Genomic DNA, 54,649 nt, shown 5'->3' on the forward strand with positions numbered 1-54,649 from the left:
GCGTGCTGGTGACGCCCGTGGCCGAGTCGCTGCCGCGCCTGGCGCGCATGCACGAGCGCGGCACGCACGCGGTGCTCGTCGACCGGGAGTCGCAGGACGAGCGCTTCGCCTCGGTCGCCGTCGACGACGTGGAGGGCGGCCGGATCGCCATGGAGCATCTGCTCGCGGTCGGCCGTCGGCGGATCGCCTTCGTCGGGGGGCCCGTGTCACTGCGGCAGGTGTCCGACCGGCTCAGCGGGGCACAGGCCGCGGCCGCCGACGCCGGGGTCGCCCTGGAGTTCCTCGCGACCGCCGCTCTCACGGTCGAGGAGGGGAGGCAGGCGGGGTCGCGGATCCTCGGCCGCGCCCCGGCGGATCGTCCGGATGCCGTGTTCGCGGCGAACGACCTCGTCGCGCTCGGCCTGCTGCAGAGCCTCGTGATGACCGGAGACGCCCGGGTGCCCGACGACATCGCGATCATCGGCTACGACGACATCGACTTCGCCGCGGCCGCCGTGATCCCGCTCAGCTCGGTGCGTCAGCCCGCCGCCCTGATCGGCTCCACCGCGGTCGATCTGCTGCTGCAGGGTCAGGGGGAGCGGGCGCCGGAGCCCGAGCACGTGCTGTTCCGCCCCGAGCTGGTGGCGCGGCGCTCCACGACCGGCGCGTGACCCCGCCGCCGATGCCGTCAGGCTGAGGCCGACGACCGGTGCTGGGCGCTCGCGCCGCGCATGATGCGGGCGACCGCCGTGATCAGGAACAGCTGCCCCGTGATGCCCTCGGCCACCGCGACGGCCTGCATGCCGGCGCCCCGGGGGATGAGGTTGCCGTAGCCGGTCGTGGTGAGGGCGGTGAAGGAGAAGAACAGCTGATCGCCGAGCGAGTCGGTCTCCGCTCCGATGAAGAGCGGTTGCGACAGGAACTGCGAGGCGAGGTTGTACGCGAAGGCGAAGAACATCCCCACCAGGATGTACGCCGTCACCGCGGCGAGCAGCGCCTCGATGTCGAGCCCGCGTCGCGTGACCTGATGCGCGATGATCGCCCACGGTGCGACGAGCAGTGCCACCATCGAGGCCGCGGACAGCCCGACGGCGAGGGCGGGACTGCCGGTGCCGAAGAAGGTCGCCAGCAGGGCCGCCGCGCCCGCGGTGGACAGCACGACCCACGTCACCCGCTGCACGAGCGCACGGGCGCCCGTCACGCGGAACACGATCGCGACCGTCGCGAGCATGACCAGGAACGCCCACGGGCTCGGGTCGGCGCTCGGCTGCGCGGCGCACAGGCCGTACGAGACGCCCAAGAGCAGCAGCACGATCGCGTAGCCGACCGCCCGGTAGCTCCAGGCGCTGTCCTCGGTGCCCAGGGAAGCGCCGACGTGCGGGTGCGGATTCATGGCGATCCTCTCCGTCGCGGTGGTGTGACTCCCGCGCGCGGCCAGTATCCCAGGCGGTCGCGCGCGAGTCGGGAGGCGCGGCCGTGGCCGCGGTTCGTCAGGGCGCGTCGAACCCGTTACACTGGTCGAGTGCATCCGCGCTCTCGGGCCGGATGCCTGGAGACGTCGCATAGTCCGGCCTAGTGCACCACCCTGCTAAGGTGGAGTCCCCTTACGGGGACCAGGGGTTCAAATCCCCTCGTCTCCGCCAGTTCTTCCCCCGCGAACCGCGATCACGGTACGGCGCTCGATCTCGAGCGATCGCGCAACACGAGTCGCCTGCGGTCCGCCCGTGCGGTCGCCGCTCAGTGGCGCGGGAACGGTGCCGAGGAGCGCAGGTGCGCGGCGCCGAGCGGGTCGCACACGGTGGACTCGTCGACCACGCCGAACCGGAGCAGGGCGGCGGGATCGGTCGAGGAGGGCGGCGTGCGATCGGGTCGCGCGGAGAGCAGCACGAAGTCCGCCGCGGTCCCCGTCAGGTGCAGCGACCCCGCCGGCAGGCAGTGCAGGGCGATGCGGATCGCGGTGAGGTCGCGGTCGACCGCAGCGTCCGTAATCGACCACGCCGTGAAGCGGTTGGCCGACGCGGAGCCCGTCCACTCCTGGCGCACCGCCCCGGTCACCCGCAGCAGGGCCGTCGTGCCGCGGAGCCGGGTCGACTGGCGCAGTTCCAGCAGCACCCCGACCACACCGGCCGGGATGTCGACGATCACGCGCGTGACCTGAGCGTCCACGAGAGCGAGGGCGTCGGCGAACGGATCCTCGGTGTCTGCGAGCGGCGGGAGGCCGGAGGGGACGCCGAAGAGGAGGTCTCTCACCTGCATGCCGACTCGCTCCCCGTGCTCCCCCAGAAACTCCGACGATACGGGATGCGTGTTCACAGTGCAGTCAAACGGGGTGTGAACGCTGCGGGGGAGCGGCGGCACACGACCGGAACGGACCAGAATGATCGGGTGCCGCACCCCGATGGACGGACACGCTGGTGGGGAAAGGAGGAACCCATGATCGGCACCCTCAACGCCCTGATCGACCGCGTCGAAGCCGCGCCAGACGAGGAGCTCGACGTCGCGGCCGTCGCGCGTGCGCACGGCACGACCGAGTACCACCTGCGGCGGATGTTCTCCGCCCTCGCGGGCATGCCCGTGTCGGAGTACGTGCGCCGTCGGCGGATGACGATCGCCGCCGCGGAACTGGTCGGCGGTGCGCCGAGCCTGCTCGACGTGGCCGTGCGGCACGGCTACGGCTCGGTCGAGGCGTTCGGCAGGGCGTTCCGCGCCGTGCACGGCATCGGTCCGGCCGAGGCGCGCCGTGACGGGGGTCCTCTCCGTACACAACCCACGCTCCGGTTCCGCCTGAGCGTCGAAGGGAGCACCCCGATGGACGTCACCATCACCCCCCGACCCGCCCTCCAGCTGGTCGGTCATGCCACGCAGGTCCCGCTGATCCACCGCGGCGAGAATCCGCACATCCAGCAGCACATCGCGGCCATCCCGTCCGAGGAGCACGCGCGGCTCAAGCGTCTGAACGACGCGGAGCCGTCGGGCATCCTCGCCGTGTCCGCCGACGTGGAGCCGGACGCGCCAGAGGGCACGCCGCTCACCTACCTCCACGGCGTCGCACTGGAGGAGACGACCCCGGTGCCGGAAGATCTCGATGTGCTGCGGCTCGACGCGGGCACCTGGGCCGTGTTCGCCGCCGACGGCCCGTTCCCGCAGACCCTGCAGGACCTGTGGGCGGCCACCGCGACCGAGTGGTTCCCGTCGAACCCGTGGCGACTGCGCCCCGGTCCGTCGATGGTGCGGTACCGCGAATTCCGTGGGGACACGGCCTCGTGCGAGCTGTGGCTGCCCGTGGAAGCGGAGTGAGTCACCGGGGCGGGGCGGCCGAGTCGTCCCGCCCCGGTGTCGGAGGCCCCTGGCACACTGTGCCGCACCCAGCAGTCCCACCCGGAGAGGCAGACGATGGCGGCCATCGACCCCAAGAAGACCCTCGACTCCTACCGCGCACGGCGCGGAGAGTTCCGCGTGCTGGAGGTGCCGCCGCTGCAGTACCTCATGATCGACGGCGCGGGAGACCCCAACACGTCGCCCGTGTATGGGCAGGCGGTGGCGGCGCTGTTCCCCCTGGCGTACACGCTCAAGTTCGCGAGCCGCGAAGAGCTCGGCATCGACACCGTCGTGATGCCGCTCGAGGGGCTGTGGCACGCCGCCGACATGGAGTCGTTCACGTCGCGCCGGGACAAGTCGCAGTGGGAGTGGACGCTGCTTCTCCTGGTGGGCGACCACGTGACCCCCGACCTCTTCGCGCGGGCGGTCGACACGGTCGAGGCGAAGAGCGCGACGAAGCGCGAGCCCCTGCCGGCCCTGCGCTCCGTGCGGCTAGAGACCCTGCACGAGGGGCTGTGCGTGCAGACGCTCCACGTCGGCCCCTTCGACGACGAGGCCCCGGTGCTCGATGAGCTGCACCACCGCTTCATCCCGGAGCACGGACTGCGCATGACCGGTCGGCACCACGAGGTGTACCTGAGCGACATCCGCCGCACCGACCCCGCGAAACTCCGTACGATCCTGCGGCAGCCGGTCGCGCGGGTCGAGTGAGTTCACCGCGGGCGCGGACGAAAGCAACCCCCTCTTCGGCTCGGATGCCGAGCGATACGCTTCCCCCATGAGCAGCGTGAAGCATGCGGCGCGCGCGGCGAAGGACTCGACCGCGTTCCGGAGGACCGCCCGTGTCGGCTTCGTCGTGCTGGGGCTCATCCACGTCGTGATCGGCGCGATCGCCCTCAGCATCGCGGTGGGCGGTTCGGGCGACGCCGACCAGGACGGGGCGATGGAGCGCATCCGCGACAACCCCATCGGCGGGTTGCTGTTGCTGTCGATCGCGGTGGGCCTCATCGCGCTCGCCGCCTGGCAGATCGCCAGCGCCTTCCTCGCCGCCGACCCCGCGGAGACGAAGAAGTGGGGCCGCCGTATCAAGCTCGCCGGGATCTCGGGCTCCTATCTCGTGGTCGCGGTCCTCGCGACCATCTACGCGGTGGGCGGTCGTGCTGAGTCGGAGGACGCGTCGCGCACGCTCAGCGAGATCGTGCTGTCGGCGCCCGGTGGCGTGGCGCTGCTGGTGATCCTCGGCCTGTCGGTGGTCGGCGTGGGCCTCGGCTTCATCGGCAGCGGCATCACGCGGTCGTTCGAGAAGCTGATCGAGCTGCCGACCGGCGCGGGGCGCGCGGGCATCGTGGTGCTCGGGGTGGCGGGCTACCTCGGCAAGGGCGTCGCGGTCGCCGTGACGGGGGTGCTTTTCGTGGTCGCCGCGGTCACCCAGGACCCGGAGAAGGCGGCGGGACTGGATGCGGCGCTGCACAGCCTGCTCGCGCTGCCGCTGGGCGGGCTGGTGCTCGGCGCGGTGGGGGTGGGGTTCGCCCTGTACGGCGTGTTCTGCATGGCCAGGGCCCGGCTCGCGCGCATGTCGTAGCCCCAGACCCCCGCGCCGGCCGCGTCCGGGAGATGGGAGACTGGAACGATGAACGCTTCTCCCGGAGTCGACGTGATCGCACCGCTGACCGAGACCGAGGTGCAGCGGATCCGCGGGGACTTCCCGATCCTGCGCGCGCAGGTGAACGGCCATCCGCTGGTGTACCTCGACTCCGGCGCGACGTCGCAGCGACCGGACGCCGTGCTCGACGCCGAGCGCGACTACGCGACCACGATGAACGCCGCGGTGCACCGGGGTGCGCACACGCTGGCGGCCGAGGCGACCGAGCTGTTCGAGGATGCGCGGGCCGCCGTCGCCCGCTTCGTCGGTGCCGACGACGACGAGATCGTATGGACCTCGAACGCGACCGAGGCGATCAACCTCGTCGCCTACTCCCTCTCGAATGCCTCGCTCGGACGCGGCGGCACGGCCGCGGAGCGCCTGCGCCTCCGCGAGGGAGACGAGATCGTCACCACCGAGATGGAGCACCACGCCAACCTCATCCCGTGGCAGGAGCTCGCGGCGCGCACGGGCGCCACGCTGCGGGTGATCCCGCTCGACGACGACGGCGCCCTCCGGCTCGACGTGGCCGCCGAGCTCGTCACCGAGCGCACGAAACTGATCGCCTTCACGCACGTGTCCAACGTGCTCGGCGTGATCAACCCGGTCGACGAGCTGGTCGCGCTCGCCCGCGGGGTCGGTGCCCTGACGCTGCTCGACGCGTGCCAGTCCGCCCCGCACCTGCCGCTCGACGTGCGGGCGCTGGGCGTGGACTTCGCGGTGCTCTCCGGCCACAAGATGCTGGGGCCGACGGGCATCGGTGCGCTGTACGGCCGGCGCGAGGTGCTGGCCGCGATGCCCCCGTTCCTCACGGGCGGCTCGATGATCACGACCGTCACCACGACCGAGGCCGAGTACCTGCCGCCGCCGCAGCGCTTCGAGGCGGGCACGCAGCGGGTGTCGCAGGCGATCGCGCTCGCCGCGGCGGTCGGCTACCTGGACGAGGTGGGCATGTCGCGCATCGCCGCGCACGAGGCCGCCTTCGGCCGGCGCCTGGTGGACGGGCTCCGCGCGATCGACGGCGTGCGCGTGCTCGGAGCCGGCATCGATCTGCCGCGCGTGGGACTCGCGAGCTTCGACGTGGCGGGCATCCACGCGCACGACGTCGGACAGTTCCTCGACGACCTGGGCATCGCGGTGCGTGTCGGGCACCACTGCGCGCAGCCGCTGCACCGGCGGCTCGGGGTCACGTCGTCGACCAGGGCCAGCACGTACCTGTACACGACCGAGGCCGAGGTCGACGCCGTGATCGCGGGTGTCGCCGGGGCGATCGACTTCTTCCGGAGGGGCGCATGAGCGACCTGCAGAGCCTGTACCAGGAACTGATCCTCGACCACTCGCGCACGCCGCACGGCTACGGGCTGCGCGACGAGATCCCGGCGCAGTCGCACCAGCTCAACCCGACGTGCGGTGACGAGATCACCCTGCAGGTGCACCGGGGCGACGACGGGACGATCGATGCCATCGCGTGGGAGGGGCACGGCTGCGCGATCTCGCAGGCGTCCGCGTCGCTGCTGGCCGAGCTCGCCGAGGGGCTCAGCGTGCCGGAGCTCGAGGTGCGCATCGCGGCGTTCCGCGACGCCATGCGCTCGCGCGGCACGATCGCACCCGACGAGGAGCTGCTCGGCGACGCGGCCGCGCTCGGCGGGGTCTCGAAGTACGTCGCGCGCGTGAAGTGCGCGATGCTCGCGTGGGTGGCGACCGAGGACGCACTGACGCGCCTGTGAGCCGTCCCCGATGACCGATTCACGGGAATAGAGTCGCCCGCTCGGCGTTGGGCCGAACATGACTACTCTCGGAATCATCGGTGCAGGCAACATCGGCAGCCAGGTCGCGCGCGTCGCGGTGGCGAACGGCTACGACGTGGTGATCGCGAACTCGCGCGGCCCGGAGACGCTGGCCGACCTCGTCGCGGAGCTGGGGCCGAAGGCGCGGGCGGCGACCGCGGAGGAGGCGGCGGCGGCCGCCGACGTGGCGGTGGTCACCGTGCCGCTGCACGCGATCGACCAGCTGCCGACCGAGCAGCTGGCGGGCAAGATCGTGCTCGACACCAACAACTACTACTTCGAGCGTGACGGTCACATCGAGGCTCTCGACCGGGGCGAGACGACCACGTCCGAGCTGCTGCAGCAGCAGCTGCCGACCTCGAAGATCGCCAAGGCGTTCAACCACATCTACGCGAGCGACATCACGACCGGCGGCACCCCGGCCGGCACCCCGGACCGTCGCGCGCTGGCGACCGCGGGTGACGACGCCGAGGCGGTGGCGTTCGTCACCCGGTTCTACGACCAGGCGGGCTTCGACACCGTGAACATCGGCCCGCTGAGCGAGTCGTGGCGGGTCGAGCGCGACCGTCCCGCGTACGTCACGCGCCAGAACGCCGAGGAGCTGACGGCGAACCTGGCGAAGGCGAACCGCCTGCCCTGAGTCGCCGCGGGCGAGCCCGTCCACCCCGGCTGGGATACCAAAAGTTGAGGAACCCCGGCCGGGGTGGGACAATGCCCGGATGGCGGGGGCTATGGGGGCGGGCGGCGAGCTCGAGTCGGTCAGGGTCACGAGGATCCTGCGCGACGACATCGTGCTGGGCCGGCGACCCCCCGGCGCCCGGCTCGTGGAACGCGACATCGCGGCCGAGCTGCACGTCTCGCGGCTTCCCGTCCGCGAGGCCATCCGTACCCTGGTCGCGGAGGGCGTCGTGACCGCTCGACCGCGTTCGTGGGCGGTGGTGCGGGAGTTCACGCACGACGACATCCGCGCGTTCGCCGAGGTGCGAGAGGCCATCGAGACCCTCATCTTCGTGTTCGCGGCGGAGCGTCACGACGAGGTCGGCCTCGCCCGGCTGCGTCACACGTATGAGCGGGAGGCGGCGGCGGCCCGAGACGGTGACGCGGAGACCGCGCGCCGCACGGCCGCCGAGTTCCACGAGGTCGCGGTGGACCTGGCCGGGAACGAGATGCTCGGCGAGCTCATCGCGGTGTTCCTCACCCGGCTGCGCTGGCTGTTCGGGCAGCACGACGACCTGGTCGCGATGGCCGAGGAGCACCGGGTGATCCTGGAAGCCGTCGCCGCGCGCGACGTCGAACGGCTGCGCACGCTTCTGCCCGCGCACCTGGCCAGCGGGCAGGCGGCCGCCGAGCGGCGGCTGTTCCGCGCCGACGTCGCACTCTGATCCGTCGCGCGACCGGCCCACGAAGCGCGGGACCGCGGCTGTATATTGGTGCGGTCGGAACCGGTCCGGTCACTGTCGCTGTCTGGGGAGCGGGATGCGCCGTCTTGCTGTCGTCATCGGGGGCCTGCTGCTGCTGGGCGGTGCCGCGCTCGTGGTCGTCGCCGATCAGGAGCGCGCCGCCTCCGTCGCCGCGGTGAAGGCGGAGATCGCGCGCGTCGAGGATGCGCTGGAGGCGTCGCGCGGAGACAACCTGGAGCTGGCCGCGCAGCTCACGGCCCTGCGCGCCCAGATCGCGGAGCAGGATGCGAAGATCGCCGACACCACGGGGTTCCTGAAGTGATCCGGCGCGTGCTCGCGGTCACCCTGTCTGCCGCCGTGCTGCTCGCCGTCGGCGTGCTCGCCCGCGCCGACGCACTGGAGCACGAGCGGCTCGACGCGATCGCCGAACTGCGCGCCCTCACCGGGCAGTACCGCGATGCCACCCAGCGCACCGACTATCTGGCCGCCTCGATCGAAGGCGCCGAGCAGACGACGTCCGATCGGGCAGCGGTGCTGGAGGTGCGCCCGGCGTTCCTCACCGAGCTCGCGGCGCTGAACACCGCCCTGCAGGGCGCCGACGGCAAGGTCGACACGGCCACGCATCGCGCTTCGGCGCTGTCGGTGCAGCAGACCGTGCTCGCCGAAGACGACGACCCCGCCACGGTGGTCGCGGCCACGGCCACGATCCATGCGATCACGGCCAAGATCGGCACCGAGGTCGCGTCGTGGCAGGCGTCGCAGAACCCGGGCCCGGGCGGCCCCGCCTGGAGCACGAGCGGGCCGGACGGCTACGCGCGCGTGCGCGCCGCCCTCGACCGCGTGGGCGGTGGCGGCGTGGGGCTGTACGAGTCGTCGTCGTGCGCCGGCGGCAACGCCCCCGCGTGCGCGAACAGCAACGGGTACATCAAGTACCGCGCCGACATCGCGGGCTGGAGCACCGGCCGCCTGAACTGGGCGATGGCGCACGAGCTGGCGCACATCTATCAGTTCCGCGTGTGGGGCGCCCTCACCTCGTCGGGCTCCTACGGGGCGCTGTTCGGCAACGACCCGGAGTTCCTCGCCAACTGCATGGCCGTGGTGCGCGGCTTCCCCGGATCGGTGGGCTGCAACGGCGAGCAGCAGGCCTGGGCGTCGGGCATCTGGGTGGGCGCGGTGCGCTGAGGCTCCGCTCAGTCGACCGGGGTCCTGGTGTCGATCGCGGCACGCAGCGGCCGGCGCAGGGCCCGCCAGTAGGCGGTGGGGGCGAGCCGCACGAGCGCGTCGATCAGTCGTGCCTCCCGTCCGACCATCGTGCGGGCGGCTCGGCGCTCGGTGGCGCGGACGATGCGCGCAGCCGCGTCGGCGGGGTCGGTGTGGTACATCGCGGCCTGCGCGGCGGCGGCGCGGGCGGCCACCGCGGGGTCGATCGCGGCGGCGTACCGCCCGTGCAGGATGATCCCGGTGCGCACGCCCGCCGGGTAGACCGCGCCGACCGAGACGGTCGTGCCCTCGAGCTCGTGGCGCAGCGCCTCGGAGAAGCCGCGGACGGCGAACTTGCTCAGCGCGTACGGGATGCGGCCGGCGGGAGCGGCCAGGGCGTACACGCTCGCCAGGTGCGTGATGTGGGCGCCCGGCGCGGCACGGAGCGACGGCAGCAGGGCCTTGGTGATCGACACCGTGCCCCAGAGGTTCACGTCGGTCAGCCAGCGCATCTCCTCCATGGTCAGCTGGTCGAGGTCGCCGAGCATGGACGAGCCGGCGCACGTGATCAGGGCGGTGATCCGCGGATGCACGGCGGCGATCTGCGCGGCGGTCGCGAAGACCGCGTCGTCGTCGCGGAGGTCGACCACGTGCGTCGTGACGGTGGTGCCGGCCAGCTCGGTCGCGAGGGCGTCGAGCGCGGCACGGTCGTGGTCGAGGAGGGCCAGGTGCACGCCGCGGGGAGCGAGCAGCCTCGCGATCTCGGCCCCCATGCCGTTCGCGGCGCCCGTGATGACGGTGGTGCTGCCGACCAGGTCGAGATGCTTCATCGCCGCCTCCCTGCGCGTGCGATCCGGGCGGTCGCCGACCGATGTCGGACGCCTGCGAGATGCTGGATGCCGAACCATTCTGGCCGAGACCGGGCCGCATCGATACCGGTACGCTCGTGGAGAGGAGGTGCCGGTGGGACGGACTGCGGATGCCATCGCCGAAGGCGTCGCGATCGCGACGGCCGCCGCGCGCCTCGCCGTGAAGAACCACATCCTCATCGGCACCATCGCAGAGGGCGGCGTGTTCGATCTCGACCGCTACGTCGACGACGCGCGCGAGGCCCTGCGCGCGATGGCCGAGGAGTCGGAGGAGGCGGCGGCCACCGTCACGGCGCTGCGCAAGCGGGCCAGGGGGCGGCACTCCGATCCGGTCGGCACGCACGACTACCGCGACCGCGATGTGCGCAACCTCCGTCGCCGCGCGAAGCAGTCGACCGGGGTGGCCCAGCGGCTGCGGGAGATGATGGACGACCGGCAGCAGCTCGAGGCGATCGTCGAGGAGGCGAGGGCCGCGGCATGGGCCGACGTCCGCCACAACCTCGACCGGCGGCTGCGCGTGGAGGGCATGCGACCGGAGCAGGACCCCGACTACGCGCGGATGCGCGAGGCCCGGATGCAGGCGCTGCGCCTGGTGGACCTGCAGGCGCTGTCGTCGGCGCAGCGGGCGAAGGAGAAGCGCCGCAAGAAGCAGGAGAAGGCGGCGGCGAAGGGCGACTGACCCCTCGTTTCGCTTTCGTCTCGCGACTGTTGTAGGCTGTTCTACGGCCCGCTGAGCGGGCTGGGCGCCCGTAGCTCAATGGATAGAGCATCTGACTACGGATCAGAAGGTTAGGGGTTCGAGTCCCTTCGGGCGCACACTGTGTTGAGACAGTGACGTAACGGCCTCCGCTTCGGCGGGGGCCGTTTCTGCATCCCGGACGGATGTCTCAGTCCGTGTCGAGCAGGCTCGTGATCGCGGGGTCGCGGCGGGCGACGTCGGACGCCGTGGTCAGGATGACCTGCCGCATGGCGGCGACCGCGACGGCGGGGCTGACGTCGGACCGGTGGGCCAGGCTGACGGTGCGGGTCATGGCGGGGTGGGCGAGCCGCACGGACCGCAACGTCGGCCGGTCGAACAGGACCATCGCGGGCACCACGGCGACGCCGAGCCCTCGTTCGACGAAGCGCAGCACGGAGTCCATCTCGCCGCCCTCCAGCACCAGGTTCGGCGTGAGGTCGGCGGCGCGGAAGGCGGCATCGGTCGTGGCCCGCAGCTCGTAGCTCTCGTCGAACGCGATGAGCGGCAGGGTCGCCAGGTGGCTGAGCGGGATCGCGGGGGTGCGGGCGACCGGCGGGCGGGCGGCCGAGGAGACCACGACCAGTTCCTCCGCGAGCAACGGCGTGCGGGTGAGGCTGACCCCGGCCGGCGGCGGACCGTCGGACTGGGTGATGAGGGCCATGTCGACGGCGCCGACCGCGAGCTGCTCGACCAGGAGGCGGGAGCCGCCCTCGATCAGGTGCAGGTCGACCTCGGGGTAGGAGTCGTGGAACGAGCTGAGGGCTTCGGCGACGAGGCTGATGCACAGCGTGGGCGGTGCCCCGAGCCGCACACGGCCGCGCCGGAGCCCCGCGAGTTCGCCCATCTCGTCGCGGATGGCGTCGGCTTCGGCGAGCATGCGCTGGGCGCGGGGGAGCAGTGTCTCCCCGGCCGCCGTCAGCGCGATGTGGCCACGGGCGCGGTGGAACAGCTCGGCGCCGAGCTCGCGTTCGAGCGTGGAGATCTGTCGGCTCAGCGACGGTTGGGCCAGGTGCAGGTGCTCGGAGGCGCGGGTGAAGTGTCCGAGGCGGGCGACTTCGACGAACCCGCGGAGTTGCTCGAGGTTCATGGCCATAGCCTACCCGTATGGTTTCCACTCGAACTATGCATTGGAGTTATTAGGTTGTCCTAACTAGCGTCGAGACCATGACTGCACCCGAACGACAGATCTCCACCACGGTCCTCGTGATCGGCACCGGCGGCTCCGGCCTGCGGGCGGCGATCGAGGTCGCCGAACACGGCGTCGACGTGCTCGCCGTGGGCAAACGCCCCCGTCAGGACGCCCACACCTCCCTCGCGGCGGGCGGCATCAACGCGGCCCTCGGCACGATGGACGCCGACGACAGCTGGCAGCAGCACGCCGCCGACACCATCAAGGAGAGCTACCTCCTGGCCAACCCGCACACCGTCGAGGTGGTGACGCGCGGCGCCGAGCGCGGCATCCGCGACCTCGAGCGCTGGGGCATGGACTTCGCCCGCGAGGACGACGGTCGCATCTCCCAGCGGTTCTTCGGCGCGCACACCTACCGTCGCACCGCGTTCTCGGGCGACTACACGGGGCTCGAGATCCAGCGCACCCTGGTCCGCAGGGCCGAGCAGCTCGACGTCCCGATCCTCGACAACGTCTACATCACCCGCCTGCTCGTGCGCGACAACGTCGTGTTCGGCGCGTACGGCTTCGACCAGGCCGACGGCACCCGCTATCTCATCCACGCCGACGCCGTGATCCTCGCGGCCGGAGGCCACAACCGCATCTGGCGGCGCACCTCCTCCCGACGCGACGAGAACACGGGCGACTCCTTCCGGCTCGCCGTCGACGCGGGCGCGCGACTGCGCGATCCCGAGCTCGTGCAGTTCCACCCCTCCGGCATCATCGAGCCGGAGAACGCGGCAGGGACGCTCATCTCGGAGGCGGCGCGCGGCGAGGGCGGCATCCTGCGCAACGCGCTCGGCGAGCGATTCATGGAGCGCTACGACCCCGAGCGGAAGGAGCTCTCCACGCGCGACCGCGTCGCGCTCGCCGCGTACACCGAGATCCAGGAGGGGCGCGGCACCGAGAACGGCGGCGTGTGGCTCGACGTGTCGCACCTGCCGCGCGAGACGATCATGACCCGGCTGCCGCGCGTCTACCAGACGATGATGGAGCTGCAGATGCTCGACATCACGACCGACCCGATCGAGATCGCCCCCACCGCGCACTATTCGATGGGCGGCGTCTGGGTGCGGTCCGAGGACCACGGCACCGATGTCGAGGGCCTCTACGCGATCGGCGAGGCGTCGAGCGGGCTGCACGGTGCGAACCGGCTGGGCGGCAACTCGCTGATCGAGCTGCTCGTGTACGGGCGGATCGTCGGTCAGGCGGCGATGGCGCACGCCGCGGGGCTCGACGCCCAGCGGCGGTCGGCGGGGGCGGTCGCGGCGGCCCGCGCCGAGATCGACGACCTGCTCGCGGCCGAGGGGCGCGAGAACGTGCGCGCCCTGCAGCGCGCGATCCGCAACCTCATGACCGAGTACGCCGGAGTGGTGCGCTCGGAGGAGGGGCTGCGGGCCGGGCTCGCCGATCTCGACCTGATCGAAGGGCGCATGGAGGACATCGGCATCCACCCGGACATCGCCGGGTTCCAGGACCTCGCCCACGCGTTCGATCTGAAGGCCTCCGCGCTCGCCGCCCGTGCCACGCTGGAGGCGGCGCGGGAACGGCGCGAGACGCGTGGCTGCCACAACCGCAGCGACTACCCCGACACCGATCCGACGCTGCAGGTCAACCTGGTGTGGTCGCCCGCGACCGGCGTCACCCGCGAGGAGATCCCGCCCGTCCCCGCCGAGATCGCCGAGCTGATGCGCGACGTCGACACCGCCGGGAAGCTCGTGGAGTAACCCTCTGGCCCGTCGCTCCTCCCGTCGTTCGTCAGAGCGATCCAGGGAGGAGCGACGGGGGCGTCACTGCCCCGAGGGGTCGTTCTCGCCGACCTGGGGCTGTCCGATCACGCCGATGCCGACCGCCTCGTGGTCGGGTTCGGGGTCGCCCTTCCGCTCCGGTGCCTTCGGCTCCTGGCCCGGGGCCTTCTCGGTGCTCGGCTCTTCGAGCTCCTCCGTGCTCGGCACCTCGGACGGGTCGGCGTCCTCCGGCGACTCGGCCTCCGGCGGAGTGCTCGCCTCGCCCTCGTCCGCGTCGGCGGTGGGGGCGTGCGTGGTCTGGCCCTCCGACGCCGGGGTCGGGGTGGGCGTCTGCGCCTCGGCCGAGAGCTCGTCCGTGGACTCCGGCTCGGGGGCTTCGGGTTCGGGAGTGCTGGTGGTCATGATCGTCCCTTCCTGCGCTGTCGTGCCTCCAGCGTGCCCCGCCGAGCGGCCGAGCTGAAGGGGCTTGACGGGCGGGCGGCCGGGTCCCCGACGCGCTCGGGTTAACCACGATGAACCGAGATGCCGGAACCCGGCGTAGCCTGGAGGGGTGACTGCGTACGTCTCGGCCTTCGACCTGTTCTCCATCGGAGTGGGGCCGTCGAGCTCGCACACCGTCGGCCCCATGCGCGCGGCCGTCGACTTCGCGCAGCGGCTCACGGCGTCGGGCGAGCTGGGCCGCGTCACCCGCGTCGGCTGCACGCTGTACGGCTCCCTGGGCGCGACCGGCATCGGCCACGGCACGCCCGACGCGGTGGTCGCCGGGCTCCGCGGCCTCCGCCCCGAGACGTGCGACCCGGCCGCCGTGCGGGCCGCGTGGCAGGAGTTCCCCGACGGCGCCGCCCTGCGCCTCGGCAGGGTCCACGACGTGGCGTTCGCGAAGGACGACATCGTGTTCGCGCCGCGCACGCGTCTGCCCGGTCACCCCAACGCCATGACCCTGACCGCCACCGCCGCGGACGGCGCCGTGGTGGCCGAGGACACCTACTACTCCATCGGCGGCGGGTTCATCCGGCGCGACGGCGAAGCGGCGAAGATCTCGACGGGCGCGTTCCCCTACCCGTACGCCGATGCCGCGTCGCTCCTGGCGCTGTGCGACGAGGAGGGCCTGTCGATCGCGGAGGTCGCGCGCCGCAACGAGATGGCGCTGCGCAGCGAAGCGGAGGTGGCGGCCGGGCTCGACGCCATCTGGGACGCGATGTCGGGGTGCGTCGATGCGGGGCTGCACGCCGACGGTGTGCTGCCGGGGATCCTCAAGGTCAAGCGACGGGCGGGCACGATCCGCGGCCAGCTCGAGGCGGTCGAGGCCGAGGGGCACCGCGAGCTCCCGGGCGAGTGGCTCGGGGCGTTCGCGCTCGCGGTGAACGAGGAGAACGCGGCGGGCGGCCGCGTCGTGACGGCACCGACGAACGGCGCCGCGGGGATCCTTCCGGCCGTGGCGATGTACTGGTGGCGGTTCCTGGCGGACTCCGGCCTCGGCGCCGGCAACGCCGTCACCCCGTACGGCGAGCTCGTCGGCAGCGCACTGCTGGGCTTCGAGGGCACGCCGCCGCCGGTCACCGCGGCCGAGGAACGCGAAGACCCGGCGGTCGCCGAGGCCAACCGCCGCCGCGGCATCCGTCGCTTCCTGCTCACCGCGACCGCGCTCGGCTCGCTGTTCAAGGCCAATGCCTCCATCTCCGGCGCGGAGGGCGGGTGCCAGGCCGAGGTCGGCTCCGCGTGCGCGATGGCCGCCGGCGGGCTCACGGCTGTGATGGGCGGCACGAACCGGCAGATCGAGAACGCGGCCGAGATCGCCATGGAGCACCACCTCGGCCTCACGTGCGACCCGATCGGCGGGCTGGTGCAGATCCCGTGCATCGAACGGAACGCGATCGCCGCCTCGACCGCGGTGACCGCGGCCCGTCTCGCCCTGCGCGGTGACGGCAGCCACTACGTGTCGCTCGATGCCGTGGTCGAGACCATGCGCCAGACGGGGGCGGACATGTCGACCAAGTACAAGGAGACGAGCGAGGGCGGTCTCGCGGTCAACGTCATCGAGTGCTGAGCGGGCGGGTGTCGGAGCCGGTCGATAGCCTCGGAGCGGACGTCGACGCGCGGCCTGTCGGACCCGGCGGATACCCTCGTGGCGGGGCCGGAGAGCGGGAGGGTGCGGATGGACTCGTTCTGGGAGCCGACGTCCACACGGCGAAGGCAGCAGCCGGTCGTCTCGGTCCGGGCGTCCTCGGATGCCCCGCCCATCGATGGCCGCTGGCCCACGAGCATTCCCGCGGTGGCGCAAGTGCTGCTGGAGGGCATCGACCTCGACCCCGGTGTGACCTTCCTCGTCGGTGAGAACGGCAGCGGCAAGTCCACCCTGGTGGAGGGCATCGCGATCGCGTACGGCCTGTCGCCCGAGGGCGGCTCGCGGCAGGCGCGACACCGCACCAGGGCGACCGAGTCCGAGCTGTCGAGCTGGTTGCGGCTGCAGCGCGGTATCGGCGCCGATCGCTGGGGCTTCTTCCTCCGCGCCGAGACGATGCACTCCTTCTACACCTACCTGGAGGAGAACCCGTCGACGAGCGGCGCCGAGGTGTCGTTCCACGAGATGAGTCACGGCGAGTCGTTCCTGGCCGTGCTCGAGAGCCGGTTCGACGATCCCGGGTTCTACTGCCTGGACGAGCCGGAGGCCGCGCTGTCGTTCACGTCGACGCTGTCGCTGATGGCCGTGCTGCGGCGCATCGCCGACGAGGGAGGCCAGGTGCTGTGCGCGACGCACTCCCCGGTCCTCGCCGCTCTTCCGGGAGCGACGATCCTGGAGGTGGGGGAGTGGGGTCTGCGCCCGGCGGCCTGGGAAGACCTGGAGCTCGTGCGGCACTGGCGCTCGTTCCTCGGCGAGCCCGGCCGGTACCTGCGACACCTGCTGGACTGAGCCGCGTCCGGCGGGAGGCCGCCGTCGTGCGGGTCGTAGGCTGGCGGGCATGACCGAGCACACCGCACCCCGCCGACGCGGTCGCCCGCGCGGGGGGACGGACTCGCGCGAGCGCATCCTGGCGGCCGCGGTCGACGAGTTCGGCGAGCAGGGGTACGACGGCTCGACGGTCCGCTCGATCGCGGGGCGCGCCGGGGTGGACTCGGCACTCGTGCACCACTACTTCGGCACCAAGGCCGACCTCTTCGCGGAGGCGGTCGGGATACCGCTGCGACCCGACATCGACGTGCCCGGCATCGTCGCGGGGCCGCGCGACGAGGTGGGCGATCGGCTGGTGCGCTACGTGCTGGAGGCGTTCGAGCGCCCCGAGGTGCGGCGCCGCGGTGTCATGCTGATCCGCACGGCGCTCGGCAGCCGCGTCACCTCGCCGCTGCTCGCGGGCTTCCTGGCGCGCGAGCTGATCGGGCGCATCGCGAAGCTGCTGGCCGTTCCCGATGCGGAGCTGCGCGCGACGCTGGTGGCCTCGCAGATCGCGGGACTGATCGTGACGCGCTACGTCCTGGCGCTCGGGCCCCTCGCGGCGGCGGACATCGGCGACCTCGTGCACCGCGTCGGTCCCACGGTGCAGCGGTACCTGTTCGACTGAGACCGCGGCTCCTCGCCGTTGACCGTGGGGGCACGGCGGGCGCATAATTCATCGCATGATGAATAACGTGGCGGTCGCGATCGCGCAGCTCCGGGTGCGACGGGGAAAGGTGCGGGTGTTCGACGGCGTCGACCTCACCATCCCGCGCGGACAGGTCACCGGACTGCTGGGTCCCTCCGGCTGCGGCAAGACCACCCTCATGCGCTCGATCGTGGGGGTCCAGCGCGTCGAATCGGGCGACGTGACCGTGCTGGGCGAGCCCGGCGGATCGCGACAGCTCCGGAACCGGGTGGCCTACGGCACCCAGGGTGCGGCGGTGTACGGCGACCTCACGGTGCGGCAGAACCTCGTCTACGTCGCCGCGCTGCTCGGGGCTCCCCGGGGCGATGTGGAGCGCGTGATCGACGAGGTCGGGTTGCGGGGCCAGGCCGGCCAGCTGGTCGAGTCGCTCAGCGGCGGGCAGTCCACGCGCGTCTCCCTCGCGATGGCCCTCGTCGGCGCGCCGGAGCTGATCGTGCTGGACGAGCCGACCGTCGGCCTCGACCCCGTGCTGCGCGCCGAGTTGTGGACCCTGTTCCGCGGCCTGGCCGACCGCGGCGTGACCCTGATCGTCTCCAGCCACGTGATGGACGAGGCGCTGCGCTGCGATCGGCTGCTGCTGATGCGCGACGGGCGGATCATCGCCGACACGACGCCCGCGTCGCTGCTGGCCGACACGGGCGCCGCGGATCCGGAGGCGGCCTTCCTCACGCTGATCGAACGGGACCGTGCGGCAGAGCACATCACGCGCCGATCCCGACGCGGTGCCCGGGAGCACGGAGAGGAGCAGGGGGAATGAACGGCCGCCGCATGTTCGCGACCGCGGCCCGCGTGCTGACGCAGCTGCGGCACGACCCCCGCTCGATCGCGCTGATGCTCGTCGCCCCCAGCCTGCTGGTCGGGCTGTTCGCCTGGCTGTTCGCGGAGCAGGAGGGCGTGTTCGACCAGTTCGGCGGGGCGATCCTGGCACTGTTCCCGTTCATCGTGATGTTCCTCATCACCTCGATCACCACGCTGCGTGAGCGCCGCTCCGGCACCCTCGAACGGCTCATGACCACCCCGCTCGGCAAGGCCGACTTCATCCTCGGGTATGCCCTGGCCTTCGGGCTCATGGCACTGCTGCAGGCGGTGATCACGGTGTCGTTCGCGGTGGGGGTGTGCGGGCTCGACGTGGAGGGCGAGCTGTGGCAGCTGGGCCTGGTCGCGGTGGTCGACGCCCTGCTCGGCACCGCGCTCGGGCTGCTCGCGAGTGCGTTCGCGCAGACGGAGTTCCAGGCGGTGCAGTTCATGCCGGTGCTGGTGTTCCCGCAGATCATCCTCGGCGGGGTGTTCATGCCGCGCGACCAGATGCCCGATGTTCTGCACGCGATCTCGGACTGGCTGCCGCTCAGCTACGCGATCGACACGATCAATGCGGTCGGCGCGGGCGACGGCGGGTGGGACGTGTACCGCCCGCTGCTCGTGGTGGTCGCGTTCTGCGTCGGAGCGCTCGTGCTCGCGTCGCTCACGCTGCGGCGTCGCACGGCCTGACCAGGCGGCCTCCGCTCAGTGCGGCGTGCGGTTCTTCGTGTGGCGGGTGGGGGCGGCCGACCATGGGTCCTCCGGCCAGGGGTGCTTGGGGTAGCGTCCGCGCATCTCGGCGCGCACCTGCGCGTACGGCCCCGACCAGAACGACGCGAGATCGTCGGTGACCGCGAGCGGACGCCCGGCGGGGGACAGCAGGTGGAACAGCACGGGCACGCGGTCGTCGACGAGTCGGGGAGTCTCGGCCCAGCCGAAGCACTCCTGCAGCTTCACAGCCACGACGGGGCGCGCGGACGCGTCGTCCGCGTCGGGATAGCCGATCCGCACGCGCGAGCCGCTGGGCACCTCGAGCCGCTCGGGGACGAGGGCATCGAGGCGCGACGCCTCGGGCCAGGGGAGCAGCCGGCGCAACGGCGAGGCCAGGTCGATCCGTGCCGCGGGTGTGCCGGCGGCGAGGGCGTCGAGCTCGGGCCCGAGCCACGCGTCGAGGGTCGCGAGCAGGCCGGCATCCGACACGTCGGGCCACGGGTCGCCGAGCTCGCGCCGCACCAGCGACAGACGACGACGCAGGGTGTCGGCCGCCTCCGACCACGCGAACACGCCGAGCCCGTCGCGTTGCAGCGCCCGGCGAACGGCATCTCTGCCCTCGTCGGCGGAGGCACGCACCGGCACCGAACCTCGCAGGATCGCGCCGATGCGGCGCTCGCGCCTGGCCTGCACGCGTCCGTTCGTGAACGCGGCCTCGACCCGGTCGGTCATCAGGTGCTGTGCGGCCCGCTCCATCTGCGCCTCGGACAGCGCCGCGGCGGCACGGATGATCGCTCCCGACCCTGCCGCCGCACGCCCCGCGGCGCGCGTGACGTCGGCGACCGCGATCCACTCCGACGCCGCGAGCGGTCCGCGCATCCCCGCCCTGGTGCCGGACGCGAGCAGGAACGTCGCCCCGTCCGCCGTGCGCTCGACCCGCTGCGCGATCCGCTCGGGGAAGGCGAGGGCGATCACGAGACCCGTGCCGTCGAGACCGGAGCGGACTCCCGGCGTCGCGGGGACCAGTCGTCGGAGGCGATCCGCGTCGGTGCGCCACCGGGCGTCGGGAGTGCGTCCGCTGCGGAGAGCGAAGAGCGCCTGCGCCGCGTCGGCATCGGCGATGCGCACGTCGCCGCTCAGCAGGGCGACGACCTCGGCCGCCAGCGCCGCACCCACGAGCGGACTGCCGTCGCGGAGCGCGCGGGCGAGCCGCGGGTCGGTCGGGATCCGCGCCAGGTCACGGCCCTCGACGGTGGCGCGTCCTTCGTCGTCGATCGCGCCGAGTGCGCCCAGCACCGTCAGGGCGTCCGCCAGGCTGTCGGCCGGCGGTGGGTCGATCAGGCGCAGTCCCGCGCCGCCGGGCGCACCCCAGCACGCGAGCAGCAGTGCGGCATCCGTCAGATCGGCCACCGCGATCTCGGGGGCGGGGCGGGCGGGTGCCGCGGCGTAGGTGCGTTCGTGGACGCAGCGCACCACGATGCCCGGTCCCTGACGCGTGGCGCGGCCGGCGCGCTGCACGCACGAGGAGCGGGGTGCGGCGGTCGTGACGAGTCCCGTCATCCCGCGGGCGGCGTCGCGCTGCGGCTGCCGCGCCAGGCAGCTGTCCACCACCAGGCGCACCCCCGGCACGGTGAGCGACGATTCGGCGAGCGACGTCGTGACGATGATGCGCGGCGGGTCGGAGGCGCGCCTCCCGCGGATCACGGCGTCCTGCGCGGCGGCGGGGAGCTGACCGTGCAGCTCGCGCACGTCGTACGACCCGTCGGCGTCCCGGACGCGGCGGGCGATCTCCGCCACCTCGCGAGCTCCCGGTGCGAAGACCAGCACGTCGGCCGTCGGATCGTCGCGGGTCAGGTCGCGCGCGGCGGAGACGGTGGTGCGGGCGACGTGATCCAGGAACCCCCACGTCACCCCGCGCTCGTCGAGCCGCGGGCCGGGGCTCGGCGCCCACCGCTCGGTGAGCGGAAAGGCGGGCACCGCGTGCTCGACGACGGCAGCCGGACGCTCGTCTGTGCCGATGACGCCGGCGATGCGGGCGGCGTCGAGGGTCGCGGACATCGCGACGAGCGTCAGGTCGTCGCGCAGCTGCCGCACCTCCGACAGCAGCCCGATCAGCAGGCCGGTCTCGAGAGCTCGCTCGTGCACCTCGTCGACGATCACGGCGTCAACGCCGTCCAGGCCCGGGTCGTCGAGCAGCCGCCGCAGCAGCACCCCGGCCGTGACGAACTCGACCCGGGTCGACGGTCCGACGGAGCGCTCGCCGCGCACGGTGAATCCCACGCGCTCGCCCAGGGTGGAGCCGTCGAGCTGCGCCAGTCGTCGGGCCGCTGCGCGTGCCGCCACGCGGCGGGGTTGTGTCACGATCACGCGGCCGGGAACGCGAGAGGCGAGCAGGGGCGGGACGAGTGTGGTCTTGCCGGTGCCGGGAGGAGCGCTCACCACGACCGCCCTGTCGACGTCGAGAGCCGCAGCGACGTCGGGGAGGGCGGCCGCGAACGAGAGCCCAGCGCCGATCGCGGCGAGGTCGAAGGCGGCGGACGTCATCGCCCCAGTCTGCCGGTTCACGACGTGTCCCCTCCTGCGCCGCCTGCCTCCGATCGGGCCCTCAGCCCACCCGAGGCTCGGGAATCGAGGAGTCGTGTACGTCGCCGGGCGCAGAAAGCGGATGCCGCGACCCGGTGGGCCGCGGCATCCGCTGTCCTGTCGCGCTTACTCCGCGGTGGCGATCGCGCTTACTCCGCGGCGGCTGCCGGGGGCGCGGGGGGCGGCGGCGTGGTCGGGGCGGGCGTACGCGGCGCCGACGCGGGCGCGGCGGGGGCACCCGCCTCCGCGACGCCGGCACCGATGCCGCGACCGACGGCCTGGCCCTGGATGATCCCGGCGAGGTCGAGCCCGGTCGCGGAGTGCACGCTGTCGAACACCGAGCGCAGAGCCTTCGCGCTGTCGGCGCCGACGACCTGGGAGGCTCCGTCGTCGCCGGAGCCGCCCACGATCGAGACGTTGCCGATCGCGGCGTAGCCCTTGGCGAACTCGGCCATGATCGACGGCAGCACCTCCAGCACCCGCTGCGAGAGGAAGGCGTCCTGGTTGGAGGCGATGGCATTGGCCTCGGCCTCGACGGCGGCCGCGCGCGCCTCACCCTCGGCACGGATGGCCTCGGCCTCGGCGTTCGCGCGCAGGCGGCGGGCCTCGGCCTCGGCTTCGGCCTGTGCCCGCAGCGCATCGGCGTCACCCGTGGCCTTCGCGATGGCGGCCGCGGCCTCACCGTCGGCCCTGGCCTTGTCGGCCTGCGCCTGCTGCTCGGCGATGCGCGTGCGGGCCTCGGCCTGCTTGACCTGCTCGATCGCGGCGGCCTCGGCGGCGCGCTCACGCGTGTAGAGCTCGGCCTGCGCGCGCGTCTCGGCCTCGTAGCGCTGGGCGTCGGCCACGCGCTTCACGTCGGCGTCGAGCTGAGCCTGCTTGTTCTCCGCCTGCTGCTGCAGCACGGCCTGCTCGGCCTGCGCGCGGGCGAGCTGTTCGGCCTGCTCCGCCTCGGCACGCGCTCGTCCGATGCCGGCGTTCGCGTTGGCGGTGTTGGTGTCGAGCGCCGTCTGCTCGACGAGGTTCGCCTCCTGGTTGGCGATGTTCTTCTGGTTGATCGCGCGGTCGGCGTTGGTCTGCGAGATCTCGGCGGCCTGTCGCTTCGCCTGGATCTCCGGCGCCCCGAGCGACTGGATGTAGCCGACCTTGTCGGTGATGCCCTTGATCTGGAAGGAGTCGAGGATGAGGCCCTGCTCCGCGAGCTCCTGCGAGACGTCGGCCGCGATCTGGTCGGAGAACTTCTTCCGTTCCCGCATGAGCTCGACGACCGAGAGTGTCGCGACGATGCCGCGCAGCGCACCCTCGAGCTGCTCGGTGGTGAACTGCTCGATCGCCTTGTCCTGCGACGCGAAGCGCTCCGCGGCACGCCGCACGAGCAGCGGGTCGGAGCCGATCTTCACGATCGCGACGCCGTCGACGTTGAGGGTGACGTTGTCGAGCGACTGCGCCTCCGCGTTGAGCGAGACCTGACGGGAGCGCAGGGAGATGATCTCGTGGCGCTGCGTGATCGGGTTGACGAGGGACTTGCCGTTGACGATCACCGTGACCGGCGACTCCGACAGCTCCGAGCGGCTCGTGCCGTCGGCGGCGATCACCGCGCGCTGCACCTTCTGCTTGCGGCCCGAGATGACGAGCGCCTCATCGGCCCTGGCCACCTTGATCCAGCTGCGGGCGAACAGCAGCAGGATCAGCAGCAGGATGACCGCTGCGACGACGGCGATACCGATGATGATGAGGATGCCGACGATTCCGGCGATCTCCATGGATGACCTCCCTTGGTCCCCCCGAGGGGGCGGTCTGACGGGCCCGCGCGGTGTGCCGGGACTCGGTTCCACCCTGCCAGAAACCCCGGAGGGCCCGCTCTGCGCGGGGGTGATCGCCGACACATCGGGGAGAAGATGCGGCAGAGGCGGGGTGGGGAGAAGGGCTCGTGCCCCGTTCACGCGGTCGCGGTCAGCGGTTGCGGAGCTTCTCCGCGAGGTCGCGCAGCTGGCGCAGCTCGTCGTCGTCGAGCCGAGACATGCGTGACGCGATGGAGCGGCCGTGCACCGTGGCGAGGGAACGGAAGGCCCGGGCGCCGGCGTCGGTCGCGCGGATCAGTGCGCCGCGGCCGTCATCCGGGTCGGGGCACTTGGCGACGAGCCCGCGGGCGACCATGCGATCGACGAGGCGGGAGACGCTGGGCTGGCTGATCAGCATGTTCGCGGTGATGTCGCGCAGTCGCGCCGTCATGTCGGGGGAGCGGGTGACGGTGAGGAGCACGTCGTATTCGGCCTGCGCGAGCTCGTTGTGATCGAAGTCGGCCATCATGTCCGTGAACAGCTCGTGCTGCGCGCGGAACAGGCTCTCCCAGGCCTCCAGGGCGAGCTTGCGATCGGTCATCCTCACAGCGTAGCGGCCACAGTAAAGGGCCGGTCGGAGAGGCTCCCGACCGGCCCTTGTCCCTTGCACCAAGAGTGTCCTGCAATCACATGCGGTGGATGCCACAGCAAACATTCACCGTGCGATCACTGTATAACGACGAGGTAACGAATGCAACGGTTTGATCACGGAATCTTCGCGCGACGCGTGAGGTCGATCCGACCGAGTCGGCCTGAAGCCGCCGCGGGGCGCTCGCGGCTTGCCCTTTATATCGATAGTCATCAATATGGAGTCACGCCCATCTCGCGGTCTCAACCACCCGTTGACCCATCCACCCAGGAGCGCCATGACCGCCACCACCCCCTCCGTCCTCTTCGTCTGCGTGCACAACGCCGGGCGCTCGCAGATGGCCGCGGGGTTCCTCCGCGAGCTCGCCGGTGACCGCATCGAGGTGAGGTCCGCGGGGTCGCTGCCCGCGGACCGCATCAATCCCGTCGCGGTGGAGGCCATGGCCGAGGTCGGGATCGACATCACCGCCGAGCAGCCGAAGGTGCTCACCGTGGACGCCGTCAAGGCGTCGGACGTCGTGATCACGATGGGATGCGGCGACGCGTGCCCCATCTTCCCCGGAAAGCGCTACGAGGACTGGACGCTCGAGGATCCGGCAGGGCAGGGGATCGAGGCGGTGCGGCCGATCCGCGATGATATCCGCACGCGGATCGAGACGCTCGTGGGAGAGCTGATCTGAGCCGAGCTCCGGGCTCACCGTCCGTGGACGCGGGCGTTCCTCGCCCTTTCCCCCGAAGTGGGATATATTGCTGAAACGTAGAACTTCACTCTCCAATACTCCCCAACTGGAGGAACGCGTGACACTCTCAGGTGGTCCGCTCGAGCGTCGGTCGATGAGCGACGAGGCGTTCGTGCGGCTGCAGGACGCCATCATCAGCGGAGAGCTGCCCCCGGGGGAGCGACTGCGCGACTACGAACTCGCGGAACGCCTCGGCACCTCCAAGACACCGATCCGTCATGCGCTCGACCGCCTGGCCGACAACGGGCTCGTCGAGATGCAGCGCAACCGCTACACGCGGGTCGCCCCCATCGATCTCAACCGGGTCCGCAATGCGGTCGACCTGTTCGGCGACATCTGGATCGGCTCGGTGCGTCACGTGCTGCCGGTGATCCAAGACGACGACGTGTCGTATCTGGTCGAGCTCGCGGACGACATGGCGACGGCGGTCAATTCCCGAGACGTCATCGGGTTCGGCGCCGCACTGCGCGGTGCCGCGACCGGGTTCGCTCGCATCGAGGGCAACGCGGCGCGGGCGACGGTGATCGAGCGGCTCGGTCCTCAGATCCGCCGCTTCAGCCAGCACTCCAAAGACGTGTTCGACTGGGCGGCGGTGGGCGACGTGGTCGCCTCGATCCGTGACGCCCTCGAGGAGCGCGACGCCGTCAAGATCCGTGCCGTGCTCGTCACGCTGTTCGACGAGGTGCTGCCCTCCATCATCGACCGCGCGGAGGCCGAGGGCCTCGCCGGCACGACGGCCGAGTAGGACGAGGACACCGAACGAGGGCGGCCGCGCGGTGCGGCCGCCCTCGTCGTGTCCGGCGCTCTCGCGCTACGGCGTCAGGCGGTGCAGGTCGCGCGGGAACAGCGTGACCTCGCGGACGTTGGGCGCGTCGACGAGTCGCGCGATCCAGCGCTCCAGGCCGATCGCGAACCCGCCGTGCGGCGGCATCCCGTGCGCGAACGCCTCGAGGTAGCCGCGGTAAGCGTCGGGCGATTCGCCCCCGGCCTCGATCGCGGCGACCAGTTCGGAGTGACGGTGCCGCCGCTGCCCGCCCGTCACCAGCTCCAGCCCCCGGAAGAGCAGGTCGAAGCTGTTGCTCCAGCGCTCGTCGTCGGGTTGCGGGTGCGTGTAGAACGGACGCTTGGCCATCGGGTACCCCTCGACCGCGAGCACGTCGCTGCCGAACTCGGCCATGGCCCACTCGCCGAGCGCTCGCTCGTGCGCCGGTGCCAGGTCGGGCTCGTCGTCGGGCGCCCCCACCAGGCGCAGCGCGTCGCGGAAGTGGATGACCGGGATCTCCTCGGGGATCGTCGGCAGCGGCACCCGGAGCTGCGCCACGGCCGCGGCCGCCTCCGTGCGGATCCCGTCGAGCATTCCTCGCAGCACCTCCCCCAGGAGCGACAGCACGTCGCGGTGGTCGCGGACGAAGCCGAACTCCACATCGAGCGACACGTACTCGGCCAGGTGCCGCACGGTGTCATGGGGCTCTGCGCGGAACACCGGCCCCACCTCGTACACGCGCTCGAACACCCCGACGAGCTGCTGCTTGTAGAACTGCGGGCTCTGCGCCAGATACGCCGGACGGCCGAAGTAGTCCACGGGGAACACGTTCGCGCCCGACTCCGTCGCGGTCGCTACGATCTTCGGCGTGTGGACCTCGGTGAAGCCGGCGGCGTCGAGCGTGCGGCGAAAGGCCCGCAGGCTCGCGGCCGCCAGTTCCCAGGTCGCCCGGCGGGCGGGGTGGCGCCACAGCACCGGCGCGTGGTCGAGCAGCGTGTGCAGCGTCGCGTCGAGGGTCGGCCGCCACAGGTCCACCACGGGGGTCGCTGCGGGCTCGGACAGCAGCTCGATCCGAGGCGAGGCGACCTCGACGCCACCGGGCGCCTGCGGGTTCGCGGATACGGTGCCGGTGACGCGGACGACGGTCTCCTCGGGCGGCAGGCCGCCGTCGGGCAGCTCGCTCGGCCGCAGCACGACCTGCGCCAGCCCGGAGCGGTCGCGCAGGATCAGGAAGGCGACGGAGGCGAGCTGGCGGCGGCGGTGCACGTGGCCGAGGAGCGTGACGCTCCGGCCCGGCGCGGTGCGGGACAGTTCGGTCGCGAGCGTGCGACCGGGGTCGGGTGATCTCATTCTTCCTCCAGGTTGTGGAAGCCCTGGAGGTGCGGGCGGGGGCTAGATCGCGGTGCCACCACACCTTCGCCGGTGAGACACCGGCCTCTCGTCGGTACGCCGGACGCGCGGGGACCGCTTGCCGTCGAGGCCGGGGGTCGTCACGCCCCGCAGTCGCCACCGCCAGTCTAGGGGACCGGGTTCTCGGCAGATCCACAGCATTCCGATATGGGCGTCTCGTACTCTGGGACCTCCAAGGGGAGTACTCCGACACGGTCTGGTCGTCATTACGGATGCATCGCATCCCGGCCCACCGGTCCCGATTCGGGATGGAGAAGACTTTGGCGCTGTTCTGTCACGCCGAATCTGGAGTATCCCTTGGACGTCACCCCTCTCATCTGGGTCATCACGATCGCGGTCACGATCGCGTTCTTCGTGTACGAGTTCTTCGCCCACGTGCGCACGCCGCACGAGCCGACCATCGGTGAATCCGCCCGCTGGTCCATCTTCTACATCAGCCTGGCGCTGCTCTTCGGCGTGGGCATCGGCATGGTCTCCGGGTGGACGTACGGCGGCGAGTACTTCGCCGGGTACCTCACCGAGAAGGCCCTGTCGATCGACAACCTCTTCGTGTTCCTGATCGTCATGACCGGGTTCGCCGTGCCGAAGATCTACCAGCAGAAGGTGCTGATGATCGGCATCGTGATCGCCCTGATCCTGCGCGGCATCTTCATCGCGGTCGGCGCGACGCTGATCGAGAACTTCTCCTGGATCTTCTACGTTTTCGGCGCGCTCCTGCTCTTCCTCGCCTACCGGCAGGCGTTCAGCAACCACGAGAGCAACCCCGCGAACGGCCGCTTCATGACCTTCGTGCGCCGTCACCTCCCCGTCAGCGAGGAGTACAACAACGACCGGCTGACCGTCGTCAAGAACGGGAAGCGCTTCGTCACCCCGATGCTGCTGACCATCATCGCGATCGGGTTCATCGACCTCGTGTTCGCCGTCGACTCGATCCCCGCGATCTACGGTCTCACCGATCAGGCGTACATCGTGTTCACCGCCAACGCGTTCGCCCTCATGGGGCTGCGCCAGCTGTACTTCCTCATCGGCGGACTGCTGGAGCGCCTGGTCTACCTGGCCCAGGGCCTCGCCGTGATCCTCGCGTTCATCGGCGTGAAGCTGGTGCTGCACGCGCTGCACGTCAACGAGGTCCCGTTCATCAACAACGGCGAGCCGATGCTGTGGGCGCCCGAGATCCCGATCTGGTTCTCGCTGCTCTTCATCGCCGCGACCATCGCCGTCGCCACCGTCGCGAGTCTCCTCAAGACCCGCAAGACCTCGTCCCTTCCCCCCACGACCAGCACCACCCCCATCGACAAGGAGCACTCTTGAGCGCGCAGCGCTGTTCTGACTCTTCGGACTCTGACAGTACGGGCGCCCGGTTCATCCCGGGCGCTCACCCCGCACCCGGAGAGGAAGCCCGCTGATGGGCGACCTGCTCCTGAACATCGCCCTCGTCCTCGTGTTCGTGCTGATCGGCGGCGTCTTCGCGGCGACCGAGATGGCGCTGGTCACGCTGCGCGAGAGCCAGATCAACGCGATCGGCCAGCGCGGGAAGCGCGGCGCCAAGGTCGCCGGGCTGGCCCGCAACCCCAACACCTTCCTCTCGGCGGTGCAGATCGGCGTGACCGTGGCGGGCTTCGCGTCTGCCGCCTACGGCGCCACCTCGATCGCTCCGTCGCTCGCGCCCCTGTTCGAGAGCTGGGGACTCGCCCCCGCCGTGGCGCTCACGGTCGCCACCCTCGTGCTCACCCTCGTGATCGCGTACCTGTCGCTCGTGCTCGGCGAGCTCGTGCCGAAGCGTCTCGCGATCCAGCGCAACGCCCAGTTCGCGTATGCCGTCGCCCCGGCCCTGAACGGCTTCGCGACCGTCATGCGACCGGTGATCTGGCTGCTGTCCGTGTCGACGAACGCCCTCGTGCGGCTGCTCGGCGGCGACCCGCACAAGACCAGCGATGAGCTCACCGACGAGGAGGTGCGCGACATCGTCGCGACGCACCAGGGGCTGCCCGACGACGAGCGCCGCATCCTCGACGACGTGCTGTCGCTGCGCGGCCGCCAGGTGAGCGAGGTCATGCGACCGCGACCCGAGGTGGTGGCGCTCGACCAGGCCGCGACCGTGGGCGCTGCCATGCAGCAGGTGCGGGAGCTGCCGTTCTCGCGCTACCCGGTGTCGGACACCTCGATCGACGACATCACCGGGTTCGTGCACGTGCGCGACCTGTTCGAGGCCGCGGCCGACGACCCGGAGCGACCGCTGGCGGCCCTCGTGCGCCAGATCCCCTACATCCCCTCGACCGCCCGGGTGCTGCCGACGCTGACCCGCATGCGCGCGGAGGGCCACCACATCGCGGTCGTCGTCGACGAGTACGGCGGCACGGACGGGCTCGTGACGCTCGAGGACCTGGTGGAGGAGGTCGTCGGCGAGATCTTCGACGAGTACGACGCCGAGGTGTTCATCTCGGCCGACGACGGGCTCGACGGACGCCTCAACCTGCAGGACTTCGAGGAGGCCACCGGGCTGGCCATGCCGCGCGGATCGTCGGACACCATCGCCGGATTCGTCACGGAACAGCTCGGACGCCTCGCGGTGGTCGGCGACACGGTCGAGGTGCCCGGCGCGACCATCCAGGTGGCAGAGGTGGATCGGCGCCGGATCGCCCGGGTGCGGGTGACGCTGCACGCCGAGCCGGAGCCCGCCGCGGAGCACTGAGCGCGGGGGCGTCCGGCCGGCATGGTCAGGCCGGACGCACCGCGCTGCCGAGCTCGCTCAGGCCCTCGCTCAGAACCTCGACCAGCAGCCGCGCATAGCGGCCGTCGGGGTCGAGGTCGGGATCGAACACGGTGATGCTCGCACCGATCGCCCGCGGAGCGAGGCCCCGCAGCAGCGCCGTCAGCTCGTCGGCGGTGAGCCCTCCGGGATCGGGGCTGTCGACCGCCGGCATCACCGTGGGGTCGAGCACGTCGACGTCGAGCTGGAGCCAGTACGCCTCGCCCGCCGCTGCGGCGGACTCGGACGCGACGGCCTGGGCTCCGCGTGCGGAGACCTCGGCCGCGGGGGTCACGCGTGCCAGGAGGCCGCGAACCTCCTCCTGCTCCTCGTCGTCGTCGCGGTGTCCGACGTGGGCGGTGCGCCCCGCCGGGAAGTAGGGGGAAAGGCCGTCGATGTCGGCGATGGCCGGCCAGTGCAGGCCGATCGCCGCCGCCAGGGCCTCGCCGGCGACGGCCGCGCACTCCTCGCTGTTGCCGGGGTGGCGGAAATCGGTGTGGCCGTCGATGTGCACGAGTCCCGCTCCGCCGCGTCTCTTCAGAGCGATCCCGGCGCCGACGAGGATGCCGCAGTCGCCGCCGATCACCAGGGGTGCCTGCCCCGCGTCGATCGCGTCGCCGATGCGCGCGGCCAGGCGCAGCGAGTGGTCGACGAACGCGGCCTCGTTGCGCACCCGACCGGCCGGACGCACGTCGTCGTCGGCCACGTACCGGCCGGGGAGGACGACGCCGGAGTCGGTCGCGCCCCGGGCGGCGAACCGCTCGTGGAGGCCCGCCTCGCGCAACGCCTCCGGCGCTTTCGCCGAGCCGGGCACGCTCCCGGGCTCGGGCGGACGGAGGCCGAGGTTGCTGGGAGCGGACAGAAGAGTGATCATGCGGTCCACTCTGGCGGGGGCGACCGACATTCGCTCCGCCCGCGCGAGGGGAGTGGATTCAGCGCTCGTGGTCGTGCTCGTGGTCGTGGTCGTGCTCGTGGTCGTGCTCCTCGAGGAGCATGCCGACCGAGGTCGCGCACGCGTCACCGCGCCAGGCCTCGATCCCCTCGCGGACGGCGAAGCCCGCGATGACGAGCCCCGCGACCGCGTCGGCCCACCACCACCCCAGCAGCGAGTTCGCCACGAGTCCGACGAGCACGGCGGCGGACAGATACGTGCAGATCAGCGTCTGCATCGAGTCCGCGACCGCGGTGGCCGACCCCAGCTCGCGCCCCGCCCGGCGCTCGGCGAGGGAGAGGAACGGCATCACGACCACGCTCACCGCGGTCAGCACGATCCCGACCGTGCTGTGCTCCGGCCGCTCCGGCGCGATCAGGGCCAGGACGGAACTCGCCGTCACGTACAGCGCGAGCGCGAAGAACGCGACCCCGATCACCCGCAGCGTCGGCTTCTCCCAGCGCTCGGGATCGGGCCGCGTGAACTGCCAGGCGACCGCCGCCGCCGAGAGCACCTCGATCGTGGAGTCGAGCCCGAACCCGATCAGTGCGGCGGAGGAGGCCACGGAGCCTGCGGCGACGGCGATGATGGCCTCGATCACGTTGTAGCCGATCGTGACGCCCACGATCAGGCGGATGCGGCGGTGCAGCGTCTGCCGGCGGGGCTCGGCGACCACGGCCGCCATCAGCAGGTGCACCCCTCGCCGTCGCAGCAGTCCGGGTCGACGATCAGGGTGACCCGCATCAGCATGTCGAGCGCGGGAGCGAGGTGGCGGTCCGACAGGCGGTAGAGGCTGCGTCGCCCGTCGGCCGTGCTCTCGACGAGTCCGCAGCCGCGCAGGCACGCGAGATGGTTCGACATCGCCTGCCGCGAGACGCCGAGGGCCTCCGCGAGCTCGGCCGGGTACCGCGGCGACGACCGGAGGGCGAGCAGGATCCCGGCGCGCGTCGTGTCGGACAGCGCGTGCCCGAGGCGGGCGACGGCGGCGGTGTGCGGAGTCGAGGCGAGCGCAGTGGTCACCCCTGAACAGTACAGAAAGAAGTGAATTCAGAAAAGAGTGAAGCGGGAGGGGCAACGGATGCGACCGCCCCTCCCGCCGCGATCTCAGCGGATCGCGTACACCGCGCCGCCGACGATCACGGCCACCACGGTGGTCCAGCCGATGATCGCGACCGCCTGCCACACGAGGATCCGTCCCTTGCCCACGCCCGACGCCGCGAGCATGGTCGCGGTGAAGTGCGTGGGCAGCAGCAGCGGTCCCAGCAGGCTCACGCCGGGGACGCCGTAGCGCTCGAACGCCCGCTGGAACTTCTCGCGCCGCGCGGAGCCGCGCCCCTGCTCGGCCGCGGGCGCGGGTGCCACGTCATCCTCCAGGCTGCTCCCGCCGCCCGCGAGTGCGGCCTGCCGCGCCCTCGACCGGTCGACGATGGCGCGCCGCGCCCCCGAGCTCGCGAGCACCAGGACGGCCACGCACGCGAAGTTGCCCACCATCGCCGCGACGGCCGCCACCACCGGGGGGATGCCGCCGATGATCCCGATGCCCGCGGCACCCTCGCCCTCGATGAACGGCACCGCGCCGGCGAGAGCGACGATGAGGGGCTGCACCAGGTCGGGGACCTGGGCGACGAGGTTCTGGAACGTCTCGACGAGGTTCATGGGAGGGGCCTCCGGGAGTTTCGGCTGACGGGCTCTCCGTCGCCATGACCCCAGTCCACCGGAGGTGGGACGGCTGTGACAGTGCCGCGGCGTCACCTCTCTCCGGGCGCTTCACCCGCCGATCCCGTGACATCTGTCACGGCCCTATCGTGGGGAGCGTGACCCGCATCCCCCCGGCCTCCACCGTCGAACCAGCGCCCGGCTCCCGGCAGCTCGCCCGTGGCATCACCGCCACCTGGTGGTACACGGTGACCGCGGTGCTGTTCATCGAGCTCATGCTCGTCGGGGCATGGACGGGCATCGCGGCCGCGGTCGACCTGCGCGGCGGCGTGCTGCTCGTGGTGGGGCTGGGCGGCGTGGTGTGGTGCGCGTCGACGCTGCTGCTGCTGCTGGACTACCGCCACCGGCTGGAGGCCGGTCCGGGGGTGGAGTGGCGGCGCCTGGTGCTGCCGTTCGCGGTGGCGGTGGCCTACGGGGGCACGGCCGGGCTCCTCGTGGGCAGCTGGGAGCTGGCGGGCATGCCGATCGTGCAGTTCTTCGTGCTGCTGCGGTGGCCGCGCGGTGTCCGCGTGCGGGTGGTCGTCGCGGCGACGGTCGTGCTGGTGGGGCTCGCGGTGATCGACACCGCCGCCGACGGCTTCGGGGTGGGCGTCCCGTGGTGGCTGCCGATCGTGTACGCGGCGATGCTGCCGGGGATGACCGTCAGCTCGCTGTGGTGGTGGGACGTGCTGGTGACGCTCGACCGGGCTCGAGCCTCGGAGGCCCGGCTCGCCGCAACCCAGGAGCGGCTGCGGGTCGCCACCGACGTCCATGACCTGCAGGGGCATCACCTGCAGGTGATCGCGCTGCAGCTGGAGCTCGCGGAGCGGCTGCTGCCCGTGGACGCGCCCGCCGGAATGGAGCAGCTGCGCGCGGCGCGGGTGAGCGTGGACGAGGCGCGCCAGGGGACCAGGGACCTCGCGACGCGGTTCCGGTCGGTCCCGCTGGGCGATGAGCTGGCGAACGCGCGCGACCTGCTGGGCGCGGCAGGGCTGGACGTCGAGGCGCGCATCGCGACCGACGCGAATGCGGCGCCCGCGGCCGACCTCGGCCCGGTGATCCGGGAGACGACCACGAACGTGCTGCGCCACGGCGGTGGAGAGCGCGCGCGGCTGGTGCTCGAGCGCACGCGCGACGGGTGGCGGTACGAGATCGCCAACGGGGTCACGGACGGGGACGGGGGCGCGGACGGCGTGGAGGACGGGCACGGCGGCTCGGGGCTGGAGGGTGTACGGCGGCGGATCGCGGACGCGGGCGGCACGCTCGACGTGCGTCGCGACGCGGACGAGTTCGTGGTCGTGGTGACCGTGCCGTCCGCGGGGGAGGGCGGGCGATGATCCGGGTGCTGCTGGCGGACGACGAGGGGATGATCCGGTCGGCACTCGCCGCGCTGCTGCGGCTGGAGGACGACATCGAGGTCGTCGCGGAGTGCGCCGACGGGGAACAGGCCGTGGCGGAGGCGCTGCGGCTGCGACCGGACGTGTGCCTGCTCGACCTGGAGATGCCGGGGCTCGACGGGGTGCAGGTCGCGGAGCGGCTCGGCCGGGAGATCGCGACCCGGTGCGTGGTGGTCACCCGTCACGCGCGACCGGGCGTGCTGCGGCGTGCACTGGCCTCCGGGGTGTCGGGGTTCCTGCCGAAGTCGCGCGGGGCGGACGAGGTCGCGGCGGTGATCCGGCGGGTCGCCGCGGGAGCGCGCTACGTCGACCCGGAGATCGCGGCGGATGCGCTGAGCGACGAGCGCTCGCCACTGACCGACCGGGAGCTGGACGTGCTGCGGGCCGGGCGGCGGGGTGAGACGACGGGGCAGATCGCCAGGGCGCTCTCGCTCGCACCCGGAACGGTGCGGAACCACATCTCGGTGATCCTCGGCAAGCTGTCGGTGGCCACACGTCAGCAGGCGGTGCTGCTCGCGGAGGAGCGCGGCTGGATCTGACTCCCGATATGCTGGCTCGCATGGGAACAATATGCGCCGCGCCCGTGATGGGGCGCACTCTCGTGTTCCGCGACCGCCGCGCCTGACGGCGCGCTCGCTCTCCGCACGCCTCCGCGCGCCGTCCACAGAGATGTCATCGCACCTCGGGACGGGCTCTTTTCGCCGACTCCGCTCGCGCGTCCCTCGCCGAGGTGCTCCGATCCTCTTCCCGGAGCGCACCCATGCCTCGCAACCGTCCTCGTTCGATCCACGGCGGCCGCCACGAACTCGGCCAGAACTTCCTCCATCACGCCCCGACGCTCGACCACATCCTCTCGCTGGTCGAGCGCACGTCCGGCCCCATCCTCGAGCTCGGCGCCGGTGACGGTGCCCTGACGCGTCCCCTCGCCCGCCTCGGTCGTCCCCTCACCGCGATCGACGTGGACGAGCACCGCGTACGTCGGCTTCGATCCGACCTCCCGCAGGTACGCGTCGAGGCCGCGGATGCGACACGTCACCCGTTCGACGCCGAGGTGGTGGTGGGCAACGTCCCCTTCCACCTGACCACGCCGATCCTCCGTCGTCTGCTGGCGACGGGGCGATGGCGACACGCGGTACTGCTGACCCAGTGGGAGGTCGCTCGGAAACGCGCCGGAGTCGGCGGCGGGACCCTGATGACCGCACAGTCCGCGCCGTGGTTCGTGTTCGCCCTGGAGGGCCGTGTTCCGGCGTGGGGCTTCCGGCCGCAGCCGAGCGTCGACGGGGGGCTGCTGACGATCGCCCGGCGCGGGTCGCCGCTCGTGCCCGCGACGGATCGCCGCGCGTACGAGGCCTTCGTTCGGCGCATGTTCACCGGGCGCGGGAGCTCGCTCCCCGCGATCGTGGCCTCCGCAGGCGGCCTGTCGATGCCCCAGGCGCGCCGGGCCGTGGCCTCGGTGCGAGCGCAGGACCGCCGCCTCCCCCGTGACCTGGGCCCGGAGCAGTGGGCGGGGCTGTGGCGCGAGGCGGGGCGGAGGCCATGAGGGGTGGTGGCGCCCCCTCCGTCACGCGTCCGGCGGCGTCTTCGCGGCCTGCGAGAATGGAGGCGCCGAGTCCCGAGCCGAGGAGCCACCGTGCCGTTCATCTCCACCCGTGGCGGCATGCAGCCGCAGTCCTTCAGCGAGACCCTGCTCGAAGGGCTCGCGCCCGACGGAGGCCTGGCGGTTCCCGAGGTCATGCCCGAGGTCGACGGTGAGACCCTGGAGCGCTGGCGCGCACTCACGTACCCCCAGCTCGCGACCGAGGTGCTGGGGCTGTTCGCGACCGACATCCCCCGCGAGGATCTGGCGCGCATGACGGCCGCCGCCTACGCCGACTTCCCCGACGGGGTGGTGCCGCTGCGCCGCATCGACGACGACCTCACGCTGGTCGGTCTCTCCGAGGGGCCGACGCTGGCGTTCAAGGACATGGCGATGCAGTTCCTCGGGCAGGTGCTCGAGTACACCCTGGAGCGTCAGGGATCGGTGCTGAACATCCTCGGCGCGACCTCGGGCGACACCGGGTCGGCGGCCGAGCACGCCCTCCGCGGCAAGGAGCGGGTGTCGGTGTTCATGCTGTCGCCGCAGGGCCGCATGAGCGCGTTCCAGCGGGCGCAGATGTTCTCGCTCGACGACGCCAACGTGCACAACATCGCGGTGGAGGGCGTGTTCGACGACTGCCAGAACCTGGTCAAGAAGCTCGCCGGCGACCTCGACTTCAAGCGCACCCAGCACCTCGGCGCCGTCAACTCCATCAACCTCGCGCGCATCACCGCGCAGACCGTCTACTACTTCTGGGCGTGGCTGCGGGCCACCGACGCGGGCGGCTGGGCCGAGGTGTCGTTCACCGTGCCCTCGGGCAACTTCGGCAACATCCTGTCGGGCTTCTTCGCGAAGCAGATGGGCCTGCCGATCCGCCGCCTCGTGCTGGCCGCGAACGAGAACAACGTGCTCGACGAGTTCTTCCGCACGGGCGTCTACCGGCCGCGCAGCGCCGCGCAGACCCTCGCCACCTCGAGCCCCTCGATGGACATCTCGAAGGCGTCGAACCTGGAGCGCTTCATCTTCGAGCTGGTCGACCGCGACCCGGCGCGGGTGGTCGGCGCGTGGGACGACCTGGAGGCGCAGGGCTACGTCGACTTCTCGGCGGAGCAGGAGCGGTTCGCGGAGGAGTTCGGCATCGTCAGCGGCACCTCGACCCATGAGGACCGGCTGGCCACCATCCGCTCCGTGTACGAGGCCTCGGGCGAAGTGATCGACCCGCACACCGCCGACGGCGTCAAGGTCGCGCGCGAGTACGTGGAGCCGGGCGTTCCGATGCTCGTGCTGGAGACCGCCAAGCCGGAGAAGTTCGCGGAGACCATCCACGAGGCGATCGGCGTCGAGCTCGGCTACTCGCCCGAGCTGCGCGCGATGCTCGACGCCCCCCAGTACGTGACGGAGATGGCCGACGACGAGCAGGCCCTGCGCGCGTTCATCGCGGAGAACGCCCTGCACTGACACCGAGGCCCTTCATCGCGAAAGACCCCCGACCGCCGGCGCGGTCGGGGGTCTTCGTCCTTCCACGGGAACTTATCACGCAGTAACTGCCAAGAGTTGTTACTGTATCTGCATGAATGAAAGTGCGGACTCCGTCCCGACGGCCATCGAGGCGCGTCATCTGTCCAAGTCCTACGGGAAGGGCGAGAGCAGATTCCTGGCTCTCGACGACGTGTCGTTGCGGGTGCGGCGGGGCGAGTCCCTGGCCATCGTCGGCAAGAGCGGGTCGGGCAAGTCCACGCTGATGCACCTCCTTGCGCTTCTGGACCGCCCCGACGCCGGAGAGGTGCGGGTGGACGGCGCTGATGCGGCGACGCTGTCGCCGCGGGCGGTGAACCGGATCCGCAACCGCCGCTTCGGCTTCGTCTTCCAGCAGTTCTTCGTCACCCCCGGTGCCTCGGTGCTCGACAACGTCATCCTCCCGCTCACGATCGCGGGGATCCCCGCCGCCGAGAGGCGACGCCGCGGCATGGAGGCCCTGCGCCGCTTCGGCCTGGAGGACAAGGCGCGGGGCCGTGCGAACGACCTGTCCGGCGGGCAGAAGCAGCGCGTCGTGCTGGCTCGGGCGCTCGTGTCCGAGCCCGAGGTCATCTTCGCCGACGAGCCGACGGGAAACCTCGACAGCGCGACCGGCGCCGTCGTCGAAGATGAGCTCTTCGCGCTCCAGCGCGACCACGGAATCACCCTCGTCATCGTCACGCACGACGATGACCTCGCCGCACGATGCGACCGCCGGGTCGTGGTGCGCGACGGGCGCCTGGAGGATGCGACGGGGGTGGCGGCATGAACGCGCTCGACCTGGTGCGCACCGCCGCGTCGCACACGTTCCGCAGCAAGCTGCGCACCACGCTGACCGTGCTGGCGCTGTTCGTCGGAGCGTTCACGCTCACCCTCACGACCGCACTGGGCGCCGGTGTCTCCGACTACGTCGCGAAGCAGGTGGCGTCGCTCGGCGCCGACGACGTGCTGCTCATCTCGGCGGGGACGGGGACGGCGACCGACGCCGGGCCCCAGCCGTACGATCCCGCGACCTCCACGGCCTCCGGGGGTCCTGCCAATCCACTCACCGGCGGGGGAGCGCTGACGCCGCAGGACATCTCCGCGCTCGAGGGCATCGACGGACTGCGTGACGTGTCGCCCGTCTCGGCCGTCGCGGTCGACTGGATCCAGGGACCGGGGTCGCAGAAGTACGAGTTCGCGATCGCGCCCACCTCGTCGATCGCGCGGGCGGACCTCGTCGCCGGCTCGCAGCTGGATGCCGAGGCCACCGAGAACCAGATCACCCTCCCGCTCGACGACGTCGAGCCGCTCGGCTGGGCCGACCCCGGCGACGCGGTCGGTGCACGGGTCGAACTGGGGTTCACCGACGTGCTCGGCGGCCCCCACACCATCGAGGCGACCGTCGTGGGCGTCTCGAACACGAGCCTGCTCAATGCCGGCGCCGGGGCCAACGCCGCCCTGGTCGACGCGATCGCGGCGGAGCAGCGCGCCGGGTCGTCGGCGCCGGAGCGCTTCCAGGTCGCGGTGGCCTCCTTCGACCCGAACGCCAGCGCCGACGACGTGCGCGACCTGAAGGACCGGGTCGCTGACGCGGGGATGACCGCGCAGACGATCCAGGACCAGCTCGGCATCGTGCAGACGGTCATCGGCGGCATCACCGGTGTGCTCAACGCGTTCGCCGTGATCGCCCTGCTCGCGGCCGCTTTCGGCATCATCAACACGCTGCTGATGAGCGTGCAGGAGCGCACGCGCGAGATCGGGCTCATGAAGGCCATGGGGATGAGCAACGGACGGGTGTTCGCGCTCTTCAGCATCGAGGCGGCGATCATCGGCGTGCTCGGCAGCGTGCTCGGCGTCGTCGTGGCCGTGCTGGTGGGACTGCCGCTCAATGCGGCTCTCGCCCAGGGGCCGCTCTCGGGTCTCGCCGGTCTTGACCTGCTGCTCTTCCAGCCGCAGGGGATGCTGGGCGTCGTCGCGCTCATCGTCGTCATCGCATTCCTGGCGGGCACGCTACCGGCGCGACGCGCGTCGCTGAAGTCACCCATCGACGCGCTGCGATACGAATAGAGCATGCCCGCGCCCGCAACCCCGCACAGCAGCAACGCCCGCGGACGGGCGACGGCGCGCGCGATCGAGACCGCGGCGGTGCGGCTGGCCCTGGAGAAGGGGCCGGCCGCGCTGACGGTCGACGAGATCTGCGCGGCGGCCGGCGTCAAGCAGCGCACGTTCTTCAATCATTTCCCGACCAAAGAGGACGCGCTCCTCGGCAGCGCGCTGCCCCGGCTCAACGAGCAGCGGGTGCGCGAGTACCTCAGCGATGCGACGGTGGGTGTGCTCAGCGGCGCTCTGGGTCTGGTCGAGCTGCCGGCGTCCCCCGACGGGCAGGAGGACCTCGCGGCAGCTCGCATGCGCGTCCTCGCCGCTTCGCCGGCCCTCGCCGAGCGCCAGGCGAGTCGGCTGCTGCCGTTGGCGCGCGAGGTCAACGAGGTCATCCGCCTCAAGCTGCGTGCCGTCGGCCCCGGCCAGGCGGCGGAGCGCATCGACGCCGCCGCGTCCGTGCTCACCCGCATCGCGAGCGCGCTCGTACTGCAAGCCGGGCGGGCGGGCGAGGCGGAGCCCGGCCTCGACGATCTCCGGTGGATCTGGGACCGCCTGCTCTGACGTCGCGTGCAGAGTGCACAGCGACGGGCGATGTTCGTGCGGATCGCACATGTCGGGCGGTGAGGCGCGGTGGCTACGGTGGCGGCAACCCGTTCCCCCCTCCTCCCGAAGGATCCTCATGGCACGCACGGCGCACGCAGACGACTTCGCGCTCTCCCGAGTCACGCCGGAGGCCCGCAAGCCCTGGTTCGGAATCGCAGTGCAGCGATTCGGTCAGGTCTCGGCCCTCTCGCAGTTCCTCCTCGGCGCGACCCTCGGCTACAGCATGACGTTCGGCGAGGCCGTCCTCGCCTTCCTGTTCGGCTCGATCATCCTCGAGGTGATCATGTGCGTGGTCGGTTTCATCGGCCAGCGCGAAGGCCTGAACACCGCCCTCCTCGCCCGCTGGACCGGCTTCGGGGAGATCGGCGCCTCGCTGGTCGGCCTCGCGATCGGCATCAGCCTGATCGGCTGGTTCGGCATCCAGTCGGCGATCTCGGCGCAGTCGCTCGACGCCCTCATGCCCGGCGCCCTGCCGGTGTGGGCGTGGAGCCTCATCTTCGGCCTCGCGGTGACCGCGATCGTGGCCTTCGGCTTCGTCGGCATGCAGTGGCTCGCGAACATCACGGTGCCGCTGTTCCTGATCCTGGTCGGATGGTCGGTCATCTCCGAGCTGAGCCGCCACGACATCGGTGAACTGCTGACCGGTCCGGCCCCCGGCCCCACCATGAGCGTGTGGGCGGGCACCGGCATCGTCGCGGGCGGCCTCATCGTCGGCGCCATCATCACCGGCGACATGACCCGCTTCAACCGCTCGCGCGCCGACGTCGTCAAGCAGACCGTGCTGGGCGTCTCGCTCGGCGAGTTCGTGATCGGCCTGGCCGGCGTGCTCCTCGCGCACGCCGCCGCCACCGGCGACATCGTCGCGATCGTCACGTCGTCGGTCGGCTTCATCGGCCTGTTCATCGTGCTGACCGGCACGCTGAAGATCAACGACTGGAACCTGTACTCCTCCACCCTCGGTCTGGTGAACTTCATCTCCACCGCGTTCGGCAAGAACCTGCACCGCGTGACCACCACGATCGTGCTCGGCGTCGTCGGCTCGGTGCTCGCCGCGGTCGGCATCCTCGGGCAGTTCACCGAGTTCCTTGTCGTGCTCAGCGTCGCGTTCCCGCCCATCGCCGGCATCATGGTCGCCGAGTACTACGTGGTGCGGCGCTGGCGTCCCGAGCTCGACGCGACCCGCGAGCAGGGCACGCTTCCGGCCACCGCTCCGCGCATCGTCCCCGCGACCATCGTCGTCTGGCTGGTCTCGTCCCTCGTCGGGTACTTCGTCACCTGGGGCATCCCGTCGCTGCTCAGCCTCTTCCTGTCGATGGTGCTGTACATCGTCGTCGGCAAGTTCGGCTGGGTGCGCGGCGTCGGCGTCGCCACCACGCGCCAGGCGAGCCCCGTCGACAGCGCCCCCGCGGCGGTCTGAGCGACCGCGACAGAACCACCCCACACGAAAGCGAGCATCATGCACATCGGCATCGACGTCGGCGGCACCAACACCGACGCCGTCCTCATGGACGGCACCCGCACCCTGGCGGGGGTGAAGCACTCCACGACCCCCGACGTGACCCGCGGGATCGTGCAGGCCATCGAGGACCTGCGCGCCGGTCACTCCTTCGAGGGTGCAGACATCGATGCGGTCATGATCGGCACGACGCACTTCATCAACGCGCTCGTGCAGGCCAGCCGGCTCGCGCCGGTCGCGGCGCTCCGGCTGGGGCTCCCCGCCACGCGCGCGCTGCCGCCGCTGATCGACTGGCCGGAGGTGCTGGTGGAGGCCACGCAGGCGCGCAGCTACCTCGCCCACGGCGGATACGAGTTCGACGGGCGACCCATCTCGCCGCTCGACCCGGAGGAGATCCGTGCGCACGCCGAGGACATGAAGGCCCACGGCATCCGCTCGGTCGCGATCTCCTCGGTGTTCAGCCCGGTCAACCACGACCTCGAGGTGCGGGCAGCCGAGATCGTGGCCGACGTGCTCGGGGCGGATGCGGCGATCTCGCTGTCGCACGAGATCGGACGCATCGGGCTGCTGGAGCGGGAGAACGCGACCATCATCAACGCGGCGCTGCGCGAGCTCGCGTCCGAGATCGTCGACGGGCTCACCTCGGCCGTGCGCGCGCAGGGCATCGAAGCGCCCATCTTCCTGAGCCAGAACGACGGCACGCTCATGGACGAGGACTACGTGCGCCGCTACCCGGTCGCGACCTTCGCCTCCGGCCCCACGAACTCGATGCGCGGTGCCGCCGCCACGAGCGGCCTCGACGACTGCGCCGTGATCGACGTCGGCGGCACGACGGCCGACATCGGACTGCTCATCAACGGCTTCCCGCGCGAGACCGCGAACGAGGTGAAGGTCGCGGGCATCCGCACCAACTTCCGGATGCCCGACGTGCTCTCCCTCGGCATCGGCGGCGGCAGCATCGTCGACGAGGAGACCGCGGAGGTCGGCCCCGCATCGGTCGGGTACAAGCTGACGACCGAGGCGCTGGTGTTCGGCGGCTCCACCCTCACCGCGACCGACATCGCGGTCGCGGCCGGCCGGGCACAGGTGGGCGACCCGAGCCGCGTGGCCCACCTCGACCCCGCCTTCGTGCAGCGCGTGCTCGACCGCATCGCCGAGCGGGTGTCCGAGGCCGTGGACCGCATGCGCACCTCGCCCGAGCCGATCGCGGTCGTCGCGGTCGGCGGCGGCTCCATCCTGCTGCCCGACGAGTTGCCGCTGTTCGGCACCGTGCACCGCCCGGAGAACTACGCGGTCGCCAACGCCATCGGCGCTTCGATCGCCCAGGTCGGCGGCGAGATCGACAAGGTGTACGCGATCGAGCCGGGCCGCCGCGAGGAGACCCTCGCCGAGGTGCGGGCCGAGGCCGTGGACAAGGCCATCGCCGCGGGAGCCAAGCCGTCCACCGTGTCGATCATCGACTTCGACGAGGTGCCCATCCCGTACCTTCCCGGCAACGCCACGCGCATCCGCGTCAAGGCCGTCGGCGACCTCGACATGGGGGTCTGACATGAGCTGGACGATCACCCCCGCCCACATCGACGGACTCGCGCGCGGGGCTGCCGTGCTCGGCACGGGTGGCGGCGGCGACCCGTACATCGGCGCGCTCCTCGCCCGGCAGGCCCTCGCGAGCGGCGACGTCACCGTGGTCGCCCTCGACGAGGTGCCCGACGACGCCCTGGTGCTGTTCGTCGCGATGATGGGCGCGCCCACCGTCATGGTCGAGAAGCTGCCGAGTCTGGCCGAGGTCATCGAGCCCGTGAAGGCGCTGGGCATCCACCTCGGCCGCCCGGTCACGCACATCGCGTGCGCCGAGGTCGGCGGCGTCAACTCCACGATCCCGATCGCCGCGGCCGCCGCGCTCGGCCTGCCGCTGGTCGACGCCGACGGCATGGGGCGCGCGTTCCCGGAGCTGCAGATGGTGCTGCCGACGCTGTACGGCGTGACCGCGTCGCCCCTCGCCTTCAGCGACGAGAAGGGCAACACCGGGGTGCTGCAGACGGCCGACAACTCCTGGACCGAGCGCATCGCCAGGGTCGCGTGCGTCGAGATGGGCTGCTCCGTCATGATCTCGGGCTTCTCGATGTCGGGCACCGCCGCGCGGGAGTCGCTCGTGGCGGGGTCGCTGTCGCGCTGCATCGAGATCGGCCGGAGCATCGCCGCCGCGCGCGACGAGAAGACCGACCCGGTCGCGGCGGTCGTGGAACTGCTCGGCGGGCGCGAGCTGTTCGGCGGCAAGGTCGTCGACGTCAACCGCGCCACCACCACCGGGTTCGCCCGCGGGCGCGCCCGCATCGACGGCGACGGCGGCACCACGCTCACCCTCCGGTTCCAGAACGAGCACCTGGTCGCCGAGGCCGACGGCGCGGTCCTCGCGACCACACCCGACCTCATCATGGTGCTCGACGGCGAGTCGGGCGAGCCGATCACCACCGAGGGGCTGCGCTACGGCCAGCGCGTGCGCGTGATCGCGGCCCCCGCCGACGAGCGCTGGCACTCCGCGGAGGCCCTCGCAATGGTCGGCCCCGGCTACTTCGGCTACGACCTCGCAGCCCACCGCTTCGACGGCACCGTCTCCGCCGCCGACGCCTCGACGGGGGCGGCCGCATGAGCTGGCAGCTCACTGCGGCCGACCTCCCCGACCTCGCCCGAGGCGCGACGCTGCTCGGCACGGGCGGCGGCGGCGACCCGTACATCGGGAAGATGCTCGTGGAACGGGTGCTCGGCGACGGCAGCATCACGATCCTCGACCCGGACGAGCTGACGGACGACCTCTTCGTGATCCCCACCGCGCAGATGGGCGCCCCGACGGTGATGGTGGAGAAGATCCCCGCTGGCACCGAGCCCACGCTGGCGCTGCGCACGCTCGAGGAGCACCTGGGGCGGACGGCCGATGCGACCATGCCCATCGAGTGCGGCGGCATCAACTCCATGATCCCGCTGATCGTCGCAGCCGAGACCGGGCTGCCCGTGGTGGACGCGGATGGCATGGGACGGGCGTTCCCCGAGCTGTCGATGGAGACCTTCGCGGTGTACGGCGTGCACGGCTCGCCGCTCGCGCTCGCCGGGGAGCGGGGCGAGAAGGTCGTGATCGACACGGGCGACGACGACCGGCAGATGGAGTGGCTCGCCCGCGGCATCACGATCCGGCTGGGCGGCGTCGGCCACATCGCCGAGTACGCCATGACCGGCGCCGACGTGCGGCGCACGGCCGTGCCACGGACCATCTCGATGGCGCTCGCGCTCGGCCGCGCCATCCGCCTGGCCCGCGAGGAGCACCGGTCCCCGTTCGAGGCGATCGCCGATACCCTCGCGACCACCCTCTACCCGCACGTGCGGGAACTGGGCGTCGGGAAGGTCGTGGACGTCGAGCGGCGGACGACGGAGGGCTTCGCGAAGGGCCGGGCCGTCATCGCTCCGCTGGGGGCCGAGGGCGACGCGGTCGAGATCGCGTTCCAGAACGAGAACCTCACGGCCTACCGCGGCGGGGAGCTGCTGGCGATCGTGCCCGACCTCATCTGCGTGGTCGATCACGAGACCGCGGAACCGATCACGACCGAGGGACTGCGCTACGGGCAGCGGGTGCGCGTGCTCGGCATCTCCACGCCCGACATGATGCGCACGCCCGAGGCGCTGGCCGCGTTCGGTCCCACGGCGTTCGGCCTGACGGAGCCGTTCCGCCCGGTCGAGGGGACCCCCGCGTCCTAGGCTGGACGGCATGAGGCTGGAGCGGGACGACGTGGCGGCGCTCGCCCGCGGCTACGCGCTCCTCGGCTCCGGCGGCGGTGGCTCGACGACGATGCTCGAGCTCATGCTGGGCGCCGCCGACCACGGGCCGATCGACGTCACGCCGGTGTCGGCGCTCGACCCCGCGACCCCGTGCCTCGGTGTCGCGTTCGTCGGCTCCACCATGCTCCTGAGCGAACGGATGCCGGGCGCAGAGCCGTTCGGCGCACTGCTGCGGGCGGTCGAGCGCTGGCTCGGACACCCCGTGCCGGCGGTCTGCTCGCTCGAGGGCGGGGGGATGAACGGGCTGGCGCCCCTCACCCTCGCGAAGACGCACACCGTGGTCGACGCCGACTGCACGGGTCGCGCGGTGCCCGGTCTCGACCAGATGTCGCTGTTCGTCGACCGCGTGCCCGGGCTCGTGTTCGCGTGCGAGACCGGCGCGGACGGAGTCGCCCTGGTCGAGGCGACCAGGGCGATCGACGCGGAGCGGGTGGTGCGGTCGGCCATCATCCAGGCCGGGGGAGTGGGCTGCGCGGTGCTCGCCGGCTTCACGGTGGGCGACCTGCGGGAGCACGCGATCGAGGGGCACCTGGCTCGGGCGCTCGACCTGGGGCGGGCGTTCCTCGCGCACGCCCGGCTCGCGCCGCCGCTGCTGGCCGAGGCCCTGGGGGGCGAGCTGCTCGCCGAGGGCCGGATCCTGTCGGTCGCGCCGTCCGTGACGGATCCGCACGTCAGCGCCATCGAGGTCGCGGGCATCGGCGGTACCGTGCACCGGGTGGTTGCGCGCTCGGAGACGCTCGCGGTGCTCAGCGACGGGCTGCTGGTCGCCGCGGCCCCCGAGGTGATCGTGGTGCTGGACGCCGTGTCCCGCGAGATCCTCGAGGTCACCGACCTCAGCCTGGCGCGGCACGTCGTCGTGCTCGCCCTGCCCGCGCCCGACTGGTGGAGCGAGCGTCCCGAGCGCCGCGCCCGCATCGTGCCGTCGGCCTACGGTCTCGACGGGCTGGACGCGGCATGAGCGCCGCGCTTCCCCTCACCGCACTGCTCGCCCAGGGCGAGAACGGGGCTGTGCGCCTCGTCGCCGGGCCCGCCGACGCCGAGTGGGACGCGGTGTCGGTGGAGGCGGAGGAGGCCGACCTCCCGGCGCAGAGCCGCGGCGGCCTCGCGATCCTCACGGCCGCCGCACCACGCACGACCTGGCAGCAGGACGCGATGCTGCGCCGGGTGCGCGACCGCGGCTTCACCGGACTCGCCCTGCCCGGCGCGGCCGACGTCGACCGCGGCGCCGTCCGGCTCGCGGCCAGGCTCGGGCTCACCCTGCTCGACGTGGAGCGGCCGGTGCAGCTCGCCAGGGCCTGCTGGATGCTGATCGAGGCGCGCGACGCCCTCACGCTCACCCGCGTGCGCAAGGTCGCGCAGTCGTTCGAGTACGCGGCGGACGACCTCGGCGACCTGCTCGGGCACCTCGCGGCGAACCTCGGGCTCGGCGTCGCGCTCATCGACGGCGCGGGGGTTCTGCGCGAAGCCGGGGGACACCTGGCCGATGCACTCCGCCACCGGATCCGCTTCGACGCGTGGACCGATGCCGCCCGGGCCGACGGCGACGCTGCGGCCTCGGTGCGCGTGGACAGTCCCGGCCGTTCCGGACTGCGGCTCGTGCTGTTCGGTCGCGGTCTCGGCGAGGCACAGCTGCAGTCGCTCATCGTCGCCGCCGAGGTGGCGATGCCGGCCGTCGCCGCGCGGATCCTGATCGACGAGATCGCCGCGGTCAACGACGTCGCCGCATCGTCGGGGCTGCTGCGCGACTTCGTGGAGCTGCGCGGCACGGCCGACACCGACGTGGAGCGGCGGATGGCGGAGCGCGGGTGGCGCACCGGCGGGCATCACCTCGGTTTCCGCACGGTCGCGCGCGGCCGGCTCGACCCGCTCGCGCTGCTGCGCTCGATCAGCCCGGCCCTCAGCGCGATCGACGCCGAGGCGCACGCCACCACCGCGGGGCGCGGCGTCAGCGGCTGGCTGTCGTTCGCCGAGGCTCCGGGGCCCGACCGGGTGGAGCGCGCGGTCGGGGCGCTGCGCGACGTGCACCTCGGCGCGCTGCGCGACTTCGCGGTGGCGACCGGTGTCGGCTCGCTGCAGAGCGGCCCGGAGGGGCTGGCCGCCACGCTCGACGAGGCGGGCGACGCGGCACGCATCGCGGCCGACCGCTCCGCCACGGGCTGGTTCGTGCGGGTGGACAGTCTCGGTCTGGAGCAGCTGCTGCTCGCCTGGACCGGGAACGACACGTTCGTGCCGGCGGCGCAGTCGCTCCTGGCGCCGCTCGCCGACGGGGGCGGCGAGCTGCTCACGACGCTGTCGGCCTACCTGGACCACGAGTCGGGGATCGCCGCGACCGCGGCCGCCCTCGGCCTGCACCGCAACACCGTCATGGTGCGCATCCGCCGGGTGCAGGAGCTGCTCGGGATCGACATGAGCGATCCGGAGGCCCGGCTCGCGCTGCACCTGGCGTGCCGGGCCGTGCTGCCGCGCTGACCCCGCCGCTGCCTACTCCGGGTCGCCGTGCAGCATCCAGGCGATGCCGAACCGGTCGACGAGCATGCCGAACGTCCCGCCCCACGGCGGCACATCCAGCGGCATCGTGATGGTCGCGCCCTCGGAGAGCGCCTCCCACACGCGCTGCGTGACCTCCTGGGTGTTGCCGCTCAGCGACACGGAGATGCCCTGCGGCTTCTCGTAGGTCATGCCGTCGGGGGTGTCCGAGGCCATCAGCACGAGCCCGTCCGGGGTGGTGAGCTGCGCGTGCATCACGAGGTCCTGCTGCTGCGGGCTCTGCACCATGCCGGGGAACTCGCCGAAGACGCTGATGTCGAGCTCACCGCCGAGGACGCTCCGGTAGAACTCCATCGCCTCCCGGGCCTCGGTGCGGAACGACAGGTACGGGTTGAGGTTGGGCATGACTGCTCCTGGTCGTGTTCGGACTGCTGAGGATCCCCGCCGCGCCTCAGTCTCCGCTCCGTCGCGCGCCGCCGCAAGGGCAGGGGTGCGACCGCGCCGACACCCCGTCCCGGAGGTGCGGTGCCGGAGGGAGGGTCAGGGGTGCGCGGTCTCCGCGAGCCACTCCGCGAACGTCTGCCGGCCGAGGTCGGCGTCGGGTCCCGGAAGCGCCTTGCCCACCCGCAACCCCGTCATCTGCGGGCCGGGCACGCTCAGCGCCGGAACCCAGCCGCGGTAGCCCCGGTGTCGCGCGAATGCCCGGATCATGTCGGCCAGCTGTTCCTCTCGCGGCCCGGCGAAGTCCGCCACGCGACCCCGCGGCTCCCCGACGGCGAGAGCTGCGAGACGCTCGCCGACCTCGCGGGCGGCCACCGGCTGCGTGCGGGCCCGGGGTGCCACGTGGAGCGGGCCGAGTGTCGCGCGGGCGAACATCTGCGCGGCGAACTCGTGGAACTGGGTGGCGCGCTGGATCGTCCACGGCACGGGCGACGCCTCCACGATCTTCTCTTGCGCGACTTTGCCCGCGTAGTAGTCGTAGGGGATGCGGTCGATGCCGACGATCGAGAGGAGCACCGCGTGTCGCACGCCCGCGTCGGCGGCGGCCGACAGCAGGTTGCCGGTCGCCGCGGTGAAGAACTCGATCGCCGCGCTCGCCTTTAGCGTCTCGATGCTCGCGACGTCGATCACCGCGTCCGCTCCGCGCAGCGCCTCGGACAGCCCTCTCCCGCTCACCAGATCGACGCCGGTCGAGCGGCTGAGCACCACCGCGTCATGCCCCGCCTCCCGGACCGCGTCCACGGTGTGCCTGCCCACGACGCCGGTGCCACCGGCGACAGCGATTCTCATGCGTGCGTTCTCCTTCGTCTCGGGAATGGTCCTGCCTCTCCGACGATGCAGCCCGCCCGAATGTGAGGCGATCGGCGACATCCGCCGTGCCCGCGTGCGTCGCGCAGGGCCAGGATAGGAGACGATGGACGACCTCGAAGCCCCTGAATCCGAGCGGCGACCCCTGCTGGCCCTCGCGTACCGCCTGCTCGGCACGGTCGCCGACGCGGAGGACGCCGTGCAGTAGACCTACGCGCGCTGGTATCGGATGTCGCCCGCGGAGCGAGCGGCGATCGTCAACCCGGCCGCGTGGCTGACGAGGGTCGCCGGACGCGTCTGTCTCGACGTGCTCGGATCGGCGCGTGCCCGCCGCGAGACCTACGTCGGTCCGTGGCTGCCCGAGCCGGTGCCGCACGGTTCCGCGTTCGCCGGGCCGCCGCACCCCGACCCGCTCGACCGCGTCACCCTGCACGAATCCGTCGGCCTGGCGCTGCTCGTGGTGCTGGAGTCGCTCACGCCCGCCGAGCGTGTGGCCTTCGTGCTGCACGACGTCTTCGGCGTGCCGTTCGCCGAGATCGCCGAGACGGTCGGACGCACCCCCGCCGCGGTCCGGCAGCTCGCCTCGCAGGGGCGCCGACGCGTGCGGGCTGGGCGATCCGGAGTCGCCGACCGGGGTCAGCACGACGCGGTGGTGCGGGCGTTCCTCGGCGCGGCGGCCACGGGTGAGTTCGACCGGCTCGTGAGGCTGCTCGACCCCGACGTGGTGCTCCGCTCCGACGCCGGAGGCAAGAAGTCCGCGGCGCTGCGACCCGTGGTGGGGGCCGACCACGTGGCCCGGTTCGTGCTCGGCATCGCGCGCCGAAACCCCGAGGCCGAGGTCGCCCTCGTGCCTGCGCCGGACGGGCTCGCACTGCTCGCGACGCTCGATGGGGATGCGGACGCGGTGTTCTCGTTCGTCGTGCGCGGCGACCGGATCGCCGAGGTCTTCGCGGTGCGCAACCCCGACAAGCTCACGCAGTGGCCGGGATCCTCACGGTCGCTAGCATGACGAGGGTGACGACCCCCACCGTGCGTCCCGGTATCGCCGAGCGCCTCGCCCGCATGATCCGCCTCCCCACCGTCTCCGCGGAGCTGGACGAACGCGGCCTCGCGCCGTTCGAGGAGTTCGCGGCGCTGCTCGCCGAGCTGTACCCGCGCACGCACGCGGCGCTGACGCTCGAGCGGCACACCGACCTGGGGCTGCTGTTCCACTGGGCGGGCACGGGAGCGGTGACGGGCGGACCCGTCGTGCTGATGGCGCACTACGACGTGGTCCCGGTCGACGAGAGCGACGCCTGGACCCATCCGCCGTTCGCGGGGGTGATCGCCGACGGCTCGGTGCACGGCCGCGGGGCGCTCGACGACAAGGGCCCGCTGATCGTGGTGCTCGAGGCCGTCGAGAACCTGCTGACCGACGGCTTCCGCCCGCCGCGCGACGTGTACCTGTCGTTCGGCGGGAACGAGGAGACCTACGGGCGGGCGGCCGAGGAGATCGCGCGGGTGCTGCGCGACCGCGGCATCGTGCCGTGGCTCGTGATCGACGAGGGCGGGGCGGTCGTCGACGCACCGCTGCCCTTCGTCCCCGGGCGTGCCGCGATGATCGGTGTCGGCGAGAAGGGCGTGATGACGCTGCGGCTCTCGGCGCGCGGCGACGGCGGGCACGCCTCGGCCCCACCCGCACTCACGGCCGTGCGCCGCGTGGCCCGCGCGGTCGACCGCCTCAGCCCCGACACCTTCCGGCCGCGCGCCTCGACCGCGGTGCTGCGCATGCTCGGCGTGCTCGGCGCGCAGACGCCGGGACCCGCGAGGCACCTCCTGCGGCTGCTCGCCGCGACGCCACCGCTCACCGCGCGGCTCTTCGCGGCGCTGGGCGGCGAGCCCGCGGCGCTGGTGCGCACGACGGTCGCGCCCACCATGCAGTCGGGCGGCACCGCCGCGAACGTGCTGCCCTCGCAGGCGTCGGCCACGGTGAACCTGCGCATCGCGCTCGGCGAGACCACGCAGCAGACCGTGTACCGCGTGCGTCGACGGGTGCGCGATCCGCTCGTCTCCGTGGAGGTGGTGGAGGCCAGTGAGCCGTCGCCGGAGTCGTCGACCGAGAACGCGCAGTTCGCCCTGCTCGCCGCGGCGCTCGAGGTCTCGCACCCCGGCGTCCCCGCCGTGCCGTACGTGATGATGGCGGCGACCGACTCCCGGCACTTCCACCGGTTCGCCCCGGCCGTGTACCGCTTCGCGCCGCTGGACATGTCGAATGCGCAGCGCGCATCGATCCACGGCATCGACGAGAGCGTGGAGATCGCGGCGCTGGAGCGGGGGGAGCGGTTCCATCGCGCCCTCCTCGAACGACTAGGGTGATCTCACCCCCTCCGGGATCCACCCCGGCACCCGACCTCTCGAAGCAGGAGACGCGATGACGCGCACCCGCACCCTGGGCACCCTCGCCGTGGTCGTCGGCTTCCTCGCGTTCGTCGAGTTCACCAGCGGCGTGCTCCAGGGGTACTACACGCCGATGCTCAGCGACATCGCCCGCCACCTGGGCATCCACGACGCCGACGTGAACTGGCTGGAGGGATCGCAGCTGATGCTGTCGGCACTCGTGGTGCCGGCGTTCGCGAAGCTCGGCGACATGCTCGGCCACAAGCGCATGCTGCTGATCTCGACCGCCGTGACCGCGGCCGCCGCGCTCGTGCTGCCGTTCACCGACTCGTTCGCGGTGTTCCTGCTCGCCTGGTCGCTCATGGGCTTCTACGTCGTGTGGCTGCCGCTGGAGATCGCCCTGATCTGGTCGCGGTCACGGCGCATGGAGGGACGCTCGTCGATCACGGCGAAGGCGGCGGGCCTCCTGGTCGCCGCCCTGGAGGGTGGGGCGATCATCGGCGCCCTCGTCGGCGGTGCGCTGATCGACGCGCTCCCGCTGACGGTCGTGCTGCTCGTGCCCGCCGTGCTGATCGTGGTGTGCTTCTTCGTGGTCCTGTTCGGCGTGCGGGAGTCGCCCGAGCCGACCGGCGGCGTGTTCGACACGGTCGGCCTGGTGCTGATCTCCCTCGCGCTGCTGTGCTTCACGGGCGGGCTCAGCCTGCTGCGCCTCGAGGGCGGCCTCGGCAACCCGTGGTCGTGGGCGGTCGTGGCACTGGGGCTTCTGCTGGTCGTGCCGTTCGTGCGGTGGGAGCTGCGCTGCGACGACCCGCTGATCGACGTGCGCATGTTCCGGTCTCCGGCGCTCGGGCCCGTGTTCCTCACGGCGGGACTGTTCGGGGTGAGCGTGCTGGGCGCGCAGGCGCCGCTGTCGACCTTCGCGCGCACCGACCCGGAGGTGTACGGGTACGGGCTGGGGGCGACCGGCTTCGCGACGTCGCTGATCATCGGGGTGTACCTGGTCGCGATGATCGCGGGCGCGCTGCTGTTCCCGGTCGTGGCACGCTGGGCGTCGCCGCGGATTACGCTCCTCGGGGCGTCGGTGCTGGTGGGCATCGGGTTCCTGCTGTTCCTGCCGTTCCACGACGCCTATGGGCAGGTGATCGCGAACATGGTCGTGGTGGGGCTCGGCTCCGGCGCCCTCGTGGCGGCGCTGCCGGCCGCGGCGGCGTCGGCGGCTCCGGCGACGCAGACGGGCGTCGCGACCGGGCTCACCAACTCCGTGAAGACCGTGGGCGGTGCGATCGCCTCGTGCGTCTTCGGCATCGCACTACTCCACGGCGTCGCGAGTGGTGCGGGCGCGGTCGCCGACGGGACGGCGGGGTCGCTCGCGGGGTATGTCACGGTGTGGGTCGTCTGCGGGGTGACCGCGCTCGCCGCTGCGGTGCTCCTGCTGTTCGTGCCGAAGCAGGCCTTCACGGATCGCGCGGTCGAGGCCGAGGCGGCACCGGTCGCCTGACGGCCGGGCGAGCAGCGCGGTCGGACGGATCGGCCGCGTCAGGCGTCGCGGTCGAGGCCGAACGTGCGCTTCACCAGGGCCTGCACGTCGCGGTCGAGACCGTCGATCCGGGTGTGCACGGCATCGAAGCGCGCGTCGACGGCGTCGAACCGGGCGTCGACCGTCGCGAAGCGGGCGTCGACCGCATCGAAGCGGCCGTTCATCTCGTTGCGGAGCCCGCCGACCTCGCCGCGGAGCACGCGGACGAACATCGTCGACATCACGGTCAGGGTGCCGCACATCAGAGCGGTGAACGCGCCGATCATCGTCCAGATCTGTGCCGCATCCATCGATTCCATCTCCTCATCGTCGCATCGGATGATCCACCCTGCCAGCATCCTGGTGCCGGGCCCGACCACGTCTCCGAGAACCGCGGGACGGGGTGCTCGGCGCGTATCGGTGCAGAGAGAGTGGTCCTGCGACGGCGCGGTCAGGCGTCCTTCGGCGGGTTGTACATGAACTCGACGCGGATGCCGTCGGCGTCCTCCACGAAGGAGGCGTAGTAGCGCTCCGAGTAGCGGGGATACTCCTTGGGCTCCCGCACCGCGCTCCACCCGGCGTCGAGCGCGAGCGCGTGGAAGCGGTCGACCTCCGCGCGCGACGGCATCGCGAAGGCGAGGTGCTGCCACCCGATGCGTCCGTGCCGATGCGGCTCCGAGTCCTCGTCCCACGTGTAGAGGATGATCTCGGTCTCGTCGCCGTTGTGCCACGAGATGGAGTGGTCGTCCTCCCCGCCGGAGTCGTAGCCGAGCGCGGTCAGGACGGGATGGAACTGCGCCCGCCCCCGCTCGAGGTCGCCGACGGTGATGCCCAGGTGATCGAGGAGTGCCATCGGCCCAGTCTGTCAGCGATCGCGGACGGTGTCAGTGGGGAGCGTGATACTCGGCTTCGCCCCGCTTCCAGTACCCCTTCACGACGGCCTTCGCGGTGTCGACGCCCCACCGGTCGAGCAGCGCGCGACCCGGCTTGACGATCGACTGCTCCGCCGCGATGAACACGAACGGATCGGTGCCGACGAGGTCGTCTCCCGACAGCGACTCCAGGAACGCGATCAGCGCCGAGCCGGCCGGGTCGTCCCCGCGGTGCAGCCACTGCACCGGCACCGGGGCGGCGAGGTCGAGCTCGCCGCTCTCGGCTACGGTCTCGATCACGATGCGGGCCGGGGCGTCGTCGGGGATCAGCGCGGCGAAACGGCGGATCGCGGGGATCGCGGTCTCGTCGCCGACGAGCAGCCAGGAGCCGGGGGTGCCGGTGACGACGGCGGCGCCGCGCGGACCGCCGACGCCGATCTCGGCGCCGAGGGGCGCGGTGGCGGCCCACGGTGCGGCGACGCCCTGGTCGCCGTGCACCGCGAACTCGACGTCGAGCCAGTCCTCGCCCCACGCGAGCGGCGTGTACTCGCGGCTGGGCGCGGCGCGCAGTTCCTCCACCGACTCCACGGGGCCGTCCGGGAAGAACAGGCGCATGTGGTCATCGGCGCCGGGGGAGTCGAATCCGGCGAGGTCCGGCCCGGTGAGGCGCACGCGCACGAAGTCCGGGGCGAGCCACTCGCGCGCGGTCAGGGTGACGGTGCGGAAGCGCAGCTCGAGGCCGCGGCGCTCGATCGTGAAGCCGGATTTCGTATCGCTCATAAAGTAAGGCTAACCTAAAAAGCACGACGGATGGTTCCCTGCGATCCGCTCCGTCCGACCGGCGCCCTCGAGTGCGCGACCACCCCGCAGAACAGGAGTCTCTCCATGTCCGTGCCCAGAACCCTCACCGCCACCAGCGTCGCCCTGGTCGGCCTGCTCGCGCTCTCCGGCTGCGCCACCGGCGCCGAAGCCGAACCCGAGGAGACCGCCGCCGCCTCCGGCACCGTGACCGTCGAGGACAACACGGGCGAACACGAGATCGCCACCCCGCCCGCCTCGGTCGTCGCCCTCGACAACCGCACCTTCCAGACCCTGTCCGACTGGGGCATCGAGCTCTCCGCCGGCGCCGTCTCCCTCATGCCCGAGACCGTGTCGTACGCGAAGGACGACGGCATCGTCGACATCGGCCTGCACACCGAGCCCGACCTGGAGGCGATCGTCGCGGCCGACCCCGATCTCATCATCAGCGGTCAGCGCTTCACGCAGCACAACGCCGCGATCGCCGAGCTCGTGCCCGACGCCACGATCATCGACCTCGAACCGCGCGACGGCGAGGCGT

Annotated in this window: 56 protein-coding genes and 2 tRNA genes (2 of these 58 running past the window's edge); 40 read left to right on the forward strand and 18 right to left on the reverse strand. The window is 72.0% G+C overall.

From position 1 onward, the window contains the following. Positions 1-650: the 3' portion of a LacI family DNA-binding transcriptional regulator gene (locus tag ACFWCH_RS08690; protein ID WP_247638345.1), read on the forward strand. 355 nt of this gene lie to the left of the window's left edge; 650 of the gene's 1,005 nt are visible here — the last part of the coding sequence; its start codon lies beyond the left edge, outside the window; its stop codon occupies positions 648-650. A 17-nt stretch (positions 651-667) separates the two neighbouring features. Here the strand turns inward: ACFWCH_RS08690 and ACFWCH_RS08695 are convergent, their stop codons facing one another. Further along, positions 668-1,372 carry a potassium channel family protein gene (locus tag ACFWCH_RS08695; protein WP_136028680.1) on the reverse strand — a complete coding sequence of 235 codons (705 nt, stop codon included), beginning with the start codon at positions 1,370-1,372 and terminating at the stop codon, positions 668-670. A gap of 158 nt (positions 1,373-1,530) precedes the next feature. Here ACFWCH_RS08695 and ACFWCH_RS08700 point away from each other — a divergent pair. Continuing rightward, positions 1,531-1,622: transfer RNA gene (locus ACFWCH_RS08700), tRNA-Ser, on the forward strand. Positions 1,623-1,716: 94 nt separating this feature from the next. On the opposite strand, the gene ACFWCH_RS08705 is transcribed toward ACFWCH_RS08700, so the two are convergent. Beyond that, positions 1,717-2,235, reverse strand: a complete 519-nt coding sequence (locus ACFWCH_RS08705; RefSeq protein WP_247638346.1) for a hypothetical protein — start codon at positions 2,233-2,235, stop codon at positions 1,717-1,719. A gap of 177 nt (positions 2,236-2,412) precedes the next feature. Between ACFWCH_RS08705 and ACFWCH_RS08710 the strand changes: the two genes are divergently transcribed. The 9 genes from ACFWCH_RS08710 to ACFWCH_RS08750 all read left to right on the forward strand — a co-directional run bounded on the left by ACFWCH_RS08710 (position 2,413) and on the right by ACFWCH_RS08750 (position 9,308). Then, positions 2,413-3,276, forward strand: a complete 864-nt coding sequence (locus tag ACFWCH_RS08710) for a GyrI-like domain-containing protein (protein ID WP_378803366.1) — start codon at positions 2,413-2,415, stop codon at positions 3,274-3,276. 96 nt (positions 3,277-3,372) lie between these two features. After that, a complete protein-coding gene (locus ACFWCH_RS08715; RefSeq protein WP_378803367.1) occupies positions 3,373-4,008 on the forward strand; it encodes a GyrI-like domain-containing protein in 636 nt (211 codons plus the stop codon). A gap of 67 nt (positions 4,009-4,075) precedes the next feature. Then, entirely contained in the window at positions 4,076-4,879 is an 804-nt protein-coding gene (locus tag ACFWCH_RS08720) for a DUF1206 domain-containing protein (RefSeq protein WP_136035603.1), read from the forward strand. Between the two features lie 48 nt (positions 4,880-4,927). Continuing rightward, positions 4,928-6,235: an aminotransferase class V-fold PLP-dependent enzyme gene (locus tag ACFWCH_RS08725; RefSeq protein WP_378803368.1), complete on the forward strand. Its 1,308-nt coding sequence runs from the start codon at positions 4,928-4,930 to the stop codon at positions 6,233-6,235. Beyond that, positions 6,232-6,666, forward strand: coding sequence for a Fe-S cluster assembly sulfur transfer protein SufU (sufU, locus tag ACFWCH_RS08730; RefSeq protein WP_136028966.1), 435 nt, complete (start codon positions 6,232-6,234; stop codon positions 6,664-6,666). Before ACFWCH_RS08725 ends, sufU begins: the two co-directional genes overlap by 4 nt. Positions 6,667-6,724: 58 nt before the next feature. Then, on the forward strand, positions 6,725-7,366 hold the full coding sequence (locus ACFWCH_RS08735) for an NADPH-dependent F420 reductase (RefSeq protein WP_136028968.1): 642 nt from the start codon (positions 6,725-6,727) through the stop codon (positions 7,364-7,366). A 79-nt stretch (positions 7,367-7,445) separates the two neighbouring features. Further along, positions 7,446-8,108: a GntR family transcriptional regulator gene (locus ACFWCH_RS08740; protein ID WP_136028970.1), complete on the forward strand. Its 663-nt coding sequence runs from the start codon at positions 7,446-7,448 to the stop codon at positions 8,106-8,108. A 94-nt stretch (positions 8,109-8,202) separates the two neighbouring features. After that, positions 8,203-8,448 carry a hypothetical protein gene (locus ACFWCH_RS08745; protein WP_136028972.1) on the forward strand — a complete coding sequence of 82 codons (246 nt, stop codon included), beginning with the start codon at positions 8,203-8,205 and terminating at the stop codon, positions 8,446-8,448. Between the two features lie 8 nt (positions 8,449-8,456). Further along, the gene (locus tag ACFWCH_RS08750; protein ID WP_240745301.1) at positions 8,457-9,308 is read left to right on the forward strand and encodes a hypothetical protein; all 852 of its coding nucleotides are present in this window, start codon (positions 8,457-8,459) and stop codon (positions 9,306-9,308) included. Positions 9,309-9,316: 8 nt separating this feature from the next. Here ACFWCH_RS08750 and ACFWCH_RS08755 read toward each other — a convergent pair whose 3' ends face one another. Beyond that, the gene (locus ACFWCH_RS08755; RefSeq protein WP_378803369.1) at positions 9,317-10,156 is read right to left on the reverse strand and encodes an SDR family NAD(P)-dependent oxidoreductase; all 840 of its coding nucleotides are present in this window, start codon (positions 10,154-10,156) and stop codon (positions 9,317-9,319) included. 133 nt (positions 10,157-10,289) lie between these two features. Here ACFWCH_RS08755 and ACFWCH_RS08760 point away from each other — a divergent pair, with 133 nt between their 5' ends. Continuing rightward, positions 10,290-10,874, forward strand: coding sequence for an asparagine synthase (locus tag ACFWCH_RS08760; protein ID WP_136028978.1), 585 nt, complete (start codon positions 10,290-10,292; stop codon positions 10,872-10,874). 64 nt (positions 10,875-10,938) lie between these two features. Further along, positions 10,939-11,011: transfer RNA gene (locus ACFWCH_RS08765), tRNA-Arg, on the forward strand. Between the two features lie 71 nt (positions 11,012-11,082). Here ACFWCH_RS08765 and ACFWCH_RS08770 read toward each other — a convergent pair. Continuing rightward, positions 11,083-12,027 carry a LysR family transcriptional regulator gene (locus ACFWCH_RS08770; protein ID WP_372490570.1) on the reverse strand — a complete coding sequence of 315 codons (945 nt, stop codon included), beginning with the start codon at positions 12,025-12,027 and terminating at the stop codon, positions 11,083-11,085. Positions 12,028-12,098: 71 nt separating this feature from the next. Here ACFWCH_RS08770 and ACFWCH_RS08775 point away from each other — a divergent pair, with 71 nt between their 5' ends. Further along, positions 12,099-13,829, forward strand: a complete 1,731-nt coding sequence (locus ACFWCH_RS08775; protein WP_247638351.1) for an L-aspartate oxidase — start codon at positions 12,099-12,101, stop codon at positions 13,827-13,829. 63 nt (positions 13,830-13,892) lie between these two features. On the opposite strand, the gene ACFWCH_RS08780 is transcribed toward ACFWCH_RS08775, so the two are convergent. Further along, the gene (locus tag ACFWCH_RS08780; RefSeq protein WP_136045091.1) at positions 13,893-14,252 is read right to left on the reverse strand and encodes a hypothetical protein; all 360 of its coding nucleotides are present in this window, start codon (positions 14,250-14,252) and stop codon (positions 13,893-13,895) included. Positions 14,253-14,400: 148 nt separating this feature from the next. Here ACFWCH_RS08780 and ACFWCH_RS08785 point away from each other — a divergent pair, with 148 nt between their 5' ends. The 5 genes from ACFWCH_RS08785 (at position 14,401) to ACFWCH_RS08805 (ending at position 18,976) form a co-directional block, all read left to right on the forward strand. Continuing rightward, positions 14,401-15,897, forward strand: a complete 1,497-nt coding sequence (locus ACFWCH_RS08785) for an L-serine ammonia-lyase, iron-sulfur-dependent, subunit alpha (protein WP_247638352.1) — start codon at positions 14,401-14,403, stop codon at positions 15,895-15,897. Between the two features lie 108 nt (positions 15,898-16,005). Then, positions 16,006-16,761, forward strand: coding sequence for an AAA family ATPase (locus tag ACFWCH_RS08790; RefSeq protein WP_378803370.1), 756 nt, complete (start codon positions 16,006-16,008; stop codon positions 16,759-16,761). Positions 16,762-16,810: 49 nt separating this feature from the next. Further along, on the forward strand, positions 16,811-17,407 hold the full coding sequence (locus ACFWCH_RS08795; protein ID WP_378803371.1) for a TetR family transcriptional regulator: 597 nt from the start codon (positions 16,811-16,813) through the stop codon (positions 17,405-17,407). A gap of 55 nt (positions 17,408-17,462) precedes the next feature. Continuing rightward, positions 17,463-18,245, forward strand: coding sequence for an ABC transporter ATP-binding protein (locus ACFWCH_RS08800; protein ID WP_378803372.1), 783 nt, complete (start codon positions 17,463-17,465; stop codon positions 18,243-18,245). Then, positions 18,242-18,976 (forward strand): ABC transporter permease, encoded by a 735-nt coding sequence (locus tag ACFWCH_RS08805; RefSeq protein ID WP_378803373.1) that lies wholly within the window; start codon positions 18,242-18,244, stop codon positions 18,974-18,976. The genes ACFWCH_RS08800 and ACFWCH_RS08805 overlap by 4 nt, the downstream gene beginning before the upstream one ends. A gap of 15 nt (positions 18,977-18,991) precedes the next feature. On the opposite strand, the gene hrpB is transcribed toward ACFWCH_RS08805, so the two are convergent. The 3 genes from hrpB to ACFWCH_RS08820 all read right to left on the reverse strand — a co-directional run bounded on the left by hrpB (position 18,992) and on the right by ACFWCH_RS08820 (position 23,959). Beyond that, positions 18,992-21,541: an ATP-dependent helicase HrpB gene (gene hrpB, locus ACFWCH_RS08810; RefSeq protein WP_378803374.1), complete on the reverse strand. Its 2,550-nt coding sequence runs from the start codon at positions 21,539-21,541 to the stop codon at positions 18,992-18,994. Between the two features lie 188 nt (positions 21,542-21,729). Beyond that, positions 21,730-23,340, reverse strand: a complete 1,611-nt coding sequence (locus tag ACFWCH_RS08815; RefSeq protein ID WP_378803375.1) for an SPFH domain-containing protein — start codon at positions 23,338-23,340, stop codon at positions 21,730-21,732. Positions 23,341-23,530: 190 nt separating this feature from the next. Further along, positions 23,531-23,959, reverse strand: coding sequence for a MarR family winged helix-turn-helix transcriptional regulator (locus ACFWCH_RS08820; RefSeq protein WP_136031703.1), 429 nt, complete (start codon positions 23,957-23,959; stop codon positions 23,531-23,533). 325 nt (positions 23,960-24,284) lie between these two features. On the opposite strand from ACFWCH_RS08820, the gene ACFWCH_RS08825 reads away from it, so the two are divergent. Then, positions 24,285-24,686 (forward strand): arsenate reductase ArsC, encoded by a 402-nt coding sequence (locus tag ACFWCH_RS08825; protein ID WP_206251770.1) that lies wholly within the window; start codon positions 24,285-24,287, stop codon positions 24,684-24,686. Between the two features lie 154 nt (positions 24,687-24,840). Continuing rightward, positions 24,841-25,491, forward strand: a complete 651-nt coding sequence (locus ACFWCH_RS08830) for a GntR family transcriptional regulator (RefSeq protein ID WP_136031707.1) — start codon at positions 24,841-24,843, stop codon at positions 25,489-25,491. A gap of 66 nt (positions 25,492-25,557) precedes the next feature. On the opposite strand, the gene aspS is transcribed toward ACFWCH_RS08830, so the two are convergent. Continuing rightward, positions 25,558-26,859, reverse strand: coding sequence for an aspartate--tRNA(Asn) ligase (gene aspS / locus ACFWCH_RS08835; RefSeq protein WP_247638356.1), 1,302 nt, complete (start codon positions 26,857-26,859; stop codon positions 25,558-25,560). A 357-nt stretch (positions 26,860-27,216) separates the two neighbouring features. On the opposite strand from aspS, the gene ACFWCH_RS08840 reads away from it, so the two are divergent. Next, positions 27,217-28,230 carry a TerC family protein gene (locus tag ACFWCH_RS08840; RefSeq protein ID WP_378803376.1) on the forward strand — a complete coding sequence of 338 codons (1,014 nt, stop codon included), beginning with the start codon at positions 27,217-27,219 and terminating at the stop codon, positions 28,228-28,230. 94 nt (positions 28,231-28,324) lie between these two features. After that, a complete protein-coding gene (locus tag ACFWCH_RS08845) occupies positions 28,325-29,611 on the forward strand; it encodes a hemolysin family protein (protein ID WP_136031713.1) in 1,287 nt (428 codons plus the stop codon). Between the two features lie 25 nt (positions 29,612-29,636). Here ACFWCH_RS08845 and ACFWCH_RS08850 read toward each other — a convergent pair whose 3' ends face one another. The 4 genes from ACFWCH_RS08850 to ACFWCH_RS08865 all read right to left on the reverse strand — a co-directional run bounded on the left by ACFWCH_RS08850 (position 29,637) and on the right by ACFWCH_RS08865 (position 32,255). After that, positions 29,637-30,542, reverse strand: a complete 906-nt coding sequence (locus ACFWCH_RS08850; RefSeq protein ID WP_378803377.1) for an arginase family protein — start codon at positions 30,540-30,542, stop codon at positions 29,637-29,639. Between the two features lie 58 nt (positions 30,543-30,600). Next, positions 30,601-31,284, reverse strand: a complete 684-nt coding sequence (locus tag ACFWCH_RS08855) for a cation diffusion facilitator family transporter (protein ID WP_378803378.1) — start codon at positions 31,282-31,284, stop codon at positions 30,601-30,603. Continuing rightward, positions 31,284-31,619, reverse strand: coding sequence for a helix-turn-helix transcriptional regulator (locus ACFWCH_RS08860; protein ID WP_136031719.1), 336 nt, complete (start codon positions 31,617-31,619; stop codon positions 31,284-31,286). The genes ACFWCH_RS08855 and ACFWCH_RS08860 overlap by 1 nt, the downstream gene beginning before the upstream one ends. 84 nt (positions 31,620-31,703) lie before the next feature. Further along, positions 31,704-32,255, reverse strand: coding sequence for a small multidrug efflux protein (locus ACFWCH_RS08865; protein WP_378803379.1), 552 nt, complete (start codon positions 32,253-32,255; stop codon positions 31,704-31,706). A gap of 158 nt (positions 32,256-32,413) precedes the next feature. Here ACFWCH_RS08865 and ACFWCH_RS08870 point away from each other — a divergent pair, with 158 nt between their 5' ends. The 13 genes from ACFWCH_RS08870 (at position 32,414) to ACFWCH_RS08930 (ending at position 47,220) form a co-directional block, all read left to right on the forward strand. Then, the gene (locus ACFWCH_RS08870) at positions 32,414-33,631 is read left to right on the forward strand and encodes a sensor histidine kinase (protein WP_378803380.1); all 1,218 of its coding nucleotides are present in this window, start codon (positions 32,414-32,416) and stop codon (positions 33,629-33,631) included. Further along, positions 33,628-34,230, forward strand: coding sequence for a response regulator transcription factor (locus tag ACFWCH_RS08875; RefSeq protein WP_136031725.1), 603 nt, complete (start codon positions 33,628-33,630; stop codon positions 34,228-34,230). Before ACFWCH_RS08870 ends, ACFWCH_RS08875 begins: the two co-directional genes overlap by 4 nt. Positions 34,231-34,451: 221 nt before the next feature. Further along, positions 34,452-35,231 carry a 23S ribosomal RNA methyltransferase Erm gene (erm, locus tag ACFWCH_RS08880; protein ID WP_136031727.1) on the forward strand — a complete coding sequence of 260 codons (780 nt, stop codon included), beginning with the start codon at positions 34,452-34,454 and terminating at the stop codon, positions 35,229-35,231. A 90-nt stretch (positions 35,232-35,321) separates the two neighbouring features. Then, positions 35,322-36,725 (forward strand): threonine synthase, encoded by a 1,404-nt coding sequence (gene thrC / locus ACFWCH_RS08885; RefSeq protein WP_378803381.1) that lies wholly within the window; start codon positions 35,322-35,324, stop codon positions 36,723-36,725. A 112-nt stretch (positions 36,726-36,837) separates the two neighbouring features. Then, positions 36,838-37,551 carry an ABC transporter ATP-binding protein gene (locus ACFWCH_RS08890; RefSeq protein ID WP_136031731.1) on the forward strand — a complete coding sequence of 238 codons (714 nt, stop codon included), beginning with the start codon at positions 36,838-36,840 and terminating at the stop codon, positions 37,549-37,551. After that, a complete protein-coding gene (locus tag ACFWCH_RS08895; protein WP_136031733.1) occupies positions 37,548-38,831 on the forward strand; it encodes an ABC transporter permease in 1,284 nt (427 codons plus the stop codon). Before ACFWCH_RS08890 ends, ACFWCH_RS08895 begins: the two co-directional genes overlap by 4 nt. A gap of 3 nt (positions 38,832-38,834) precedes the next feature. Continuing rightward, entirely contained in the window at positions 38,835-39,425 is a 591-nt protein-coding gene (locus tag ACFWCH_RS08900; protein ID WP_378803382.1) for a TetR/AcrR family transcriptional regulator, read from the forward strand. A gap of 118 nt (positions 39,426-39,543) precedes the next feature. Then, positions 39,544-40,884, forward strand: a complete 1,341-nt coding sequence (locus tag ACFWCH_RS08905; RefSeq protein WP_378803383.1) for a purine-cytosine permease family protein — start codon at positions 39,544-39,546, stop codon at positions 40,882-40,884. Positions 40,885-40,923: 39 nt separating this feature from the next. Continuing rightward, complete coding sequence (locus ACFWCH_RS08910) at positions 40,924-42,471, forward strand: hydantoinase/oxoprolinase family protein (protein WP_241115047.1); 1,548 nt, start codon at positions 40,924-40,926, stop codon at positions 42,469-42,471. Between the two features lies 1 nt (position 42,472). Next, positions 42,473-43,573, forward strand: a complete 1,101-nt coding sequence (locus ACFWCH_RS08915) for a DUF917 domain-containing protein (RefSeq protein WP_378803384.1) — start codon at positions 42,473-42,475, stop codon at positions 43,571-43,573. After that, positions 43,570-44,670, forward strand: coding sequence for a DUF917 domain-containing protein (locus ACFWCH_RS08920; protein WP_378803385.1), 1,101 nt, complete (start codon positions 43,570-43,572; stop codon positions 44,668-44,670). Before ACFWCH_RS08915 ends, ACFWCH_RS08920 begins: the two co-directional genes overlap by 4 nt. Positions 44,671-44,680: 10 nt before the next feature. After that, positions 44,681-45,709 (forward strand): DUF917 family protein, encoded by a 1,029-nt coding sequence (locus ACFWCH_RS08925; RefSeq protein WP_136031746.1) that lies wholly within the window; start codon positions 44,681-44,683, stop codon positions 45,707-45,709. Continuing rightward, complete coding sequence (locus ACFWCH_RS08930; protein ID WP_378803386.1) at positions 45,706-47,220, forward strand: PucR family transcriptional regulator; 1,515 nt, start codon at positions 45,706-45,708, stop codon at positions 47,218-47,220. Before ACFWCH_RS08925 ends, ACFWCH_RS08930 begins: the two co-directional genes overlap by 4 nt. Before the next feature lie 12 nt (positions 47,221-47,232). On the opposite strand, the gene ACFWCH_RS08935 is transcribed toward ACFWCH_RS08930, so the two are convergent. Both ACFWCH_RS08935 and ACFWCH_RS08940 read right to left on the reverse strand, forming a co-directional pair. Further along, a complete protein-coding gene (locus tag ACFWCH_RS08935; protein WP_378803387.1) occupies positions 47,233-47,643 on the reverse strand; it encodes a VOC family protein in 411 nt (136 codons plus the stop codon). A gap of 135 nt (positions 47,644-47,778) precedes the next feature. Further along, entirely contained in the window at positions 47,779-48,528 is a 750-nt protein-coding gene (locus ACFWCH_RS08940) for an SDR family oxidoreductase (protein ID WP_378803388.1), read from the reverse strand. Between the two features lie 247 nt (positions 48,529-48,775). Between ACFWCH_RS08940 and ACFWCH_RS08945 the strand changes: the two genes are divergently transcribed. The 3 genes from ACFWCH_RS08945 to ACFWCH_RS08955 are packed head-to-tail and all read left to right on the forward strand — an operon-like array spanning position 48,776 to position 52,420. After that, positions 48,776-49,555, forward strand: coding sequence for a sigma factor-like helix-turn-helix DNA-binding protein (locus ACFWCH_RS08945; protein WP_378803389.1), 780 nt, complete (start codon positions 48,776-48,778; stop codon positions 49,553-49,555). Between the two features lie 5 nt (positions 49,556-49,560). Beyond that, positions 49,561-50,901: a M20/M25/M40 family metallo-hydrolase gene (locus ACFWCH_RS08950; protein ID WP_378803390.1), complete on the forward strand. Its 1,341-nt coding sequence runs from the start codon at positions 49,561-49,563 to the stop codon at positions 50,899-50,901. A gap of 55 nt (positions 50,902-50,956) precedes the next feature. Beyond that, entirely contained in the window at positions 50,957-52,420 is a 1,464-nt protein-coding gene (locus tag ACFWCH_RS08955) for an MFS transporter (RefSeq protein WP_378803391.1), read from the forward strand. A 38-nt stretch (positions 52,421-52,458) separates the two neighbouring features. Here ACFWCH_RS08955 and ACFWCH_RS08960 read toward each other — a convergent pair whose 3' ends face one another. From ACFWCH_RS08960 to ACFWCH_RS08970, 3 genes are all read right to left on the reverse strand, one after another. Continuing rightward, positions 52,459-52,749 (reverse strand): hypothetical protein, encoded by a 291-nt coding sequence (locus tag ACFWCH_RS08960; protein WP_378803392.1) that lies wholly within the window; start codon positions 52,747-52,749, stop codon positions 52,459-52,461. Between the two features lie 140 nt (positions 52,750-52,889). After that, positions 52,890-53,291, reverse strand: a complete 402-nt coding sequence (locus ACFWCH_RS08965) for a VOC family protein (protein ID WP_378803393.1) — start codon at positions 53,289-53,291, stop codon at positions 52,890-52,892. A gap of 31 nt (positions 53,292-53,322) precedes the next feature. Beyond that, complete coding sequence (locus ACFWCH_RS08970) at positions 53,323-54,090, reverse strand: siderophore-interacting protein (protein WP_206251754.1); 768 nt, start codon at positions 54,088-54,090, stop codon at positions 53,323-53,325. A 105-nt stretch (positions 54,091-54,195) separates the two neighbouring features. Between ACFWCH_RS08970 and ACFWCH_RS08975 the strand changes: the two genes are divergently transcribed. Beyond that, positions 54,196-54,649: the 5' end (the start) of a siderophore ABC transporter substrate-binding protein gene (locus ACFWCH_RS08975; protein ID WP_378803394.1), read on the forward strand. It continues 542 nt past the right edge of the window; 454 of the gene's 996 nt are visible here — the first part of the coding sequence; it begins with the start codon at positions 54,196-54,198; its stop codon lies beyond the right edge, outside the window.

The organism is Microbacterium sp. NPDC060132, from assembly GCF_042729675.1.
Lineage (GTDB): Bacteria > Actinomycetota > Actinomycetes > Actinomycetales > Microbacteriaceae > Microbacterium > Microbacterium sufflavum.

Excerpts from the sequence above, each read along its gene's own strand:
- ACFWCH_RS08830 (WP_136031707.1), top strand. The coding sequence starts at position 24,841 with ATGAGCGACGAGGCGTTCGTGCGGCTGCAGGACGCCATCATCAGCGGA.
- ACFWCH_RS08795 (WP_378803371.1), top strand. The coding sequence starts at position 16,811 with ATGACCGAGCACACCGCACCCCGCCGACGCGGTCGCCCGCGCGGGGGG.
- ACFWCH_RS08800 (WP_378803372.1), top strand. The coding sequence starts at position 17,463 with ATGATGAATAACGTGGCGGTCGCGATCGCGCAGCTCCGGGTGCGACGG.
- ACFWCH_RS08865 (WP_378803379.1), bottom strand. The coding sequence starts at position 32,255 with ATGAACCTCGTCGAGACGTTCCAGAACCTCGTCGCCCAGGTCCCCGAC.
- ACFWCH_RS08710 (WP_378803366.1), top strand. The coding sequence starts at position 2,413 with ATGATCGGCACCCTCAACGCCCTGATCGACCGCGTCGAAGCCGCGCCA.
- aspS (WP_247638356.1), bottom strand. The coding sequence starts at position 26,859 with ATGAGATCACCCGACCCCGGTCGCACGCTCGCGACCGAACTGTCCCGC.
- ACFWCH_RS08935 (WP_378803387.1), bottom strand. The coding sequence starts at position 47,643 with ATGCCCAACCTCAACCCGTACCTGTCGTTCCGCACCGAGGCCCGGGAG.
- ACFWCH_RS08890 (WP_136031731.1), top strand. The coding sequence starts at position 36,838 with ATGAATGAAAGTGCGGACTCCGTCCCGACGGCCATCGAGGCGCGTCAT.
- ACFWCH_RS08725 (WP_378803368.1), top strand. The coding sequence starts at position 4,928 with ATGAACGCTTCTCCCGGAGTCGACGTGATCGCACCGCTGACCGAGACC.
- ACFWCH_RS08815 (WP_378803375.1), bottom strand. The coding sequence starts at position 23,340 with ATGGAGATCGCCGGAATCGTCGGCATCCTCATCATCATCGGTATCGCC.
- ACFWCH_RS08735 (WP_136028968.1), top strand. The coding sequence starts at position 6,725 with ATGACTACTCTCGGAATCATCGGTGCAGGCAACATCGGCAGCCAGGTC.
- ACFWCH_RS08845 (WP_136031713.1), top strand. The coding sequence starts at position 28,325 with ATGGGCGACCTGCTCCTGAACATCGCCCTCGTCCTCGTGTTCGTGCTG.
- ACFWCH_RS08775 (WP_247638351.1), top strand. The coding sequence starts at position 12,099 with ATGACTGCACCCGAACGACAGATCTCCACCACGGTCCTCGTGATCGGC.
- ACFWCH_RS08855 (WP_378803378.1), bottom strand. The coding sequence starts at position 31,284 with ATGGCGGCCGTGGTCGCCGAGCCCCGCCGGCAGACGCTGCACCGCCGC.
- sufU (WP_136028966.1), top strand. The coding sequence starts at position 6,232 with ATGAGCGACCTGCAGAGCCTGTACCAGGAACTGATCCTCGACCACTCG.
- ACFWCH_RS08915 (WP_378803384.1), top strand. The coding sequence starts at position 42,473 with ATGAGCTGGACGATCACCCCCGCCCACATCGACGGACTCGCGCGCGGG.
- ACFWCH_RS08970 (WP_206251754.1), bottom strand. The coding sequence starts at position 54,090 with ATGAGCGATACGAAATCCGGCTTCACGATCGAGCGCCGCGGCCTCGAG.
- ACFWCH_RS08930 (WP_378803386.1), top strand. The coding sequence starts at position 45,706 with ATGAGCGCCGCGCTTCCCCTCACCGCACTGCTCGCCCAGGGCGAGAAC.
- erm (WP_136031727.1), top strand. The coding sequence starts at position 34,452 with ATGCCTCGCAACCGTCCTCGTTCGATCCACGGCGGCCGCCACGAACTC.
- ACFWCH_RS08945 (WP_378803389.1), top strand. The coding sequence starts at position 48,776 with ATGTCGCCCGCGGAGCGAGCGGCGATCGTCAACCCGGCCGCGTGGCTG.
- ACFWCH_RS08745 (WP_136028972.1), top strand. The coding sequence starts at position 8,203 with ATGCGCCGTCTTGCTGTCGTCATCGGGGGCCTGCTGCTGCTGGGCGGT.
- ACFWCH_RS08965 (WP_378803393.1), bottom strand. The coding sequence starts at position 53,291 with ATGGCACTCCTCGATCACCTGGGCATCACCGTCGGCGACCTCGAGCGG.
- ACFWCH_RS08920 (WP_378803385.1), top strand. The coding sequence starts at position 43,570 with ATGAGCTGGCAGCTCACTGCGGCCGACCTCCCCGACCTCGCCCGAGGC.
- ACFWCH_RS08780 (WP_136045091.1), bottom strand. The coding sequence starts at position 14,252 with ATGACCACCAGCACTCCCGAACCCGAAGCCCCCGAGCCGGAGTCCACG.
- ACFWCH_RS08805 (WP_378803373.1), top strand. The coding sequence starts at position 18,242 with ATGAACGGCCGCCGCATGTTCGCGACCGCGGCCCGCGTGCTGACGCAG.
- ACFWCH_RS08720 (WP_136035603.1), top strand. The coding sequence starts at position 4,076 with ATGAGCAGCGTGAAGCATGCGGCGCGCGCGGCGAAGGACTCGACCGCG.
- ACFWCH_RS08820 (WP_136031703.1), bottom strand. The coding sequence starts at position 23,959 with ATGACCGATCGCAAGCTCGCCCTGGAGGCCTGGGAGAGCCTGTTCCGC.
- ACFWCH_RS08960 (WP_378803392.1), bottom strand. The coding sequence starts at position 52,749 with ATGGATGCGGCACAGATCTGGACGATGATCGGCGCGTTCACCGCTCTG.
- ACFWCH_RS08790 (WP_378803370.1), top strand. The coding sequence starts at position 16,006 with ATGGACTCGTTCTGGGAGCCGACGTCCACACGGCGAAGGCAGCAGCCG.
- ACFWCH_RS08900 (WP_378803382.1), top strand. The coding sequence starts at position 38,835 with ATGCCCGCGCCCGCAACCCCGCACAGCAGCAACGCCCGCGGACGGGCG.
- ACFWCH_RS08740 (WP_136028970.1), top strand. The coding sequence starts at position 7,446 with ATGGCGGGGGCTATGGGGGCGGGCGGCGAGCTCGAGTCGGTCAGGGTC.
- ACFWCH_RS08825 (WP_206251770.1), top strand. The coding sequence starts at position 24,285 with ATGACCGCCACCACCCCCTCCGTCCTCTTCGTCTGCGTGCACAACGCC.
- ACFWCH_RS08905 (WP_378803383.1), top strand. The coding sequence starts at position 39,544 with ATGGCACGCACGGCGCACGCAGACGACTTCGCGCTCTCCCGAGTCACG.
- ACFWCH_RS08850 (WP_378803377.1), bottom strand. The coding sequence starts at position 30,542 with ATGATCACTCTTCTGTCCGCTCCCAGCAACCTCGGCCTCCGTCCGCCC.
- ACFWCH_RS08910 (WP_241115047.1), top strand. The coding sequence starts at position 40,924 with ATGCACATCGGCATCGACGTCGGCGGCACCAACACCGACGCCGTCCTC.
- ACFWCH_RS08770 (WP_372490570.1), bottom strand. The coding sequence starts at position 12,027 with ATGGCCATGAACCTCGAGCAACTCCGCGGGTTCGTCGAAGTCGCCCGC.
- hrpB (WP_378803374.1), bottom strand. The coding sequence starts at position 21,541 with ATGACGTCCGCCGCCTTCGACCTCGCCGCGATCGGCGCTGGGCTCTCG.
- ACFWCH_RS08940 (WP_378803388.1), bottom strand. The coding sequence starts at position 48,528 with ATGAGAATCGCTGTCGCCGGTGGCACCGGCGTCGTGGGCAGGCACACC.
- ACFWCH_RS08925 (WP_136031746.1), top strand. The coding sequence starts at position 44,681 with ATGAGGCTGGAGCGGGACGACGTGGCGGCGCTCGCCCGCGGCTACGCG.
- ACFWCH_RS08895 (WP_136031733.1), top strand. The coding sequence starts at position 37,548 with ATGAACGCGCTCGACCTGGTGCGCACCGCCGCGTCGCACACGTTCCGC.
- ACFWCH_RS08715 (WP_378803367.1), top strand. The coding sequence starts at position 3,373 with ATGGCGGCCATCGACCCCAAGAAGACCCTCGACTCCTACCGCGCACGG.
- ACFWCH_RS08955 (WP_378803391.1), top strand. The coding sequence starts at position 50,957 with ATGACGCGCACCCGCACCCTGGGCACCCTCGCCGTGGTCGTCGGCTTC.
- ACFWCH_RS08755 (WP_378803369.1), bottom strand. The coding sequence starts at position 10,156 with ATGAAGCATCTCGACCTGGTCGGCAGCACCACCGTCATCACGGGCGCC.
- ACFWCH_RS08695 (WP_136028680.1), bottom strand. The coding sequence starts at position 1,372 with ATGAATCCGCACCCGCACGTCGGCGCTTCCCTGGGCACCGAGGACAGC.
- ACFWCH_RS08875 (WP_136031725.1), top strand. The coding sequence starts at position 33,628 with ATGATCCGGGTGCTGCTGGCGGACGACGAGGGGATGATCCGGTCGGCA.
- ACFWCH_RS08705 (WP_247638346.1), bottom strand. The coding sequence starts at position 2,235 with ATGCAGGTGAGAGACCTCCTCTTCGGCGTCCCCTCCGGCCTCCCGCCG.